The following is a 54416-nucleotide window of genomic DNA, read 5'->3' on the forward strand; positions in this document are numbered from 1 at the left end:
CGGCCTCCACCTGGTCGAGCTTGGCGGAATCGAACCCGACGCCCCAGCCCAACCCCCAACCCCACAACCCCACACCGGACCCGCGCGCGGCGGCCGCCGCCGTGCCGGTCGGGGTCGAGCCCGTCGCGGCGGCGAACCGGGCCGAGCCCGAACGGACCGTGGACCGGGTCCGGGAGGACCCCGCGCCCGTGATCTTCGAACCCGAACCGGTGCTCGCCGCCACCGGTGGCCGCCACGCGGTCGCCAACGGTCATGTGGCGCACCGGGTGTCGGCGATCTCGACGCCTCGTGCGACGGCCTCCGTGGGTGGGCGCTCGATCAGCGGGCGCGTCCGCCGCGAGGACGGCCGGGCGGTGTCCGGTGCGGCGCTGACCCTGATCGACCAACGCGGACATCAGGTTTCGCGCGCCACCGGCGACGGCGGCGGCACCTACACCATCGAGCCGCCCACACCCGGCGGCTACGTGCTGATCGTGTCGGCGAGCGGGCATCAGCCCACGGCCGTCAACGTCACCGTCGACGGCAGCCCGCAGCACCTGGATCTGACGCTGCAGGGTTCCGGCGAGCTGACCGGCACGGTGCGCACCGCCGGCCGCCGCGAGCCGGTCGGCGGCGCCACGGTGACGGTGACCGACCTGCGCGGCGATGTGGTCGGCGCGGCCGTCACCGCCGCCGACGGCGGATACGTCTGCCACGGCGTGGTGTCCGGGACCTACACCCTCGTCGCGGTCGCCCCGCACATGCGGCCCACGGCGACCACGCTGACCATCCCCGACAGCGGCCAGTTGCGCTTCGACGTCGAGCTGGCGTCGATGGCGCGGCTGTCCGGCGCGGTCCGGGCCGCGGGACGGCCGGTGCAGGACGCGCAGGTCACCGTGCTCGACGCGAGCGGAACCGCGGTCGGCTCCGCCCGCACCGACGCCGAGGGCCGCTACTGCGTGACCGACCTGCCCGAGGGCGACTACACGGTCGTGGCCCGCGGCTACCCGCCGGTGACCGGCCGGGTGCACGTCAGCGGCGGCGACGTCGACCACGACGTGCGCCTCGGCTACGACGACCAGCATGTGGAGCTGTCATGAGTGGATTGACCGCACAGATTCGAAACGCCGACGGATGGCCCGTGGCCGGGGCGGTACTGACCGTCACCGGCCTCGACGGCCGGCAGCTGGCTCGGGCGGTGGCCGACGAGACGGGGGCGGCCACCACCGAGGCACTGCCCGCCGGCATGCACACCGCCGTGGTCACCGCGCCCGGCCACAAGCCGATCGCGCAGATCGCCCGCGTGTCGGAGGCGGGTGCCGGGACACTCGGGGATATCCGGCTCGAGCCGGAGGCGGGCTCGGTCGAGCTGCCGCCCGCCGGGCCCTGGACCATCGACCCGGTGCATTCGACGGTCGTCGCCACCGCGCGCCACCTCGGCATCGCGAGCATCAAGGCCCGCTTCGCCGATGTCGGCGGGCGGCTGGACGTCGCCGAGAACTTCGAGCACACAACGGGATACGCCGAGATCAAGGCGGCCAGCATCGACACCGGCGTCGGCATGCGCGACGACCACCTGCGCACGGCCGACTTTCTCGACGTGGAGCGGTATCCGGTCATCGGATTCACCGGTAACGGCCTGCGCCGCACCGGCGCCGACAGCTGGATCATGGCGGGCGAGCTGGAACTGCACGGCGAGCGCCGCCCGATCGATCTCACCCTCACCTACGGCGGCTACGGCCCCGATCCGTGGGGTGGCGTGCGCGCCGCCTTCCACGCCGAAACCCTGTTGCGCCGTGACGATTTCGCCATCGACTACAACGCGGTCGTGCGGGCGGGCGTGGCCGCGGTCGGCACCACCGTGAAGATCGACCTCGACATGGAATTGGTGCAGGGCGACCGGCTGCCGGAGATGTAGCCGCCCTCAGCCGCTCACCGAATTCAGCAGCATCGGCAGGGCATTGCGCATCTGGGCCGTCCAGGCGTCCCAGTTGTGGCCCTGGCCCGGCTTGTCGGGTTCGCCGTGCGCGAGCGGTTTGTGCTGGGCCACAAATATTGTTGCGACACAGTGGATTTCGCGGGGGTCAGTCCCGCACGACCGCGTAACGGGCACAGGCGAATTCGCCGTTTGTCGCCAACTCGGTGAGCTTCAGCTCGATGTGGCGGGGGAGCAGGGGCGCGCCCGCGCCGAGGGTGACGGGTGCGATGGAGACGCACACCTCGTCCAGGAGTCCGTGGTCGGCGAACTGACCGGCGAGGTCGCCGCCGCCGACCACCCACAGGTTCTTCGCGCCGGCCGCCTCCGCCATCTCCTTGTACACGGCGGGCACCGGGTCCTGCGTGAAGCGCACATCGGCGTCGGTGCGGGGCGGGAACGTGCGGTGGGTGAAGACCCATGCGGGCATGTCGTAGACCCAGGGTTCGCCGCTGTCGAGAACCCATTGATAGGTGCTGGCGCCCATACAGATCGCGCCGATGTCCTTGATGAATTCGTCGTAGCCCATCGGTCCGTCGCCCTCCACGGTGCGTGACAGCAACCAGTCCAACGAATGGTCGGGTGTCGCGATGAAACCGTCGAGGGTGGTCGCTGTGTAGTAGGTGGTGTAGGGCATGGTCAGCCTCGCTCTCGTAGCCACATGATGGGGTCGCCGCTGTCTATTTCTGTTGTGCTGCCGGATAATTCGCCGCGCAGCCAATGCCGGACCAGCTGCCTGCGGTGCGCGGAGAAGGTGAGTACGTGTGCGACGACGCTTCCCAGCACGAAGCTCTCGGGCGGCTCGCACAGCGCGTCGATGAGGGTGTCGCCCCAGCCGCCGCGGCGGTCGATGCCGCGGATCGTCTCGAGCCAGCGCGGACCCACCTCGTCGAGCCGGCGTATCAGGGTCGGCAGGTCGTCGGGCTGTCGGCGCGGGGTGTCGTCGCCGTCGATGGAGGCCAGCCAGACCTCCTTCGTCCAGATCAGGTGGTCCAGGGCGGTGGCGATCGAATCGTCCGGGCCGTCCCAGTCGAGCACGGCGTGCGTGCCCCGGTCGCGCCGGTACTGCTCCTCGTCGAGGCCGCCGGCCAGCCGCAACAGTGTCCGGGTGTCGTCGAGATCGTGGTGGACGAGCAGCGAGGTCGGGTCCATGTCGTGCCTGCCTTTCGGTTCCCGCTCCACCCACAGCGACATCGGCGGATGGAAGTGAATGCCGTTCGCCGCGGCCAGCCAGTGCCGCCGCGCGGTGGCGGAGGTGGCGCTGGGCGGATGCCCGTACGCGCGGCTGAAGGCCCGGCTGAAACCCTCCACCGAGTCGTAGCCGGCCGCGAACGCCACGTCGGTCACGGAGGAGCCGGTACTCAGCTGCCACGCCGCCCGCTCCAGCAACACCCGGCGCCGCAATGCGACCGGCGATTCCCCGGTCCCGCGGGAGAACTGGCGGGCGAAGTGGTAGGGCGAGGCGAAAGCGTGCTGGGCCATAGCGCTCAGCGTGGCGTTGTCCTCGTCCAGTACGGCGTCGAGGAGTTCGCGCAGCCGGTCACGTCCGTTGGTCACGGTTGACAGTCTGGTACGTGCAGCTGAGCCCGCGCATGACCGATCTTGCGCAGGTCGTCCGAGCTTGGGGCGACGGTAGGCCCTAGGCGCGATCAGCCTGGAGCTGCTACGCCGCTACCTGGTCAACGTGCACGCGGAGTTCGGCGGCGGCGTGGTCGAGCCACACTGGGCGCCGTACTTCGACCTCGCTCGGCAGTGCGAGATCTCGGCCGCTCGGCTCGCGATGGTGGGGTACAACGCGCATCTCACCGTCGATCTGGCGTATTCCGTTGCGGCAGTGCGTACCCGGCCCGACAACGCGGGCGACTTCTTCAAGATCGTGGACGGTATCGCCTCGGCCGGTTTCGTAATCGTCGACCTGACGAAGGCCGTGTACGGCGGCGATCTCGGACCGCTGTGGCGGCTCTACTTCGTCGGGGAAGGGCTGGATCTGCTGGCGGGTCAAGGGGTCGCGACCAGGCCGCTGCTGCGGATTGTCGACCTGGGATACAACGTCGTCGTCTTCGGGAACGGGCTGGCGCTACAGGATCCGAACACCCGCGAGGCCGCGGCGGTGGAGATTCGGGCGCTGTACGACACCGCGAACGTCGCCTTCGAGGTGTTGGCGGCGCTGCGCGGGTTGTGAGTCGTCGTGGGCTGGTTCAGCCGCCGTGGGGCCGTTGTAGTTGATGCCACGGGCAGTAGGTGTCGATGGTGGCCGCCAGGAAGGTATACGGATACTCCACCGAGTCCCGGAGGTTCTCCGCCAGCCGAACCTGATTGGCGGCCGAATTGCCGTTGGCGTCCAGCCACCCGCACTCCGCGTGCGCCAACTGGATGGCGGCATCCTGCCGCACATGGTCGGCGTCCTTCAGATGGCTCTTGTCCAGGAATTGGCTGTCGACCGGACTGCGATCCGGGCGGACTCCCCGACTGGCCGAGGTGGGATCGCCCGGGTCCGCATGGGCCGATGCGATACCGAGGGACATGAGCGCACTCGTGACAGCAGCTACCGCAACGGCGCGAAAAATCCTGTTGTGCATGGTATTTCCGGTGTCTTCGTCTACTAGGCCGAGTCGGCGACCGAGCGGTGCCGAGCATCCGGTATCGGCTTAGCCACCACCGGCCCCCGTTCATGGTCCGATCTCATCATCGAGTTGTTGACAGCAGCAATGTATTCCGTCACTCCGCAACACCCCACAGATCTGTCATTCTTCACCGTTCGGTAGCCGGGCGGATGCGGGATCGGAGAGAAGGTGACCTTGGGCAGCGGGGTTGACGACCAGTCGCAGGCAACTGGGGGCTTTGGACTCTATCCCACCCAGCCCACACCCAGCACCTTCCCAGCCCTGGGTACCGCTAAGCCCCCGCTACCCCACCGACACTCGCGTCCCACCGGACCACGCGGAATCGTGGAACTCGACGGCGGCAGGCACCGTTCCCGCGGGAACATCGAACACCAGCACCACGGAGACCCTGTTGCCCGGGTTTATCTCGGTCACGATGTTCTTGTTCACGTTCAATTCGGCGACCGTGTCGTTCGAGTACAGGTTCCCGTGATCGTCGACCAATTTCTGGTTCTCCCCGAAGTATGTCTGCGGTTGGTCTCCGGTGTTCGCGACGTCGACATGCACCAGGACATACTCGCCCTGGGCATTCTTCCGCAAGTACTCATTGTCTCCGACCGTGGCGACAGCCGGGTCGACACCGGTCACCACGAACCCGAACTTCCCATCCCTGACCTCCGACCCGACCGGCTGCGCACTCGTCCGCGCGGCCCCTTGCTCGGCGACCTCGCGAGTAGCGCTGGTGAACAACACCGCGCACCCCCCGAACAGCAGCACGACAAGCACGACGAACCCACCCAGAACCCACGGCCACACCCGCCGCTTCTTGGGCGGCGGAGCCTGATACGGGCCATACGGCGGCGTTCCATATTGTGCGGGCGGAACATTCCGAGGCGGCATATTCGACATCGAACCCACCCCTCCTTCATATCGATCCGTTGAATGGTGCTGCCCGCACTGCCACTCCCCGAACAAGCAATGCGAACAACCAGCAGATCGCCAGTCTGATGCCGCGAGTTACCGAAAAATTGCCAATTGCCCGCACTGATGACCTTCAGCCCGGGCATCGCCACCAACAGCCCCACCTCGTGTGACGTAATGCCCTATTTGTCGAGCCGTCGGCAGTGATGGCTGAATATTGGCCGGTGACGAATATTTCCTAGCTTCTCGCTACCGGTGGAACTCACCTTCGCCCGAAATGCTCGATCGTGCGCCTGCCGATCGCCGCACTGAGCGCATCGAGTTCCGCCAGGACATCGACGGCGGCCCAGATGCGGTTGCGCTTGTTCGCGGACAGGACCTCGAGGACGCCGGCCTCGGTCAATCTGCCGAGAGCGCGGTAGGTGCTGCTTTCATTGGTACCCGAAATGCGTTGTGCTGTATCGGCGTTGAGGATGGGGGCGTCGAGTAGCGCCGCGAGCAGTGTCTCGTCCGCGGACTTCGCGCGAGGGCGAACGATGGAGCGCCAGCGATCGGGCAGTTCGGATAGCGACCGCGCGGAATCCTGGGCAGCCTCGCTGGCATGAATGGTCGCGTGGGCGACATACTCGACAAAACCGTCGGCGTTTCCGGCTCGGTAGCTGTCGAGCTGAGAAAAATACCGTCTCGTGTCGGCAAGCATGGCCGAGGCCAGTGGCACCGTGACGCGGCGGGTGAGGCCTCGGCGGCGCAGCACAGCGCTGATCAGCGCGCGCCCGATGCGCCCGTTGCCATCGGTGAAGGGGTGCACCGACTCGAACTGTGCGTGTGCGATCGCTGCTTGCGCCAGGATCGGTAGATCTGTGCGGTTTGCGAAGACCACCAGATCGTCCATCAGTCCGGGGACGAGGTCGGGGGGTGGCGGAACGAACATCGCGTTGATCGGTGTGTAGTCGCTGCCGCCGATCCAGTTCTGGACGTCGCGAAAGCGGCCGGAATCCTGGGCGGAATAGTAGTCGGGGGCCATCAGAAGTTTGTGTGCGTCGAGCAGCGCTCGGATGCTGATGGGGCCGGAACTGGCTGTATCGACCATGGCGATCAGGGCCTTGACCGCAGCGTGCTGAGACTTGGCCTCGGCGCTCGCGTTACCTCCGGCTACGGCTTTGCCGAATGCGCGCCATCCCGCGTCGATGTGTTCGATCTTGGACGAGGCGACGGACTCGCTGCGGATCAGGAAGTCGGCGAGTGGGGCCAGATGGTCGCCGAAGCCGGCCTCGAGCCGGGCAACGGCGATCACAGCCGCCTCATGGGCCCGCGCCACCGGTCCGACGGGGTCGTACCGAAGGTCGGCGATGGCTGGTGGAATCGACACCGAGAAGCGTTCCAGAGTGCGATCTTCCCGCGAGCCCTGCCGACGGCCTGGGCTCCAAGGCCGTTCTTCGGTGCGGTGTGGTGGCCAGTCCACGGTGACCTCTCGGAGTAAGTGCAAGCTGGACGAGTCATACTGTACTTTAGTAATACTGAAGTACAGTATGGGGTCGTTGCTGTACTTTAATGGAGCATTCGATTTGGCTTCACTTCTCGCAAGCGATGCCGTTGTTGTCACCGTCGAGGCCTGGGCGGTAGCCAGGGTCACCCTTGTGTAGTGGGGTTGCGCCTGCGGCTTTGGCTTCCTTGCAGGATTTGTAATAGGGCTTCGGGGTGGACGTCGGGGCGGGCGGTTTGGTGGTTTTGGGGGTGGGAGGTGGTGGGGTGGTGGTTGGTGCGGGTTCGGGTGGGGCGGCGGATTGTGGGGGTGGTTCGGCTGCGGGGGCGTTGGTGTCGAGGGGGCCGTCGGCGGGGGCGAGTGTGGTGGGTTCCGGGGCCGAGGGGATTGCGGAGGTGCTGGAGGTTGCGGATTCCGCGGGTAGTGCGTTGGGAGTGACGGTGTTGCTGCATGCGGTGAGGAGGCCGAGCCCGACAGCGGCGATGGCGAGGGCGGTGCGCGATAGGGACAACGAAATTTCCTGTCGAAGCGACGTTTTGGGGCTTGTGTGGCGCCGCTGTTGTTACAGTGCGACAGCGAGTTACGCAACAGCAAGCCGACTGGCGGCGCGTCTACCAGGCCCGCTACGCGACCCGCTCGATCAATCCCAGAAGCTGAGCCGCGAGCGGACGACCGACGGCTATCGTGCTGTCCGACCTCGAGCTATGTGCACCGCCGCCCAGTTCGACTACCACCGCACCGCTTTCGCGGGCGATGACCACGCCTGCCGCAGTGTCCCAAGGCTTGTTGGAGAGGCTGACACACGCGTCGGTACGACCCTCCGCCACCCACACCAGATCGAGTGCGGCCGAACCGAACATACGTACGCGCTCGACACCGGCGGCCAGTGCCGTCGTAATGCCAAGGCGCCGCACGTTCTTCGGCTCGGCATCAGCACCGGTGGCGTAGTCGCCTATCGAAACGATTGCGTCACGCAGCTTTCCGCAGTCGCTGGCGTGAATTCGCCGTCCGTTGCAGAACCCGCCGCCACCTTCCGCCGCGAAATATTCCATCCCCAGAAACGGAGCCGAGACAACACCGACCGTCGGAACACCGTCCTGGATCAACCCCAGCGACACCGCGCACAGCGGTAGACCGTGGACGTAATTCGACGTCCCATCGATGGGGTCCAGCGCCCACACCCGGCCTGTACCCGGGTCGACCGAACCGTCGTCGCTCTCCTCCCCGAGAAAGCCGACCCCAGACGTCTCCCGATCGAGAAACCCCCGGATGTGCTCCTCGATACGTCGATCGAGATCAGTAACGAAGTCGCGATCACCTTTAAGCTGAACGGCCCCTCGTTCGGCGCTGGCAAGCAGTTCAGCACCCTCGGCAACCGCGGCACGGGCGATCGCCATCTCGTCCCGATAGTCCGTCATCCCGGAGTAACCTCCTGCGCGCTCGACCATATGGCCTCGAATATCTCGGCAAACGTATCGAAGATGCCCGGCTCGACAGACTTGCGGGCCACGAAGGTCGGTGATTCGACGCCTCTGGCGGAGGGGAGGTAGGGCTGTACGACGCAACGGACACCGTCGATGATCGTGATGTTGAAGCGGGGTATTTCGTCGTATGTGCGGATCTGTATCGCACCGGCGAAGGCTTCGGCTCGCCGCTGAACCCGGGACAGACTTTGCATGTTCAGCGTGGTCAAGTTGGAGAGGACGGTGCTGGTATGGCCTTCCTCGCGCTCACGCTCTTGGATGTGGTTCCCGTCGGGATCCAGGAATAGACAGCGCAGAACGCTTCCGGACCTCAACAATCGCGACAGGTCTGTGTCGCAAAGGTGTTGGCAGAGCAGATTCAACGAAAGACCGACCATATCGATCCGGCGGGCCTCCTCGAACAAGGCACTGGGAGGCATAGCTTGCAGGAATCCCGCTCGGCTGGTGTACACAGCTTCGATCCCCGCCAGTGGGGTGGAGAACTGCGCCGCCGAGAGCGTCACTGGATGTGGGAGCGCGGCAGGGTCGGCGCATTCGGCGAACAGCTCCGTCACGGTCCATCCAGGGAACATCGCTTCCAGAACACGGCAGTGGTGCGGGTACGGCAAGTTCGTCAGGTTCCCGGAGAGCCAGCGGTAGAACTGCGCCTTCCCGGGACCCGCACCGACCAACTCGGGCTCGGTGTCTCGAGCGGCTCGGTCGTACGCCTCGTTGAAGGCCGCCACAGTCTGGAGGTGTCGTTGTTGGAGTAAGGCTTTCAGTACGGTGCCCATCCGCGATGCCGCCTCTCGCTGTCCCCGGTGCGACGCATCATAACGAAGAAGAGCCACAGAAGAGACGACCTTCGCGTCGAAGGGTCAAGATGATCCCTCGACGGCGACGCGAGCAGACCGTATTCGTCCGCAAACTTCTGATCAACCAGTTGGCATAGGACGGAGGCGGGCAAGTTGGCAGGCGAACCTAAACGACGAATTCAGATCGAATCAGGCCCTTTGAGGCTGGACTACCAAGCCGGCTCCGAGCAGGCGCGGAGTGTGGCATTCGAACTCGCCCAGGCAGATCCCAGGCTGCTGGTCATTGTTGACGACGACGTGAGTGCAGACTTGCCCCCGCTTCCATGTTCCGGCCTGTGGGACTAGAGGCATCCAATGCTCATACCTGCCGGGGAACCTCTGTGCCGCAAGGAAGGTGTGCTGTGAATTCATCAGATCCGTTGAGCCACAAGACCTTCGTCCATGCGGAGGGGAAACTTGCCGAGTTCATGTGCTGTGTCTACTTGATGGGTTTGACCAGGGAGCGTGCCGAGGAACTCCGAAGCATTCATCAGCACCATCGGCTGGATGATTGCGTTGTACATTTGGAGGCGGCTTACCTGCTGCTCAACGCGGATGCAGAAGACTGAGCTTCACTACTCAGTCCGGCTCGTGCACGTCTGGTCCTCGTTCGGGGGCGTACAAATCCTCGATCTCCTTGGCGTACTTTTCCCCGATCACCCGGCGCTTGAGTTTCATGGTGAGGGTTAGTTCGTCGCCGCCTGGTTCCCAGGATTCGGGGAGGATTCGGAAGCGCTTGATTTGTTCTACGCGGGATAGGGCTGCGTTTCCTGCGGCGATGCCTCGGGCGATTCGGTCGAGGAGTTCGGGGCCGGTGGCCTGGGCGGGTTCGGTGTCGAGGACTATGAGGGCGGTGTTGTAGGGACGGGCGTCGCCGATGGTCGCGATGGCGCCGATCGAGGGGCAGTGGGCCTTGATGGTGTTCTCGATGTGTGTGGGCGACATGTTCTTGCCTGCCGCGTTGATGATGAGTTCTTTCTTACGGTCGAAGACGGTGAAATAACCGTTGTCATCGATGGTGATGATGTCGCCGGTGTGCAACCAGCCGTCGGAATCGATTGCCTCGGCGGTCTTTTCCGGCTCGCCGCGGTAACCCTTCATGACCAAGGGGCCGCGGACGAGGAGTTCGCCGTCGTCGGCGAGCCGGGCCGTCATGCCGGGGAGCAGCGTTCCGACCGTCCCCAGCCGGGCCTGCGCGGGGTGGCTGATGCTGCAGATGCAGGTGAGCTCGGACATGCCCCAGATCTCGGTGATGGGGATGCCGAGACCGGCGAAGAAGGCGAGGGTGTCGCGGGGGATGGGCGCGGCGCCGGAGAGGGCCCAGCGGACCCGGTCCAGGCCCAGCTTGGCGCGCAGACCCGAGAGCACCAGTTCGTCGGCGCGAGCCCATTCGTCCTGAAGATCGGCGGGGACGGGGGAACCGGAGATCTTGTGCTCGGCGTAGCGGCTCCCGACCCCGAGTGCCCACTCGATGGCGGTGCGAGTCGCCTCCGGCTCGGCCGCCACCGCGAAACCGATTGCGGCGCGCAGCTTTTCCCACACGCGCGGCACGGCGCCCCAGATCGTGGGCCGCAGATCGGCGAGTGCGGGGCCGATCCGGCTGGGGTCGTCGACGCAGGTGATCTGGGTGCCGAAGACCAGCTGGAAGTACAGCGCGGTGAGCCGGTCGGCGATGTGGGCGGAGGGCATGTAGGACGTGATGGTGTCGCCGAACCGGATGCCGAGCACCTCCTCGACGGCATAACACTCGAACAGCAGGTTGGCATGGGTGGTTTCGACCCCCTTCGGCGCCCCGGTGGTGCCCGAGGTGTAGATCAGGGTCGCCACGTCGTCGGGCCGAACCGCGCGCCAGTTGCTTTCGAAGTCGAAATCCGGTGCGCCGGAGGACATCAGCTCGGTGACGGACATCGTTCCGGCCGGAGCGTCGTCCACGCACACGATGCGATCCAACGGCACGCCGCTCGCCCGCACCCGATCGACGTACTGCGGCTCGCACATCACCACGCGCGCACCGGAATTCGTGAGCACGTGCGCGATCTGCTCCGCGGGCAGCGTGTTGTAGACGGAAAACGAAGTGGCGCCGAGATGTTGGGCGCCGACCTCGAGCGGATAGAACTCGATGCGATTGGCCATCATCAACGCGACGGTGTCACCACGGCGCACCCCGAGCGCCGACAGTCCGGCGGCGACCGCGCGCACCTGATCCGCGTACTCGCGCCAGGTGAGCGTGGCGGCATCGCCCGGCGAGCGCAGCGCCACCGCATCGGGCTCCCGCGCGGCATTGTGCTGGAAAGCGGCACAGAGGGTTTCGAAGCGGGCAGTCATACAGATATCACCCACGCACCCGTTGCTCGACCTTGCGCACCAGCTCGTGGATCCGCGGATCGTTCGCCAGCCGATTGTCCAGCACTACGTTGATCGCGCCCCGCAACAGCGCGTACAGCTCCCAGCCGGCGGGCGCGATGGTGCGGGGAGCCCGGCGTTCGATGCCGTCGGCGATCACCTCGGCGGCCTGACCGGCCGTGATACGGACGTTCAGCGGCCAGGGAAGCATCTCCGCGAGGGCCTGGCCGAGGTCGTCACGGTCGAGGGTGTCGTGCGTCATCTCGGTGTCGACGACGCCGAAATACGCGATACCCGCACTCGCCCCGACGGCGGCGAGTTCCACGCGCAGCGCCCGGCCCAGCTGCTCGACCGCGGCCTTGCTGATCATGTAGGGCGACCCGGCCATGCCGGGCGCGAACGCGGCGCACGACGACACCACCACGACGTGCCCGTGCGTGGCGATCACATGATCCAGCGCCGGACGCACGGTGTTGAACACCCCGGTGAGATTGATGTCGAGAACACGGTCGAAATCGCGGCCGTCCATGGTGCGCAGGGTCGCGGGCCGGGGCACCACCCCCGCATTGGCGACGACGACATCCAAACGGCCGAAATCCTCTGCGACCCTGCCGATCACGTCACGCATCCCGTCGCGGTCGGCGACATCGGCGGCGAAGGCGGCCGCACGGACGCCCAGCCGATCGGCCACCGCCGCCGCACCGTCCTTGTCGATGTCGATGATCGCGACCGACGCACCGCGGCGATACAGCAATACCGCGAGTTCACGGCCGATACCCTGGCCCGCGCCGGTGATCGCGACGACCTTGCCCGCCACGGAATAGTCCGGGCGATCTCCGAGCGCACGCGCCAGCTGTCCGCGTGCCCCCGCGAGAACGGAGCGGGGATCGAGTGCCGAGCGACCCGTCATTGCGCCACCTCGTAGGATCGTGTGTCGAATTTCGCTGTACGACTGCGATATTCGAAGCTCCAGTTGGGATACAGTCCGGCGTTCAGCCCGTCGGGCGTGGTGTAGTAGCTCTTGCAGCCGCCGGTGAGCCAGACGCTGTTCGAACTGCGCCGGGCCATCTCGTCGAGGAACTTCTCTTGCACGTTCGGGCGCACCTCCACCCGGCGCGCACCCGTGCGGCGCACCGTCCGCAAGGCGTCGACGATGTAGGCGATCTGCGATTCGATCATATAGATCGCCGACTGGTTCCCGGCCGCGCCGAACGGCCCGAGTGTCATGAAGAAGTTCGGGAAGCCCGAGATCGCCACGCCCAGATAGCTTTGCGGCTGCTTGTGATACAGCTCCGCCACCGACAGCCCGTCGCGCCCGACATAACGCTCGTACACCGTGGGAATGGGCGTGAATCCGGTGCCGAAGATGAGGGTGTCCACAGGATGTTCGGTCCCGTCGCGCAGCACGATCGACTGCGGCCGCACCTCGGCGATGCCCGCGGTGATCACCTCCACATTGGGCTGGTCCAGCGCGGGGAAGTAGGCGTCGGAGAAGATGGCCCGCTTGCAGCCGATCACATAGTCCGGGGTCAGTTTCCGGCGCAACGCCGAGTCGCGCACCTGCCGCCGCAGCTGCAAGCGGCCCAGCGCCTCGTAAGGGTGCCGGAAACGCTTGTCCACCAGGGAGATCAGTCCGAAGGACTCGATCGCCGCGTACCAGCCACCGCGAACGGCCCGCTGCGCCAGCGGGATACGCCGCAGCAGCGACCGCTCCAATCCCCCTGTCGCCCGGTCCATCCGAGGCACGATCCACGGCGCCGAGCGCTGGAAAACCAGCAGCTTGCCGACCTTCGGCTGGATCTCGGGCACGAATTGCACGGCGGAGGCGCCTGTTCCGATCACCGCCACCCGTTCTCCGGTGAGGTCGTGTTCGTGATCCCAGTGCAACGAGTGGAAAGCCTTGCCCTTGAACGAATCCACACCGGGCAGCTCGGGATACTTGGCCTCCGCGAAGATTCCGGCGGCCGAGATCAGGAAGTCCGCGGTCATTCGCCCGTGCGGTGTCTCGATGCGCCACACCGAGTGCTCGTCGTCCCAGCGCGCCTCGAGCACCTCGGTCTCGAATCGGATGTGCCGCAACACATCGTGCTCGGTGGCGACCCCGCGGAGGTAGTCGAGGATCTCCCGCTGCTTGCCGTAGGTGCGGGACCAGTCCGGGTTCGGGGCGAAGGAGTAGCTGTACAGCTGTGAGGGCACGTCGCACGCACAGCCGGGGTAGGTGTTCGCCTGCCAGGTTCCGCCGAGGTCGGCGGCCCGCTCCAAAACTACGAAGTCGGTGAAACCGGCTTCTCGGAGCTTGACCGCGAGCCCGAGGCCGCCGAATCCGGCGCCGACGACGGCGATGTGGGTGTGCTCGGTACTCATCGGCGGGCCCTTCCGTGCAGGACCGCCACCAGCGTGTCGACCACGGCGTCGATCCGTTCGGTACGACGGAACGTGGTCAGCGGCAGCGGCGACGGAAAGCGTTGCCGTGTAGTGGATTTGGCGTACGCGAATTCCTTCAGACCGTCCGGCCCGTGCACCCTGCCGAACCCGGATCCTCCGACACCGCCCAGCGGCAGTGTGGGAATCGTGGCGTGCGCGACGAACGCGTTGATCGATGTCCCGCCGGCGCGGAGGCGCGCGGCGATTCGCTCACCGTCGCGCCGGGCGAACACGGTGCTGCCCAGCCCGTACGATCCGGCGTTCACCAGCTCGACCGCCTCGTCCATATCGCGGACGCGGGTGACGGTCAGCGTGGGGCCGAAGGTCTCCTCGGTGATCGCGGCGGCGTCCTCCGGCACGTCGGCGAGGATGGTCGGCTGCACGAATTGCCCACGGATGCCCGCGGTTCCGCCCAGCAGGAGGCGTGCGCCGCGGGCGAGCGCGTCCTCGATGTGGCGGCGGATGATGTCCACCTGCTTGGGCATGGTGATGGGACCGATCTTCGACCCGGGCGTACCCGCCTCGATGGCTCGGGCCCGCGCGACCAGTTCGGTGACGAAGCGTTCGTACACCGACGTGTGCACATAGACGCGCTCGACGGCCAGACAGGTCTGCCCGGCATTGGACAGCCCGCCCCAGACGGCGGCGTCGGCGGCCGCCTCCAGATCGGCGTCGGCGTCGACGATCAGCGCGTCCTTGCCGCCGCATTCCATCAGCAGCGGGGTCAGGTTCTCGGCGCAGGCGGCCATCACCCGCTTGCCGGTGGCCGTCGACCCGGTGAAGCCGATCTTTCCGACCGCACTGCGGCACAAGGCGTTTCCGGTTTCACCGAGCCCGGTGACGACCTGGAACACGGGCTGCTCGGGCACGACCCGGGCGAACGCCTGCGCCAGCCGGAGGCCCACGCCGGGCGTGTACTCGCTCGGCTTGAACACCACGGCGTTCCCGGCGGCCAGCGCGAACGACAGCGAGCCCAGCGGAGTGAACACCGGGTAGTTCCAGGGCCCGATCACCCCCACCACGCCGTACGGCCGGTACTCGACGCTCGCGGCGTGGTTGGCGGTGAGCAGACTCGGACGCACCGACCTGCGCCCCAGCACGCGTTCGGCATGGCGGGCCGCCCATCGCAGATGCTCCAGGGCCATCGCGATCTCGAGCTTGGCGTCCGGCACCGGCTTGCCCATCTCCACATGGATCAGCTCGGCGAGTCCCGCACGGTCCCGGGCGATCTCGCCGCGCCACGCGTCCAGGAGCCGGGCGCGCTCGGCGAAACCGGGAGCGGCCCACCAGGTCCCGGCCGGATGCGCCGCGGCGACGGCCGCGTCGACCTCGGCGCGGGTGTGGACGGGATAGACCCCGGTGAGTTCGCCGTCGGCGGGGTTGTGCACCTCGAATGTCGTTGCGGCGCTGAGCTTCGTCGATGCCGTCATCGGCGCACCTCCTATCCGGACGTCGGTGTCCGTCGTGGGATTCACAGGTCGACCACCAGTTCGTCCCCGGCGGCGCGCGAGACGCAGACCAGCATCCGGTCGCGCCGGGCCTGGTCGGTGAGGGTGTGATCGCGATGGTCGACGGCTCCGGCCAGCACTCGCACCTCGCAGGTGCCGCAGTAGCCCTGCCGACACGAATACGCGACGTCGGGAAGCTCGCGGTGGATCGCGGTCAGCGCGGTCTCGTCGGCCCCGACGCGGATCGTCTTGCCGCTGTGCGCCAGCCGCAAGTCGAACTCCTTGCCGTCGACCACCGGCGGCGCGGAGAACCGCTCGGTGTGCAGGGAGCCGGTCGGATTCAGGTCGAACAGGCAGCGCTGGGCTGCGGCGAGCATCGGCGGCGGCCCGCAGACATACACGGCCGCACCGGGTTTCGCGAGAGAGATCAGGGCGGGGACGTCGGGCGGCCCGCATTCGTCGTCGGGCCGGACGTCCGCGCCGGGCAGTTCGTCCAGGAACGGCATCGTCTCGCGGGAGCGCCCGGTGTACACCAGATGTCCGCGCGCCTTCGCGGCCTTGACCATCGGCAGGATCGGCGTGATGCCGATTCCCCCGGCGATGAACAGATACGACGGCGCGTCCACGAGGGCGAAGGCGTTGCGGGGACCGCGAACACGCACGCGGTCACCGACTTTCAGCACCTCGTGCACCTCACGGGAACCACCGCCGCCGGGGATCAGGCGCACCGCGATCCGGTACCGGAACCGGTCGGCGGGATCGCCGCACAGCGAATACTGCCGCTGCCGCCCGGACGGGAGGAACAGATCGAGGTGCGCACCGGGCCGCCAAGTCGGCAGCGGCGACCCGTCGGGCGACCGCAACTCGAGGCTCACCACATCGGTGGCGCGCCGCTCGACCGCCCCCACGGCCAGCTCGATGTCGAAACCACTGCGGCGCACCGGGTTCGGCCGCGACAGCAGTGGCGCGGTGGGTCCGCTGACGAACATCCGCTTGTAGAGGTCCATGACCCCGCCGAGGATCCGCAGGCTCGGTGACGGCTCGGCCGCCAGCACGGTGTGCATCAGTGACTCGCCGCCCGGGCCGCCGGAGACTGCGCCAGGTACCGTAGCGCCTTGTCCATCGAGCCGAGCTGGGACGGATGGAATCCGGGGCGCAGGTAGCGCGGGAGTTCGGTGAGAAACACCGTCCAGCTGGGGATGACGCCACGCCGCGTGGCATTGAGGAATTGCAGCCCCCAGAACCGTCCCTTGTCCGCCGACGGATCCTTGCGGTACAGATAGCCCGCCGAGACGACGAACAGCGGCAGCAGGGTCACGCCGGCGAGGACGGCGGTCCGCGCCCGGCGCGCGTAGCTGCCGTCGAGGTGCATGAACGCGTCGTAGACGACGCTGCGGTGCTCCACTTCCTCCGCGCCGTGCCAGCGGACCAGATCCAGCATCGCCGGATGCATGCCCTTGGCCTCGAGAATGTCGGCGTTGAGCAGCCATTCGCCGAGCACCGCCGTGTAGTGCTCCATGCCGGCGAACAGCCCGAGGCGTTCCTTCAACCACTCCTGCTCGGCGCGGCCGGTGAGACCGTGGCCGCCCAGCAGGCGGTCCACGAGCCAGGAGATCTTGTCGATGTAGGAGTCGACGTCCAGGCCGATGGACTGCAGATGCTTGCGCGCGGCCTCATGGCTGCCGGCGTGCATGGTTTCCTGGCCGACGAAACCGCGCACCGCCTCGCGCAGCCGCTCGTCCTCGATCTGCGGCAGCGCCTCGCTGAGCGCTTCGGCCATGGCCCGCTCGCCCTCCGGAAGGACCAGATGCATGACGTTGACGATGTGGGTGGCCAGCACCTCGCCCGGAATGTAATGCATCGGCACCGAGTCGAAGTCGAAGTGAACGTCTCGCGCGTTGATCGCGTGTGCTTCATCGCGGTAGCGATGCTCCGCCGGGCCGACCTGTACAACCATGCCCAGACCGTACATCGCAACAAAATCCATTGCAATGTTGCGGCAACAAATCGGACTGATTTGTTGCAGGAGGCGGCGTGCCTGCTACCGTTGAAGCCGTGGCCACCGCATCGAAACCCTCGCTGAGCCGCGTCGATGCCGTGGACGAGAGCGAGACTCGGATCCTGGATGCGGCGCTGATCCAATTCCAGAAGGTCGGTGTCAAGAAGACGACGATCGAGGATGTCGCCCGCCAGGCGGGCGTGGACCGCGTGACGGTCTATCGCAGGATGGGCTCGCGCGACGATCTGGTCCAAGCGGTCATCAATCGCGAAGTCGCCGCGGTACTCACCGAACTCGCGGAGATTCCCGAGCGGCACGACGACATCTCGGATCTGGTCGCCGATGTCTTCGTCACCGTGGTCACGCGCTGGCGCACCAACCCGCTCGTGGAGCGCATGCTGGCCGTCGAGCCCGAGCGCGTCGTCATGAAACTCACCGTCGACGGCGCCACCACCTTCGCCATGTGCGTCTCCGCCACGGCCGCGGCACTGGACGCGGCAGTCCAGCGCGGCCTGCTCGAGCCCTCACCGGACCTCATGACCCGCGCCGAGATAGTCTGCCGCATCGTCCATTCCATGGTCCTCGCCCCCGAAGGCGTAGCCCACCTATCCACCGACGCCGACCTGTCGACCTTCGCCCGCACATACCTGACCCCGATCATCACCGGCCGTTAGTACCGCGCCGCTGATGGCGCGAAATGTCTTGCCGGAACAGCGATTCGGTGTCCGATCCGGATCATTGCCCGCGCGGCCTGCCCAGGGAAAACGGAAACCCGGCCCGAAGGTAGTCCGGACCGGGTGGAGGAGTAGAGCCGCATCAGATCGGGGAGCCGGCGGCGCTGTGCTCGGCCGGGTACCGAAGTTGCGGGTGGGCGTCAGTGGTGGTTGGCGTGGATGCGGGCCAGGGCCTCGCGGACCTTGGTGAGGCGCTGCGGGTCGGAGACGCGGAACTCGAAGTGCACGGTGTCCTTGGGTGCGCCGATCAGCGCTACGGAATCGCGATCCGTGGCACGAGTAGCGCGGGGTAGAGCAGTCATGCCTACAGTGTGCACCGAACGGCTATTTCCTGGCAATGTGTGTTGCGGCGCTTTTTCGCTGTGATACCAATTCGAAATGCTCGGAGAGGCAGTCTCTTACGCCGGGGCGACGGCTCACGGGCGGAAATCGGGGGCCGTCGCCAGCTAACTCGAGCGTGTAATTCGTGCTCGCGCGGCTGTTCTGGAAGTGCGTCCAAGAGCCCGAAAAACGGGCTGCGAGCGGCGGAAATGCCACGGGCAGCGGGGAATCGGAGGGCGCGGGCGCGAACGGCCGGACCGGCGGCGTCAATCCGGAACGGAGGCGGTGAGTCCGCTTGCGGCCGCGCCCGATCCGTCACCCCTCGGCGCTCACCAGTTCCCGCTTGCGGGCCTCCCGCGCCAGCGCCCGGTCACGCTGCTCCTCGAACCGCACGCAGTCCTGCTGGAGCTTGTCGAGGAACGCGCCGAGGTCGTTGCGCACCCGGTCGCCCCGCGCGGTGAAGTCATTGCGGTCGAACACGTTCCACTTCCGCAGCACCGGCAGCAGCACCTCCTCCAGGTGCTGGCGCAGATCGTAGATGCCGTGCTTGGCCATCAGCACGCCGTTGCGCCGCCAATCGGGCATGCCGGCGCCGGGCATCTGGAAGTGCTGCACGATGTCGTTGATCGCCTCGATCGCTTGGTCGGGCGCCAGATCCAGGGCGGCGCCGCACATGTTGCGGTAGAAGATCATGTGCAGGTTCTCGTCGGCGGCGATGCGCTGCAACATGCGGTCGGCGACGGGATCGTCGCACACCCGGCCGGTGTTGCGGTGCGAGACGCGAGTGGCCAGTTCCTGGAAGGTCACGTACGCCACCGAGTGCAGTAACCCGGTGTCGGCGAGCATTTCGTCGGTGACCCGGCCGCTCTCCCGGAGCAGCTTCATGGCGTTGTAGCCGTTCGTCATGTGGATCATCCGGGCCTGTTCGAGCGCGACCGGGTCCACGCCGCGGGTGACCACCAGATAGTCGCGGATCACGATGCCGTGACGATTTTCCTCGGCGGTCCAGCGGCCGACCCAGGTGCCCCAGGCGCCGTCCTGGGAGAAATTCTCGGCGATCTCGCGGTGGTAGGAGGGCAGATTGTCCTCGGTGAGCAGATTGGTGATCATCGCGGCGCGCGCGACCTCGTTCAGCCGTGATTGCCCCGGCTCCCAATCGAGCCCGCCCATCGCCGCGAAATTGCGGCCCTCGTCCCACGGGACGTAGTCGTGCGGGTGCCAGTCCTTCGCCATCGAGAGATGCCGATCGACGTTCTGCTCGGCGACCGGTTCGAGTTCGAGGAGCAGTTCGAGCTGCGTCAGATTCCTCGCCACGGTGATGCCCTTCCTCGCTGTGCGGGTGAGACGTTGCGGATGGAAACCGGTACAGTGCAATTGCGACCGGGTAGCTGTGTGTTCAGCGGCCGAGCCGGTCGGCTTCGCCTCGATAATCTAGACCCGCCTCGGCAGGGCGCTCGAGGCAGGTGTCACTCCCGCTTGTATTCGCCGCAGTGTTGCCCAGAACCGCAGTGTTGCCACCGAAAGTGAGCCGAGAATGACGAGTTCCAGTCGCAGGTACCCCGATGTCGTCGTCACCAGTCTCGCGGCGACCACCTCGATCGCCGGCGACGTCGATTCGACGTGGAAGGGCCTACTCCACGGTGAGAGCGGTATCGACGTCCTCGAGGACGAGTTCATCGAGCAGTTCGAGTTGCCGGTGCGCATCGGCGGGCACCTGAAGGTCAAGCCGGAGCAGGGCCTCACCCGCGAGGAGACCCGCAGGCTGTCCTACGTGGAGCAGATGGCGCTGGTGCTCGGCCGCGAGGCCTGGCGCAACGCCGGGAGTCCGGACGTCGACCGGGAACGGCTCGGGGTGGCGATCGGCACCGGGCTCGGCGGCGCGGAGATGCTGGTCGACGTCAAGAAGAAGATGCACAACGCCGGGTATCGGCGGGTGACGCCGCTGGCCATCCAGATGATCATGCCCAACGGGGCGGCCGCGGTGGTCGGGGTGGAGCTGGGCGCGAAAGCGGGTATCACGACGCCGGTCTCGGCGTGCTCGTCCGGATCCGAGGCGATCGCGAACGCCTGGCGGATGATCGTGATGGACGATGCCGACATGGTCGTCACCGGCGGCGTCGAGGGCTCCATCCAGGCGCTGCCGATCGCGGCGTTCACCATGATGCGGGCCATGAGCACGCGCAACGAGGAACCCAAGCGCGCCTCCCGGCCGTTCGACGCCGACCGCGACGGCTTCGTCTTCGGTGAGGCGGGCGCGATGATGGTGATCGAGACCGAGGAGCACGCCCGAGCACGCGGCGCCACCATCCACGCGCGCCTGATGGGCGCCGGCATCACCTCCGACGCGTTCCATCTGGTGGCGCCGGATCTGGAGGGCAAGGGCGCGGCGCGGGCCATCACCCGCGCGCTGGAAACCGCGGGCCTGTCGAAAACCGATGTGACACATGTGAATGCGCATGCGACCGCCACCCCGATCGGCGACACCGCCGAGGCGAAGGCGATCAACGCGTCCATCGGCAATCACGCCTCGGTCTACGCGCCGAAATCCGCGCTCGGCCACTCGATCGGGGCGGTCGGGGCGCTGGAGGCGGTGCTCACCGTGTTGTCGATCCGCGACGGCGTCGTCCCGCCCACACTCAATCTGGACAAGCTCGATCCGGAGATCGATCTCGATGTCGTGAGCGGGCAGGCGCGGTCGGGCCGCATCGATTACGCGGTGAAGAACTCGTTCGGATTCGGCGGGCACAACGTGTCCCTGGCTTTCGGACGATACTGAACGGCCCCGGCCGGAGCGCCTGCTAATCTGCGCGTGCTTCGGTGTCGATCTGTGTGTTCGGTCATCGCACGACCTCGGGTACGTGCGTGAAAAAGGATAGGGAATGATCGGCGAGACCTTCGATGACTATCTGGACGAGCAAGGCAACATCAAGATCCTGGGCGACGCGACCCTGATCGATTTCGTCGACAAGCACAGCGCGGCGAACGGGGACGAGCTGGCCTACCGCTACATCGACTATTCACGCGAGCGCGACGGTGAGTATCACGAACTCACCTGGCGGCAGTTCGGCGTGCGATTGCGGGCGGTGGCCGCGCGGCTGCAACAGGTGACGCGGCCGCGTGACCGCGTGGCGATCCTGGCGCCCCAGGGGCTGGACTACGTGGTCGGCATGTTCGCCGCCGTGTACGCGGGCAATATCGCTGTGCCGCTGTTCGATCCGGACGAGCCGGGGCACACCGATCGCTTGCACGCGGTGCTCGGGGACTGCGAGCCGACGGCGATCCTCACGGCGAGTTCGGCGGCGGCCGGGGTGCGGGAATTCTTCCGCGCGCTGCCGCCCGCGCAGCGCCCCCGCATCATCGCCGTGGACGCAATCCCCGACAGTGTCGGCGCGAGCTGGTCCGAGCCCGAGATCAATATCGACAGTGTGGCCTATCTGCAGTACACCTCCGGGTCCACCCGGACCCCGGCCGGTGTCGAGATCACCCACCGCGCGGTCGGCACGAATCTGCTGCAGATGATCGACGCGCTGGGCATCGAGGAGGACACGCGCGGCGTCACGTGGCTGCCGCTGTTCCACGACATGGGCCTGCTGTGCGTGATCCTGCCCGCCATCGGCGGCAAGTTCATCACCATTATGTCGCCGAGCGCGTTCGTGCGTCGGCCCTACCGGTGGATCAAGGAGTTGGCCGCGCACTCCGACGGCGCCGGAACCTATGCCGCCGCACCGAATTTCGCGTTCGAGCACGCCGCGGTGCGCGGGCGTCCGAAGGCCGGGGAAGACCTGGACCTGTCGAACGTGATCGGGTTGATCAACGGCAGCGAGCCGGTCTCGGTGTCGTCGATGCAGAAGTTCAACGACGCGTTCGCGCCCTACGGCCTGCCGAAGACGGCGATCAAACCCTGCTACGGGATGGCGGAGGCGACGCTGTTCGTCTCGGCGACCAAGCGGGACGACCAGGCGAAGGTGGTCTACGTCGACCGCGGCGAACTCAACGCGGGGCGCATGGTCGAGGTGGATCCCGACGCGGAAGACGCTGTGGCGCAAGTGTCCTGCGGCCACGTGGCCCGCTCGCAGTGGGCGGTCATCGTCGATCCGGAGACGGGGGCCGAGCGGCCCGACGGCGAGGTCGGCGAGATCTGGCTGCACGGTGAGAACATGGGCATCGGCTATTGGGGACGGCGGGAGGAGACCGCGGCCACCTTCGGCAACCGGCTTACCGACCGGCAGGCCCGTAGCCACGCGGAAGGCGCCGCGCCGGATGCGAAATGGATGCGCACCGGTGATTTCGGCGTCTATCACGACGACGAGCTGTACATCACCGGCCGGGTCAAGGACCTGGTGATCGTCGACGGCCGCAATCACTACCCGCAGGATCTGGAGCTGTCGGCGCAGGAGTCGTCGGGCGCGCTGCGGCCCGGGTTCGTGGCGGCATTCTCGGTGGGCGCCAACGAGGTACCCGGCTCGGTGCTCGAAGGGGCTTCGGGCACCGAGCATTTGGTGATCGTCGCCGAAAGGGGCAGTGGGGCGGCCAAACTCGATCCCGAGCCGATCGCCGAGACGGTCCGCGGCGCCATCGCCAAACGGCACGGGGTGACCGTGCGGGACCTCCTGCTGGTGCCTGCGGGCTCGATTCCGCGCACCTCCAGCGGCAAGATCGCCCGCCGGGCCTGCAAGGCTGCCTACTTGACGGGGACGCTGCGCGGCGGTTACCGCCAGCAGGCGTTCCCGGACGCGAGCGACGACTGAGGGCCGTGCGGTAGCGTGCCCCCTCATGACCTCGGGGACTAGCCCATTCCTGGCCGCGCTGACCGATTTCGAACGCACGGTGCGGGCCGACGACGTCCGGGCGACCAGGGCCGCTCACGAGGCGCTGGCGCGGGCCCTGGACACCGTGACGCCGGAGGAGTTGGCGGTGGCCGGTCCGCGGCTGGCGGCCGTACTCGACGCCGTGCCGCTGGGCGGGCAGGCGAATATCGCGGTCCTGATCGGCGCGTGCGTGGACAACGGGGCCGACGCGACCGTCTGCGGCCCGCCGGTGCTCACCCATCTGATCGTGAACCTCGGCTACGCCAAGGGTTTCGCGCGGGCCTGGCTGGACCGGGTGGGCGGCGAACTGCCCGACCCCGACGGCGAGCTGCCGGAGGAACTGCTCGATATGGGCGCGGTGGAGGTCGTGCTGTCGTGGTGGACGCTCGACGGGTGGGTCCGGGCGGGCGTGGATTTCCTGCGGCGTCCGGAGATCCGGCGCGGACTCGACCGGGAAACCCTCGACCACCTCGGCACGCTGCACACCGATCTCGCCGAACTCACCGGCCGCCGGTACGACGAACTCGCCGCCGCGCTGGCCGGAACGGCGGACGCGGCCCCACCGGCGGCCGGCGACTAGCTCAACCCTCGGGATAGAAGAGGAACAGCGTGCAGCCCTCGGTCGTCTGCGGCACGTGGGACGAACCGGCGGGGGCGTGGATGAACGACCCCGCCGGGTAGTCGCGGAATCCGTCGTTGAAAGTGCCCGCGACCACGTACACCTCCTCGGGGCCGGGCTGGTGCACGTCGATGCCCGACCAGGAGGCGCCCGGGTCCATCTGCAGTACGAACGCCTTCGCGCCGTTGCTCCCGGACCACAGCGGGTGCAGCCGAATGCCGGGGAACAGCTCGCGCGCGGGCGCGTTCGCGACGGAATTCCACTCGTAGCCAGGGTGTTCGGTAATCGCCATGTCAGCAGCAACCAGGTCGCTTGCTGGCTTTATTCCAACATAGTCGGGTCTGTCGTGACTGGCGCGGAGCGGTTCAGAGGCGCTCGATGACGGTGGCGTTGGCCAGCCCGCCGGCCTCGCACATGGTCATCAGGCCGTAGCGGCCGCCGGTCTGTTCGAGGTGGTTGACGAGGGTGGCGAGGATGCGGGTGCCCGACGCGCCCAGCGGATGGCCCAGCGCGATGGCGCCGCCGCGCGGGTTCAGCCGGGCGGGGTCCGCGCCGAGTTCGTGCGCCCACAGCAGCGGCACCGGGGCGAACGCCTCGTTCACCTCGTAGGCGTCGATGTCGTCGATCGACAAACCGCCGCGCGCCAGCACCTTTCGGGTCGCGGGCACGACGGCGGTGAGCATCAGCAGCGGATCGTCGCCGGTCACCGCGAAGGAGTGGAACCGGGCCCGCGGGCGCAGCCCGAGCCGGTTCGCCTTCTCCTCGCTCATGATCAGCGCCGCCGAGGCGCCGTCGGTCAGCGGCGACGAATTGCCCGGCGTGATGGACCATTCGATCTCCGGGAAGCGCGCCTGGTACTCGTCGTCGGCGAAGGCGGGCCGCAGCCCGGCCAGCTTCTCGACCGTGGTCGAGGGCCGGATGGTCTCGTCGGCGGTCAGCTCACCGGCCGCGACGAGTTCGCTCGCGAAGCCGCCGGATGCCGCGGCCTCGGCGGCCAGCCGGTGGGAGCGGGCGGCGAATTCGTCCAGCGTGGTCCGGTCCAGCTTCCAGCGCGCCGCGATCAGCTCCGCCGAAATGCCCTGTTGCACAAGACCGTATCGGTATCGGTGGGCGATCGGTCCGCGGTTGGCGTCGGCGTCCTGCGCGTTGGAGAACATCGGCACCCGGCTCATCGACTCCACGCCGCAGGCGATCGCGATGTCGTAGGCGCCGGCGATGACGCCCTGGGCGGCGAAATGCGCGGCCTGCTGGCTGGACCCGCACTGCCGGTCGACCGTGGTTGCCGGAACCGACTCCGGGAACCCGGCCGCCAGCACCGCGGTCCGGCCGATGTTGAACGCCTGTTCGCCACTCTGCGTGACGCAGCCGGTGACCACGTCGTCGACCAGCGCCGGATCCAGGTCGTTGCGCGACACCAGCTCACCCAGCACGCCGGCCAGCAGCGTCGCCGGGTGTACCTGCGACAAGCCGCCCCCGGCCTTGCCCTTGCCGGACGGGGTCCGGACCACGTCGACGATCACAGCCGAGGTCATAGCCACTCCGATCATTCGCGAGAGATACTCCATTAAGTTAACACGGATTCTCATTGTGAAAACGCGTCGCGGGGGAGTGCCGCCGCGGCGCGGCAGGTGTCCGCCCGCTGTCCGCCCATCCGGTCACCGGCCGAAGGCAATCTGTGGCAGACTCGCCACGGTAGATGCGGCCGCTCGACGACCGTGTGTGGAAGGTGATGCGGGAGTTGAGGTTGCGATGGAGTTGAGCGCCATCGAGCAGCAGGTATCCGACGACAGACGGACCGCCGCCGCCGAGCGATCACCCGAGGCCGAGCTGCGTTTGGCCACCTCACTGTGCGAACTGGCACGGGCCTTCCTGGCCACCAAGGAGCAGGGCGCGGGCCGCGATCGCGCACCGGCCGCGCTGGAGCCGGCCCAGGAGGCCGTGCTGATCCGCTTGCGCTGGCTGGCCAACGGGCATGTGAGCGCGCAGTTCGCCGGGCAGGTGCAGGAGGCGCTGCGACTGTTCGAGCAGGCCGCGCGCACCATCGGGCACCGCGAGCTGGCCACCTCGACCATCCGCCAGGCCTGCGACGCCTACCACCACGTGGCCCAGCGCTATCCGATGGCGGCCGGAGTGTGCGCCGACGGATTGTCCAAGTGTGGCGTCTGGCTGTGCCGCTTGGATCCCGAGTCCGCCGTCGCCGCCAGCTCCGAGGCCGTGCGCATTCGCGCCGGACTCTTCGCCACCGAACCGGATTCCGCCGGGCGTTACCTGGCCAGCCTGAACATGTTGTTGCGCACCTTGATGATCGGCCGGCCGCGCAAGCAGGCGCTGGCGATGTATCGCGAGCGCTACTCCGCGTGGACCACCCAGGCGATGGCGACCCGCTTGCGGGAAATCCGCATCGAAGACGTGGATTTCACCAGCAAGACCCGGGCCGCGCTGGTCAAGCTGGAATGCCCGACGCTGGAGCGGGCCGGTTATCTGACCCAGCAGCAGATCTTGTACCAGACCTCCGGAGATCTGACCACGATCGAGGAGATCAACTGGAAGCTCGGCCTGGTCGGTCTGAAACCGCTGGCGGCCGGCGCGCTGGCCGACCCGCCGTCGAAGCCGGTGGAGATCGGCAGTTCCTTCGGCGCGCTGAGTGTGCGCTGCGCCGCGCCCGACGCGCTGCTGCAGGTGCGCGCGGCGGTGGTCGCGGCCTACGAGGCCGACGGCGCCTTCCCGGCCGACAGCGCGGTGTTCCAGGGCGTGCACGAAACCCATTGGCACATCCCCGATCCCGAACTCAACCTGGCCGAGCGCCTCGGTGACGACGTGGTGCTCGTCGAACGCTCCGGCGGCAGCTGGATCTCGGTGATGAGCTTGCACTGGGAACTCACGCCGGTCGGCAGACACCCGCTGGCGCAGCGGCTTTCGCAGCGCTGGCCCGTCATCGCGGTGAACACCACCGAGAACATGTCCTACGAGTTGTGCTGGTACGTAGACGGTGTCGCCACCCAGTACGCCGCGCTCGGCCGCCCCGCCGGGCAGCCGCCGACCGAAGAACCGCTCGCGCCATTGGATTTCGCGGCGCTCGCCGATTACGGCGCCGACTACGCCTCCGAGACCCAGGTCCGTTCGGCATTCGGCAACAGCCCGATGTTCGCCAAGCTGACCCACCTGCCGGTCAGTGGCATCCGGCAGGCCGGGCAGTCCCGCCCGCTGGCCGACTACGGCGACCAGGTCCTGTTCTTCCAGCAGGGCCGGGACTGATCACCCGGCCGCCGCGACTAACCTCGAAGCCATGCGGCTTCACGTGGGTTGTGCGCAGTGGACGCACTCGGCCTGGGCGGATCGGCAGCCGAATCCGCGGGAGCGGCTGCGGTCCTACGCGCAGTGGTGCAACGCGGTGGAGGGCAACACCACTTTCTATGCGACGCCCGCGCCGAACACGGTCCGATCGTGGGCGGCGCAGACCGACCCGGAGTTCCGCTTCGTTCCGAAGTTGCCGAAACCCGTTACCCACGAACGCCGGATGTCCGGCGCCGACGACCCGTTGCGCGAATTCCTCACGGCGATAGAGCCACTGGGGCCGCGCGTCCACGCGCTCTGGGTGCAGCTACCGGCCTCCTTCGGCCCCGGCGAACTCGGCGCGCTGGCCGGGCTGCTGCGCGAGCTGCCCGAGCGGTACCGCTACGCGGTCGAGGTGCGCCACCGCGCCTTCTTCGAAGAGGAGCGATCCGCGCGGCAACTCGAGCATGTGCTCGAACGCGCCGGGGCCGAATGGCTGCCCTTCGACACCACCACCTTGTTCGCCGCCCGGCCGACGAGTCCCGGTGAGCGCGAGGCGTGGTCGAAGAAACCCCGCCTGCCGCGCCGCACGCACGCCCTCACCGACCACCCGATCGTGCGCTACCACGGCCGTGACGACAGCGCCGCCACCATCGCGGGCTGGCGCCCCTGGCTGGAAATCGTCACCGGCTGGCTGCGGGAGGGCCGCTCTCCGACGGTCTTCGTCCACACCCCCGACAACGCCGAATCAATGATGCTGGCCCGTCGCTTCCACGCGGAGGTCCGGGAGCGCGTGCCGGGTCTGGAACCGTTACCGGAGCCCGCGCCCACCGCGCCCATGACGCTGTTCTGACCGGTTCCGCGGTTCGGCGGTAACCGGGCAAACGGCTTGCGATGCCCGGTGCGGTGCTATGTATAGTTGGCGCGGGCAACTCGTTTTACGGGCTAAACACGTCTGCTGGTGTGGGAGAAGGGGTTCCCCCGCGGCCGTCGCCGAGTCACCGCGCGCGGTCCGTTACCGGCAGCGCCATGTTTGCCGTGCTCCACCGGATCGACTGCAGTAGCGAAAACTCATTCACGATCGGCCGAACCGAATCAGGGCTTGAACATGACCAATGCGGGCGCGTCGCTGTCGCACCGGCAGATTCTCACCATCATGTCCGGCTTGCTGCTGGGATTGTTCCTGGCGGCGCTGGATCAGAACATCGTGACGGTGGCGATCGTGCGGATCGCCAACAGCCTGCACGGTTTCGATCAGCAGGCGTGGGCGACGACGGCGTATCTGATCACGGCCACGATCAGCACCCCGCTGTACGGCAAGCTGGCCGACATCTACGGCCGGAAGCCGTTCTATCTGATCGCGATCGGCCTGTTCGTCATCGGCTCGGCGGCGTGCACCTTCGCCACGTCCATGTATCAGCTCGCCGGGTTCCGCGCGTTCCAGGGTCTCGGTGCGGGTGGCCTGATGTCGTTGGCGTTCACCATCATCGGCGATATCGTGCCGCCGCGTCAGCAGGTGCGTTATCAGGGCTATTTCATGATGGTGTTCGGTACCTCGACGGTGCTGGGTCCGGTGCTGGGCGGATTCTTCTCCGATTACGAGCACCTGTGGGGTCTCGAGGGCTGGCGCTGGGTGTTCCTGGTGAATGTGCCGGTCGGGGTGCTCGCGCTCCTGGTGGTGGCGAAGGTGCTCAATGTGCCGCACGAGCGGCAGCGTCATCGTGTCGACTGGTTCGGCGCGATCGCCCTGGCCATCTGCGTGGTGCCGCTGCTGCTCGTGGCCGAGCAGGGCCGTGCCTGGGGCTGGCAGTCGGATCGGGCGCTGCTGTGCTACGGGCTCGGCGCGGCGGGGCTGGTGCTGTTCCTGATCGTCGAGGCCCTGATGAAGGATGCCGCGCTGATTCCGTTGCGGCTGTTCCGGAGTTCGACGTTCTCGATCACGATTCTCGGCGGGTTCATCGTCGGCATCGCCATGTTCGGGGCGATCTCCATGGTGCCGCTGTATCTCCAGGTGGTGCGGGAGTATTCGCCGACCAGGTCGGGGTTGATGATGCTGCCGCTGGTGCTGGGCATCATGGTCGGCTCGTCGGTCGCCGGCGCGGTCACGAAGGCCACCGGCCGGTACAAGATCCTGCCCGTGCTGGGCACCTTCGTCATCGCCGTCGGCGCGGTGCTGTTCGCGCAGGTGAAATTCGACAGTCCGCTGTGGCAGCCGCTGGCCTACAGCGCGGTGATCGGCGTCGGGCTGGGCGGCTGTATGCAGACCCTGATCATCGCCGCGCAGGCCGCCGGTCCGAAGACCGACATGGGCGTATCCACGGCCGCGGCGACGTTCTTCCGGCAGATGGGCGGCACGCTCGGCGTCACGGTGTTCCTGACCATCCTGTTCAACCTGCTGCCGCGGCGGATCATGGACGCCTTCGGCGGGCAGCTGCCGCCCGGCTTCGACACCGGCGCGCTCACCGAATTGCAAAGCAACACAGCAGGTATCGGCGCGTTGCCCGCGGAGGTGAAGGCGCCGATCCTCACCGGCTTCACCGATTCGCTCGCCGGGGTGTTCTATGTGGGCGCGGCGGTGTCGCTACTCGCCTGCGTGGTGCTGATGTTCATGAAAGAGATTCCGCTGCAGGATCCTTCGGAAACGGTCGTGGGTCCCGGGGTGCTCGCCGAAACCGATGGCGGCGCGGCGTTCTCGGCGTCCGGTACCGCGACGGCGGTGCTGCTGTCGGCCGAATACGGTGAGGGCGAAGGACATTCGCTCGACGGCCGGGTCCAGCGCGAGGACGGCCACTCGATCGCGGCGGCCGCGCTGACGCTGATCGACCAACGCGGGCATCAGGTTTCGCGCGCCACCGGCGGGCCGGACGGTGGCTACCGGATCGAGGCGCCGGGAGCGGGCGGATACGTGCTGATCGTGTCGGCCACCGGGTACCAGCCGGCCGCGGTCAACGTCACCGTGGGGGAGTGGCCGCAGGCGCTGGACATCACGTTGCTGGGCACCGGGGAGGTGTCCGGAGTGGTCCGCGCGACCGGTCGCGGCGAACCGCTGCCCGGGGTGACCGTCACGCTGACCGACGCGGGCGGCGAGGTCGTCGGGTCGGCCGTCACCGACGGCAACGGCCGGTACGTGTGCCGCGGCGTGGTTCCGGGCGCCTACACGCTGGTCGCTGTCACCGACCACAGGCGGCCCACCGCAACGACTTTGACCGTGCCCGACAGCGGGCTGCTGCGTCACGACGTCGAACTCGGATCGACCGGTGCGCTGGCCGGTCTGGCGTGGGCCGACGGGCACGCCGTGCCGGACGCGCAGGTCCTGGTGCTCGACGGCCGCGGCAATCCGGTGGCCTCGGCGCGCACCGACACCGACGGCCAGTACGTGGTGAGCGATCTGCCGCAGGGCGAGTACACGGTGGTGGCCCGTGGCTACCCACCCGCGACCAGCCGCGTGGTGGTCGACGGTGGCGAACTCACCCACGATGTGCGACTGAGCTACGAGGAACCTGCCGATCTGCCCTGACCGGGAGTCAGGCGGCCTCGAAGGCGGCGGCCACCACCGGACGGACCTGATCCATTGTGGCCGCACCGGTTTCGCGGGCGACGGAGGTCATGTCGACCTCCGGCAGGCCACAGGCGACGGCCCAGTGCCAGGGCGCCAGATCGCCGTCCACGTTCAGCGCGAAGCCGTGACTGGTGACGCCGCGGCTCTGCCGCATGCCGATGGAGACGATCTTCCGGCCCGTCGTGACCGTCCAGACGCCGGTGAGCAGTTCGGCTCCGGGCGGGGTGTCGCGGCGCTCGGCGGCGACGCCCAGGGCGCCCAGCGCGTCCACGAGCCGGTGCTCGACCTCACGGATGTAGTCGACCACCCCCTCGTCCGTCCGCAGCCGGACGATCAGGTAGCCGACCAACTGCCCGGGGCCGTGGTAAGTGAGCTGACCGCCGCGGTTGGTCTCGACCACCGGAATATGGCGTGCCGGATCGGGCAGATGCTCGACCGGAGTGCGCCGGCCGATGGTGTAGACCTGCGGATGGCTGAGCAGCCACAGCGTGTCCGGCCGCTCGTCGCGCTGCCGCTCCTCCACCATCCCGGCCATGCGTTCCATCGCCTTGTCGTAATCGACGAGCTCATCCCGAATCAACGTCAACGCCCTGGACTTCACATTTTGACAATACCGACGCTCAGGCTGCGAGTTGCAGAGCCAGGGCGGCCGCGGCGGGCACCATGTACAGGACGGGGAACGGGGTGGTTTTGTACGAGCGGGCGCGCAGTGTGGTGATGACCGCGCCGATGAAGTAGAGGATGAGGGCGACTGCGGCGGCGATGCCGACGGCCGGGACGAACAGGCCCACGATCAGGCCCAGCGCGCCGGCGCCCTTGGCCACGCCGAGCCAGTTCCACCACGACCGCGGCACGCCGTACTCGATCAGCGGATCGACGACGAACTGCTTCCGAGTGAGCAGCGAGAACGACGAGAAGCCGATCCACAGGGCGGCCAGGACAGCGACGATGTAGTAGGCGATGGTCATCGAATTGCCTTCTTTCTCACACGGATTCGTTCACCGGCGGGCCGGTTCGACTGGATGACGACGCGGCGGCGGCGAGTGTGACATCGCCTTGTCGGTGCGGCCTTGTCGGTGCCGCGGAGTACGGTCGCGAATGCCGGGAATCACTCAACGTGGAACGGAGATTCGACGATGACGAGTGCGGACGTGCTGGCCGACGCCTACGAGCGAATCCGCGAGGTGGTGCACGAAGCGGCCGACGGCTTGGACGAGCAGGCACTGACCTACCGGGTCGACCCCGCGGCGAACACCATCGCCTGGCTGATCTGGCACCTGACCCGGGTCCAGGACGACCATGTCGCCGACGCCGCGGGGATCGAGCAGGTATGGACCGCGCAGGGCTGGTACGACCGGTTCGCGCTGCCGATCGGCAAGAGCGCCACCGGCTACGGCGACAGCCCCGCCGACGTGGCCTGCGTGCGGGCCCCGGCCGACCTGCTGACCGGTTACTACGATGCCGTCCACGAGCAGACGCTGCGATATGTCCGCGGGCTCACCGACGCGGATCTGGCCCGTGTGGTCGACCCGAACTGGGATCCGCCGGTGACTCTCGGCGTGCGGCTGGTGAGCGTGGTCTCCGACGATCTACAGCACGCCGGTCAGGCCGCGTTCCTGCGAGGCGTCATCGGGCGGACGAGGTAGCCGTGGTCAGGCTGGGCTCCGTCGACGAGTCGTCGTCGGGCGCCCGGCGGCGGCGGTTGTAGACGACGCTGGTGACGAACGCCGCCGCGATGATCGTGACGCCGACCATGCCGGTGACCACCTCGTTGAGGTGATGCCCGGTGGAGTACAGCAGCACGACGGCGAGGGCGCCGATGGCCCAGTGCGCGCCGTGCTCCAGGTGCACGTACTCCGCCAGGGTGCCCTGCCGCACCAGGTACACGGTGATCGAGCGCACGAACATCGAGCCGATCAACCCCAGCCCCAGGGCGATGATGATCGGGTCGGCGGTGATGGCGAACGCGCCGATGACGCCGTCGAAGGAGAACGACGCGTCCAGCACCTCCAGGTAGAGGAAGACGAAGAAGGCCGCCTTGCCGGTGGCGACGACGATCGGCCCCGGGCCGGTGCGTTCCAGCTCCTCCTCGTGCTCGTTGTCCAGCGCCTCGCTCAGGCCGTTGACGAGGATGTAGGTCACCATGCCCAGCGCGCCCGCGACCATCACGACGTCGGCCCGGTCGTCGGGTGCGGTGAAGCCCGCGATGGCGACCAGTACCAGCAGCGACACGACGGTCGAGAACATCGGGAACCGGCCCAGCCGCGCCAGCGGCCGTTCGATCCAGGTGAGCCAGGTGATCTCGCGAGCGCTGGTGACGAAGTCCAGGAACAGCATCAGCAGGAACATCCCGCCGAACGCGGCGATCTTCGGATTGGCCTCGTTGAGCAGCGTCTCGTAGCTCGGCCGGCCGTCGGAGAAGTAGGCCGCGCCGTCCGGCGGCGGGTTCAGGGCCAGCTCGAATGCCTTCACCGGATCCAGGTGGGCCGTGATGGCGACGATGACCAGCGGGAACAGCAATCGCATGCCGAACACCGCGATCACCACGCCCACGGTCAGGAACATCCGTTGCCAGAACGCGCTGAGGCGTTGCAGGACACTGGCGTTGACCACGGCGTTGTCGAAGGAGAGCGACACCTCGAGGACACCGAGGATCGCCGCCAGGAGCAACGCTTCCGGCCCGCCGTAGATCAGCGCGGCCACCAGCGATACCACTGTGACGATGAATGACAGGGCGAACACACGCACGAACATGCCGATGCCTTTCGCTGTAGCCCGACACCCGCGGGGGTCTTGTGGATCTCCACGAGTAGCGGAAGCCAGAGTGCCCGCAACCCTCACTCGATTGTTGCAGCCGAATGGAAGAAACGACAATCGGTACAGTTTGCGCGCCCGGGTCAGCCTACCTGGAACCGGTAGCAGTGCTCAGTACCAGCCGTGGGACTGCCAGAACGCCCACGCGCCGTCCGGTCCGCCGTAGCGCTGGTTCATGTAGTCGTAGGTCCAGCGGATCTGGGTGACCGGATTGCAGCACCAGTCCGGACCGTGGGTGCTCATCTTGTGTCCCGGCAGGGCCTGGCCCAGGCCGTACGCGCCCGACTCCGGGTTGATCGCGAAGGTGTTCCAGCCGCTTTCCCTCGTGATGATGTTGTCGAACGCCGGGAACTGGTGGGGCGGGACGATGAAGCGGGCCATGGTCTTCGGGGCGAGGCGGAAGGCCGGCAGCACCACGCCCAGGCCCATGCCGATCAGGTCGGTGACCGACGACCCCGCCGGGGTACGTCCGGCGCAGATGTCCGGACCGGGTGCACCGGCCGCCGTGTCGGCGGGTCGTGCGGCGGCGGCCGCGAGGCTTTCTGCCACTTCGGCCGCCGGCACGGGGGCGTGCGGGTCGCCGACGGCCGCGCAGGCGGGTGCGCGGGGCGAGAGGAAGACTCCGTCATCGGCTGCGGCAACGGCGGCGCACACTGTCAGCGCACCGGTCAGCAGCGCGGCAACGGCGATCCGTCCGACCCAGCGCATGGTGCGTGATCTCGGCTTCGGCATCGCGAACACGCTCCTTTCGCGTCAACCTGCGACTCGGCGAAAAGCCGGTTATGCGAAATGAGCAAACCACTAGTTAGCGATCCGGACGGCCAAGACGCCCGGCGTGTCCATGGTTGCGATCAGGACTCGGTCATGCCGAGCAGCGTCCGCAGATGGCGGGGCGCCGGCGAGCCGTGCGCCAGCATGGCGTCGTGCCAGCCGCGCACCGAGACGGCGGCGGGCCGGGCGGCGGCGATGGCGGACATCTCGGTGTAGCCGACGAAGTAGGTCGACAGTTGCGTGGAACTCAGCCGGGCGCGCCGCCACTTGCCCGCCGCCTCGCCCTCCTCCTGGAAGCCGCGGCGCACCATCAGGTCCATCGCCTCGGCCTCGTCCAGGCCGTCGCAGTGCGCGCCCTGATCCAGGATGGCGTTGATGGTCGTACGCAGCAGCGACTTCAACCGCTGCAGCCGCACCGGCACACCACCGAACCCGCGTTCGGACATCAGCCGCTCGGCGTATACGGCCCAACCCTCGACGAAGGTGCCGCTGGCGCACATCGCCCGCACCGCGGTGGCGCTACGGAAGCGGCGGGCGTGCGCCAGTTGCAGGAAGTGTCCCGGCACGGCCTCGTGCACGGTGAGGTTGCGCAGCATGTGATTGTTGTATTCGCGGTAGAACGACGTCACGCGCTCCGCCGGCCAGTGGGGTGGCGCCGGAGCGATCGCGAAAAAGGTTGGCAGATCGCCCGTTTCGAGCGGGCCGACGGGATCGCAGTAGGCGACGGCCACGCCCCGGGCGAATTCCGGCATCTCCTGCACGACCAGGGTGTCGTCGACCGTCGTCGCCAGATCGTGTGCGGCGACGAAGGATTCGGCCTCGGCCAGCGCGGCCTTCGCGACATCGACGACGGTGCCGTTGTCCGGGCGCTCGGCCGCCAACCGGGCCAGTGCGGTGCGGACGGTGTCGTCGTCCGGGGCGGCGACGCCGAGCAATTCGCCTGCGGCATCGCGGATTTCGTCGGAGACCAGGTCCAGGTGGCGCCGGGCGCGGTCGAGCAGTTCGGCCGCCGACAGTTCGGTGTCGAGGGTGTGCCACAGTTTGCCCTCCCACAGCCGCCTGCCCAGGCGGGGGTCGCGGGTGGATCGATCGAGCTGTTCGGCCAGCCAGGCGGTGAATTCCCGCAGTGCCGCGATCGCCGCCGCGGTCTCCGCGCCGAGGTCCGCGCCGGGCACCTGCGCGACCAGCTCCGGCGCCTGGTCGCGGATCAGGGTGGCGACCCCGCCGAACTGCCCGATCGCGGTCTCGACGTGGACGCGCGGGCATTCCCGCAGCATGCCGCGTGCGGTCGCGAGCGCGTCGGGCAGCGCCGCCAGGCGGGCGGCGAGCAGTTCCAGGCGCTCCGGCGCCGGGGCGAACGGCCGCGCCAGCAATCCGTGCAGCAGCGGTCCCGGGTTGTGCGACAACGGATTCCATTCGTGTTCGCGCAATTCGGTGAGCGCGAACAGGCGGCTGTCGACGTCCTGGTGCAGCAGCGCGTGATCGACGCGGTCCTCGGGCGGCAATTCCAGCTCGTCCACCTCGGCCAGCGCGTGCGACGCGTCCCGCAGCATCGCCGTCTGCGCGCGCACCGCGCCCGGTGACCAGTCCGGCAGCAGGTCGTCGACCCGGTGGTCACCCGCGAACGCGGCCGTCGCCGGATCGGCCCGCAGCACCGCGTCCACGATGCGTTCCGCCCGCTGCACGAAGGTCTCCGACATGCGGGCCACGGTACCTGCCGTAGCATGTAACTCGCCCGCTCCGGCTCGTGTATCCGCGAGTGGTCATCACCCGAAAAGTGCGGTACCGATCCGAAATACGCGCAAATGCGAGAAACTCGGTGTCGGTGACCGGACCGACCACGTCAGGGGAGTTTGCGATGTCCCAGTCTTCCGCCTACCCCAGTGTCGTGCCGGTCGGTGTCGATACCAGCAGAGCCAGTGCCGCCCGCGTCTACGACGCGGCGCTCAACGGCAAGGACAATTTCGAGGTGGACCGCGAGGTGCTCGCGCAGGTCCGCACGGTGGCCCCGCAGGTCAACGACTTGGCTTGGGCCAACCGGGATTTCCTCATCCGGGTCTGCCGTTTCCTGTCCGGGCACGCGGGCATCGATCAGTATCTGGATCTGGGCTCGGGCCTGCCCACGGCGGAGAACACGCATCAGGCCGTGCAGCGGGTCCTGCCCACGGCGCGCGTGGTCTACGTGGACAACGATCCGATGGTGCTGACGCACGCGCGGGCGCTGCTGGACGGCAACCCGGACACCAGCATCGTGGGCGCCGACATCTTCCGCCCGCTCGAGGTGCTCGGGAATCGAGTGGTCCGCAGCGAGCTGGATTTCGACCGCCCCGTGGCCCTGTTCCAGATCGGCACGCTGCACCACTATCTGGCGGACGACGGCGCCGCGCTGATGCAGACCTACATCGACGCGCTGCCGTCGGGTTCCTTTGTCGCCATTGCCCATTTCTGCAACCCGGAGACGCCCGAACACGGCGAACTGGCCAAGCAGATGGAAGATAAGTTCGTGCACAGCCCGCTGGGCAGCGGACGTTTCCGCACGCCGCGGGAGATCCGCGCCTTCTTCGGTGATCTCGAGATGATCGAGCCGGGTCTGGTGCTCTGCGACGAGTGGTGGCCGGACGGACCCCGCCTGGAGCCGCTGTCGCCGCCGCGCCACTGCATCATGGGCGGCGTCGGACGCAAGCGGTAGGCCCGCCCGGCCCCGCCTAGGCGGGTTTCGCGGGCTCCGGCGGATCCTCGTCCGTCACCGGCGTCACCACCACCGGCTCGGTGACCAGGCCGAACTCGGCATCGTGCTGTTCGGTGCCGCTGAGCACGGCGTTCTCGATCAGCAGGGCGCCGTGCTGTTCGCGCAGGATGATGGGGTCCGAGCGCACGTCCTTGTACAGCGCCACACACATCAGGCCCATCACGACGGCGAACGGCAAGGAGACCACCGTCGTCAAGGCCTGGAGCCCGTTCAGCGCGCCGTCCAATTTCTCGGCGTCCGCGATGACCAGCATGATCGCGGCGACCGCGCCGGTGGCGGCGCCCCAGAACGTCACCGTCACCTTGGACGGTTCCAGGCTGCCGCGTTCCGACAGCGTGCCCATCACGATGGAGGCGGCGTCGGCGCCGGACACGAAGAAGATCGCGACGAGCACCATCACCAGGGCCGCGGTCGCCGAGGCGATCGGATAGTGGTCGAGCAGGTGGAACAGCGCGAAGTTCGAGTCCACCGAGCCGTTCGGCTCGGTCAGGTCGTGGGTCTCGCGCTGCTGGAAGATGGCCGCGCCGCCGAAGATGACGAACCACACCAGGCTCACCAGGCTGGGCACCAGCAGCACGCCGGTCACGAACTGCCGGATGGTGCGCCCGCGGCTGATGCGGGCGATGAACATGCCGACGAACGGCGTCCAGGAGATCCACCACGCCCAGTAGAAGATCGTCCAGGTCGACAGCCACGCCTTCTCGGGGTCGCCGCCGCTGGCCGCGGTGCGCGAGGCCATCTCCGGCAGCCGGGCGATGTAGTCGCCGAACGTGGTCGGCAGCAGATTGAGCATGAACAGCGTGGGGCCGAGCACGAACACGAACAGCGCGATGATCAGCGCCAGCACCATGTTGATGTTCGACAGCCACTGGATGCCGCGGTCGATGCCCGACACCGCCGACGCGATGAACGCGATGGTCAGGACGGTGATGATGAGAACGAGCCCGACCTTGCCGATGGAATCGACCCAGCCGTTGAACTCCATACCGGCGCCGATCTGCAAGGCGCCCAGACCCAGTGAGGCGGCCGATCCGAACAGCGTCGCGAAGATCGCCATCATGTCGATGATGCGGCCGGCCGGGCCCTTGGCATGCCGGCCGAGAATCGGGCGGAACACCGAGGAGATCAGCTGCGATCGGCCCTTGCGGAAGGTGCCGTACGCGATGGCCAGGCCCGCGACGGCGTAGATGGCCCACGGGTGCAGCGTCCAGTGGAACAGCGTCTGCGCCATCGCCACCTCGGCCGCGGCGTCGGATTCGGCCTGGGCCGTCCCCGGTGGCGGTTTCACGAAGTGGGTCAGCGGTTCGGCGACACCCCAGAACATCAGGCCGATGCCCATGCCCGCGCTGAACATCATCGCGATCCAGGACACGGTCTTGAACTCCGGCTGCTCGTCGTCGTCGCCGAGCGGGATCTTCCCGTACCGGCTGGCCGCGAGCCAGATGACGTATACGACGAAGGCCGACGCGATCAGGACGAACAGCCAACCGGTATTGGTGATGACCCACGACTGCGCATCCGACGCGGCGGACCCGAGGCTCGCCTGATCGAGGATGCCCCAGGCGACGAAGGCCAACGAGCCGAGTGCGGTGATGCCGAAAACCACCCGATCCAAGCCGCGTTCGGGACGTCGCTCGCGAATCGGTTTCCCGGCACTGTCATCTGATCCGTCGGATATGCGGTCGGTGTCTATCGACATCAGATCCGAGTCCTTTCACAGAGTATGGGCGCAGGCTTGCTATAGCCCCCATTACTGGCTCGAGCAACCGTACAGCGTTCGAGTTGGCGGCGCAGCGGGTACCGCCTCTGAATCGCGAGCGGGAATATTCGGCGGAAAAATTTGGCGCTCGGGGGTTTCGCGGATGTGTGAATTGGGTAAAGGCGAATTCATCACCGCGAATATTGTTGATTGTGGCGCATTCTCGCGGCCGTTTGCCCGTCCGTGATCGGATCGTGCGAGACGGTATGCCGGTCGGTGTCTCGTCTTCTTGTTGGCACTGTGCCATCATGATCGTGAATGGGTCAGATCGGCGTAGTCGGCTACCCGGAGTCGAAAGGCGGGTCAATGGTGACCGCACATGCCGTGACGGGACCGATCGCGACGGTCGGCGAGGGCCGACCCGGCCTGCTGTTGGAGGCCCGGCCGATCCGCGCGTATCTTGTTCCGGGACTTCGCCTTCCGGCCCGAGCCTGGTGGATCCGCTATCTCACCACCACCGCGCAGGGCGAACCGGCCGAGGTCACCGGCACCGTGCTGGTGCCGTCGACGCCCTACCCCGACGGTCCGCGCCCGCTGATCGGATACGCCGTCGGCACTCAGGGTCTCGCCGATGTCTCCGCGGCGTCGTGGCAGCTGCGGTGCGGGCTGGAGTACGAGTCGCTGTTCCTGGCTCAGGCGTTGCGTCGGGGCTGGGCGGTCGCGATCTCCGACTATCCGGGGCTGGGTAATCCGGGCTCGCATCCCTACGTGATGGGACGCGCGCTGGGACCGGCCGTGCTCGACAGCATCCGCGCCGCACGGCAAGTGGACGAGGCAGGCCTGGAACCCGATGGGCCGCTGGGTATCTTCGGTTACTCCGAGGGCGGCTGCGCCGCGGGCTGGGCGCTGCAACTCCAGCCCGGCTACGCACCGGAACTGACGCTGGACGGCGGCGCGGTCGGCTCCGCGCCGGCCGATCTGGAGGGGATGTTCGAGCATCATGACGGCGGCCGCTACGCGTTCCTGCTGTTCTACGCTCTGCTCGGCATCGACGCCGCCTATCCGGAACTGGACGTGCTGGCCCTGCTGAACCCCGCCGGACGGGCGCTGGCCGCGGTGCTGCGCCGCACCCATGTGCTGCCGGGCGCGGCGCTGGGTATCGCGGGCAGCCTGGTGCTGCCGACACGCTCGGCCCGGTACGTGCGCCGTCACCCGCTGGAGGTGCCCGAGGTGCTGGCGCGGCTGCGGGACAATCGGCTGGGCGCGATCCCGCCCGCGGCCCCGGTGCTGCTCGCCGGTGGCACCAAGGAACAGGTCATCCCGTTCGAGCAGATGACCGCGCTGTACCGGGACTGGCGCGGTCTCGGCGTCGATGTCACCTTCGTGACCATGGCGCGGGAGCATATCGGCGGCGCGTTCTCCTTCGCCCCCAAGGCTTTTCAGTTCCTCGCCGAGCGTTTCGCCGAGCGGGCACCGGCCCGGCAGCGCACCGCCTGACCGCTGATCAGCCTGTGCCGGGCGTCTTTTCGAAGAACGCGGCGACCATGGCCTGCCCTGCCCGCCGTTGTCTCGGCTCCGCCTGCGCGCCGAACAACCGCTCGTCCACCTCCGTGACGACCTGCTCGGCCGACCGCAGCAGCCGGGCGCCCGCGGCCGTGAGTTCGATCGTCGACGCCGATCCGGCACGCGCCGTGCGATCACGCACCAGGCCCGCGCTCACCAGGCCTTTCACCGCGGTGTGCACGCTCTGCACGCTGATGCCCGACATGCGCGCGAGATCGCTGAACGAGGCCCCGGGGACCCCGGCGATGTGGCCGAGCAGCCCGAGCCGGGCGATGGTGAGGTCCAGCGGCGCGAGCGCGGCGCCGAGTTCGCTCTCGACCCGCTTGGCCAGCGTGAGCACGAGAATGGACGCGCTGGTCGCGGGTGGCCCGGGGCGGCCGTCGTCGGTCGGCATCCCTTCAGTTTCGCGCATAGGCCGCGGACGTCCCTAGGCCACCGACACCGGTTCGCGGTCGTGGCGGCGGGTGCGACGCCAGGCGTAGGCCAGGAAGAACACCAGCCCGAGCAGGGGAAGGGTGCTCAGCGCCCAGCTCAGACCGAGGGGCGGGCCCGGCTGGCGGAGGACGGCCAGGTCGCGCAGTTCCCCGACGCCGTGCCCCTGCGGGCCGTCGATCTCGAAGCGGAAGGTCCAGTTGCCCTCCTGCTCCAGGGATTGCACGTCCAGACCCCAGACATCGCGCTTGCGGGGATGCCGGGACAGCGGGTCGGGCCGAAAGGCGCGGCCGTCGGGCCTGATTCCGGTGAGCGTGCCGGTCTTGTCCTCGATGCCGCCGTCGGGGATGAAGGTGAAGTCCAGCGATTGCAGCGCGCGCAGCGGCCAGGTGCTGAACCCGACGGTGAGCCCGTACGGCCCGGCCTGGACGTGCTCGGTGTGCGCGATGTCGACCGGTTCGTACGCGCCCGCGCTTCCGGCGGGAATGGTGGCCAGGCCCATGGCGAGCAGCAGGGTGGCCGCGGCCGACAGCAGTCTGGTGATCACGCGCGGTCTCCTTCCGCGGCGGCGAGCCGCAGCATGACGCCGAACCGTCGGCCGAGGAAGCCGCCGAGGGCGCCGAGCGCGCCACCGGCGATCGCGGTGGCGACGATGACCGCCACGGCGGGCAGCCGGGCGTCGCGGACGAGGACGGTCTGCCAGGGCGCGCAGATCGCGATGACCAGCCCGCCCAGCCCACCGGCCAGGCTGGGGAGCCACCCGGCCCGTCCGTTGCGCAGCAACAGGTCGATGCCGACACCCACGGGCAGCAGGCACAGCGGCACCAGTGACGGTGTGGAGGGGATGATCCGAATGTTCTCGCGCAGTGGCAGATCCACGAAATCGGCGTAGGCCTGGGCCGCCCACGGCGCGAACCACCAGAACACGCCCTGCACCAGCGCCGCGGTGGCGGCCACCCCGGTCGCCCCCCAGCGGCCGAAGCCCGCGCCGGTCGTCAGCAGCAGCACGACGATGAAGGCGGTGACCGCCGTGGTCCACCGCACCGTGCCGGTGGACAGCTGCTGCACGGCCAGCGCGGTGATCACGCTGGACACCACCAGATGCCCGAGGCTCGCGAGCGTGCCGAGCCGTCCCCACCGGTGCTCGCGGGCGGCCGCGAACACGATCACCGTGCCCACCGAGGTGACCGTGCTGGACAGGAACAGTCCGATGTGCGGCGGCGAGTCGATCACCGCGTCGAAGCCGTAGAGCGAATGCCACCACAGATCCCACAGCCCGTACAGCAGGAACGACGCCGCGCCGAGACAGGTCACGAGGTAGCCGAGCGGTGCGGTGAAGGTGCGGCCGAAGACCCCGATGCCCGGCCCGCCGAGCGCCGAATCCACCGGGCGCCCACCGCGTCCGGCCGCGGTGGTGGCGAGAATGACCGCGAGACCGGTGAATCCGGCGATCGCGGCGCTGGCGTAGATGAACAGGTGCGGCAGGGTGAAGAAGGTGTCCGGGCCCACGTCGGCGTGCCACTGGATGTCCCAGGTGGCGCCGACCGCCCAGGTCATGGTGGCGAAAAATAGCACGGACGCGGGCAGCCAGGGCCGGATGCCGGTGCCGCGGGCGGCGACCGGCGCGCTCACCCCCGCTGCGGAGACGGTCAGATCCATTGGGCTGCTCCCGTTTTCTCTCGTGACGACTCGGATGGCTTCAGGTGGCTCTGACGGAGAAGGTGGCCGTGCCGGAACCGTCCGGGCCGGCCAGGTCGATGGTGATCTCCCACTGTCCGGACATCGGCAGGTCCAGGTCGGCGCGATAGCGTCCCGGTCCGGTCGCCGTGGCCGCGACGGGCGGCACGGCGTGACCCATCTGCGGCATGGCGGGGGCCACGGTCACCCGGGTCGGTTGCGCGGGAGCGGATTGCCGGTCGGTGATGTCGAATTCGACCGCGTTGGCTCCCGGATGCAGTGTGCTCGCCAGCCGTATCGAGTAGGGCCCCGCCGGAATACGCTGCGCCGCGTCTTCGCCGCCCGGCCACAACAGCCAGGTGGCGACGCCGGCGATCACGGCGAATACGGCCGTGGCGAGGAGGATGTCTCGTCTCTTCCGGCGGGGATGGTCGGTTGTCATTGGGGCGCACCGGCTTTCACGTCGACCACGGCCGGGGCGGTCAGTACGGAGTAGCCGCGTTCGGCCTGGGCCCAGACCAGGTATCGGCCGGGCAGGGGGAAGGTGTAGGTGAAGGAGATGTCGGGGCCGTAGGCGGCGACGGTCTCGTCCGGCGGCTGGGCGCCCGGGCCGAGCATCGGCGCCATGGCGTGCGCGTGCGCCCAGATCGGTGCGGTGGCGGCGGCCGCGCCCGCGGGGACGTCCGCGGGCTGCGGTCCCACGGCGATGAGGTGGCCGAGCATGCCCAGCCAGAGCTGGAGATCCGCGGGTCCGCCGAATCGAGCGGTGAGGGTGCCGGGGACGCCTGCGCTGAGATCGGTTGCGGTCAAGGCGTTTCGGGCCTCGGACGGTGCGGGCGCCGGGTTTCGCGGTGGCGATGCGGCCGAGCCCGAGACGCGAATCGCGGACCGCAGCAACTGGACTCCGCCGCCGCGGCGCGAGAGCTCTGCGGCGACGGCGTAGTCGCCGGATTCCGGGAGCACGATGCGGACCTCGAAAACACCGGGCGCCGTGCGGATCGGATGCCGGTGCCAGAGCCGGTCGGCCGGGCCGACGATCATGAGATGTACCAGGGCGTCGTCGGCGACCAGCAGATCGTCGACCGGACGGCCGGTGGCGCTGTCGGTCAGCGACAAGACGAGATCGAGGGGCCGCCCCGCGACCGCTTCGCCTCGGACGCTCGAGGTCAGATTGACCGGCGGCCGTGAGTAATTCGTCGTCATCGGCAGATCGCGTTCGGGATAGGGATCGCCGACGGTGGCCGAGGTCGGATCCAGCAGGCTGCCCGTGGGCCGTGGCGGCGGGGCGCCCGCGGAGAGGACGGCGCCGGTGATGCCCACCGTCAGGGCCGCCACCGTCGCACCGGCGGGCAGCAGGGTGATCCATCCCCGCTTGGACACCAGTGCGGTGCCGACGGAGATCAGCAGCAGCGCACCCGCCGTGAAGAAGCCGCCGTACGCCGCGCGTTCCCACGGTGTCACGACCTGCGCCGCCACGACGAAGGGAATCCGGGCGGTGCGCACGCCGTCGCCGACGCTCAGCTCCCACGGTCCCGCGTGGTCCACGCGCAGCGTCGCCGGATAGGGACCGGCGCGCTCGCCCAGTTCGACGGTGGTGGACGAGCCGGGCCCCGCGCGGTCGACGGGAACGGCACCGAGCGCGAGAGTGCCTGGGGCAGTACCGGTGTGGGTGACGACGTCGACGCGCAAGGGCCCGGGAACCGGCTGCGCCCGCCGCACGATCACCGTCAATTCCCGATCGCCCAGCGATTGCGCGACGGCGAGATCGGCTCCGGCGGCAGCGCCGTCGGCGTGGGCCACCGGTCCGCCGAGCAGCGCCGTCAGCAGGCAGACACCGATCACCGCCACCGCGGCGCGCACGCACCGCATGTCAGCGAGATCTGCGAACTGCCGCGGGCATCGCGCGCCTCGTCCCCGACCACCGCACGGCTGTCGACCAGCGGATACGAGTGACGCGAGATGTCGACAGCGGCTGCACCAAACCGATTATGCCGTGCCCGGCAAGCGGTTTCACCGGCCGATTCCCGCCAGAAGCCGGCGATTCAGGATTCGGGGCGCAGCAGCAGGCCGACGATGGACCGGACGAAGTCCTCCAGTCGCTGCCTAGGGTATTCGTCGGGATCGGAGACCGCGAGGCGGCCGAGCATCTCGGCCACGGTGAGCAGCGCGTTGACCAGCAGCGCGGAATCCACGTCCGCCCACCGCGAGTCGAGGGCCGCGCCCATCCGCACCAGCGCCTCGGCCTGGTCGAAGATGCCGGTCCGGGAACTGCGCAGGGCCGCCCGGTACTCGTCGGGCGCGCTACCCGGACTGGTCAGGATCAGGCGCCAGCGCGTCGGATTCGCCAGTACCACACCGACGAACGTCTCCACCGCCGCCGAGGCGGCGACCACCGGGTCCGCGCCGACGAGGTCCGCCGGTAGCGTGTCGGCCACTTGTTCCAGGCCGCGTTCGCGTTCGCGTTCCAGCAGCGCCGTCACCAATTCGGCGCGCGTCTTGAACACCGTGTACAGCACGGGTTTTCCCACGCCCGCCGCCTGGGCGACGGCCTCCATGCTCAGTTCGTGCAACTCGACCCGGCCGAGCACCGCCAACGCGGCGTCCAGCACCTGTTCGCGGCGTTGCTCCGGAGGCAGGCGCGGCGCGTAGCGGCGGCGCGGTCGATCGGTCGCCGGGCGCGGTTTCGTCACTGCCGTCTCACCTCCACGCGATCCATAGTGTCAGCTCGGCCGCCGGTGGGGGTAACCGTCGGGAAATCGAATATTACGAGGCCGTTGTATTCCATCGCCGCGATTGCTACGGTGACGTTGTATTCGCCGTCGGGGCGGGTCAGCGCACGAAGGAGGAGCCATGGGCTTCGATCCGACCACCCTTCGCCGGGACGACTACGGGTTCTTCGGGCCCGGCTCGCCGAGTTGGAAGGTCTGGACCGCACCGACCGCGGTGATCGGTTTCCAGCGCGCGGTGGTGCTCGAGCACTTCGACCCGTTCCTCACCGCGGCGGTCGCCGACTCGCGCGGCATCTACACCGATCCGCGCAGCCGGCTCGACAACACCTTCGCCTACTTCCTGATCGTGGCGGTCGGCGACGGCCGGACCGCGATCCAGGCGTCGGAGCATCTGCGGCAGGTGCACGCGAAGATGAACGGCACCGAGCCGATCAGCGGACAGCGCTACAGCGCGAACAGCCCCGAGACCCAGCTGTGGATCCATCTCACCGGCTGGCATTCGGTGTTGAAGGCCTACGAGGAGTTCGGGCCCGGACTGAGTCCGGAGGAGGAGGCGCGCTACTGGGCGGAATGCGCGATCGCGGCCGAGCTACAGACCTGCCGGGCGGAGGACGTGCCCCGTTCCCGCGCCGAGCTCCGGGAGTACTTCGAGCGGGTGCGCCCGCGGCTGTGCACCTCCGAGCGGGCGGAGGAGGGCATGCATCATCTGCTGTGGACCTCGCGGGCCAACGGCTCGGGCTGGACCTACTACTTCGGCAGCCGCCTGCTGTCGCTGGCCTCGGTCGCGATCACGCCGCGCTGGATGCGCCGATTGGGCCGCTACGACCGGCCGGGCATCGTGGACCTCGCGGTGAAGCTACCCGCCCGCGTAATCGTCTGGTCGGCAACCCTTTTCAAGTCCTACGGCTTGATCAAGAGCGCCCCGCTGATCGCACCCATGGCCGGTGCGATCCTCGAACAGCACCTGAAAATGGAGCCTCCGGCCGAGCCGGAGACAATCACGCCCGCCGAGGCGCGCGCCCGCTACGGCCGCCGCGCCGTCGCCCGCGCGAGCTAGGTTGTGCATTCGAACAAATGGGTCTCGCCGAAGTCGAATTTCTGCCGATAGTGGCGCGGAAGCGGCGGTCGTAGGGTGCAGTCAGCGGTTATATCGGCCGCGGTCGAGCAACCTTCCGGAATACGGGACGGTGGATGGGGTGTGTTGTCGATGAGGACAGCTCTGGGTCGTCGAGTGCTGCCGCTGGCCGCGGCGTGTGCGCTGGTGGCGAGCGTGGTCGGCGGGAGCGGGGCGGCATTCGCCGATCCCGGCTTCCCGCCCTCGTTCCCATCGGATCAGAATCAGCTGCCGCAGTTGCCGCGCGAGCCGGATATCTACGACGCGTTGCCGATTCCGGCGCCCGACAACGATTCCTGGTACGCCGATCCGCCGAATCTGGCGGAATTGCTCCCGGGCGACATCATTCGCACCCGCGAGGTGCAGACGCGGCTGCTGGGTATTCCGGTGCCGGTGTTCAGCAAGCAATTGCTGTTCCGGTCCACCGACGTGCACGGCAATCCGATCGCGACCGCCACCACCGTCATCGTTCCGGGGATTCCCTGGGTGGGCAGCCCGCGGCCGGTGGTGTCGTTCCAGGAGGCCATCGACTCCACCGACTCGGCCTGCAATCCGTCGCACACGCTGCAGACCGGCACGTTCAAAGAGATTGCGCTGGCGCAGTTTTGGATCGCGCAGGGCTTCGCGTTCAACGTGCCCGATTTCGACGGCAAGTTCAACACCTTCAACACCTATGACGAGGGCCGGATGGTGCTCGACAGCCTGCGCGCGATGAAGAACGACGCCGCGCTGGGGCTGCGCGATTCCGCGATCGCCATGTACGGCTTCTCCGGGGGTGGGTCGGCGACCGCCCGCGCGGCCGAGCTGCGCCAGAGTTATGCGCCGGACGTGCGTATCGCGGGCGCCGCATTCGGCGGTGCGCCACCGGATCTCGCCGCCATCGCCGACTACGCCACGGTGCCGCGGCCCGGCGTCACCGGGATCAGCAGTTTCACCATGTGGCTCGGCGCGGCCGCACTCGCCCGGGAATTCCCCGTCGAGTTCGATCCTCGCCGTTTGCTGAATGCCGAAGGGCAGCAGATCATCGCGGATTTGAACAGCCGCTGCGTTTATTCGGCCGCGCTCACCGGAATGTATCGGCCGATCAGCGAGTACTACGCGCCCGGCTCGCAGGGGCTGAACGATCCGGCGATCCAGGAGGTATTGCGCAGTCAGAGCCTCGGTAAGCACATTCCGGATATCCCGCTGCTGTGGTGGAACGGGGTGTGGGACGAGCTGATTCCGTCGTCGATCGTGCTGCCGACGGTGAACGACTACTGGCGGCGGGGCGCGGATCTGCGCTACTACACCATGCCGCTGCCCGAGCACCTCACCAACGCGGTCGCGGGCTGGCTACCGGCGACGGCGTGGATCAGCGCGCTCCTGCGCGGCCTGCCCCCGGGGCCGAAGTTCAAGCTGGACTACCCGTCGCCGCTGCCGCCGGACTTCCCCGGCGCCTGACCGGGTCCCCGATTTGTCGGCGCGGTAGGTCACAATCGAGGTCTCGGGTGGACGTGTCTCGCGTCCGCGGCACCGAGTCACGGAACGGGGAGCAGCGAAATGTCTGTCGCACACCATGATCGGCTGCGGCTCGACCACACCGATTTCGCGACGGTGCGGCCGCTGCTCCGGACCCGGCTGTATTCCACCGCCGCCGCTGGGCCCGAGGTGGTGCGGCGGGTGGTCGCGCCGGGCCTGATCCAACGGGTCGTGGTCGACCGCGCCGGCGCGGTCACCCCCGTCACCTTCGACATGCTGCGAAGCTGGCCGATCGGCGAATTCGACCTGTTCACCCTCGCCGAACACAATGTCCGCGCCGCGGGCGGCGTCCGAATCCGCCACGGCGACTTCGATGTCCCGCTCGCCGAGGGCCTGCCCCCGATGTCCATCCTGTCCGGCCCCGAATACCTGACCGCCCACGCCCGCTGGCTCGGCGACCACCCGGTCACCGGCCCCCACGGCGCCGTCCTGATCCTCCCCTCCGAACAGCACATCTACGCCTACCCGATCATCGGCCCCGAACTGGCCGCCGCCGCAACCGTCCTCGCCCAACTCGCCCGCGTCTGCCACGCCGAAGACCCCCACCCCCTCAACCCCTGGGTCTACTGGTGGCACAACGGAACCCTCGACCTGGCCGCCACCACCACCCACCGAAACGGCGAAACCGACCTGAACCCCACCGAACATTTCCGCACCTTCGCCACCCGCCTGAGCGAAGAGCCCACCGACTAGCCGAGGAGCAGCCTCATCGCGCTGCAACTAAAACTAATTCGGTTCCCGAGGCTGCCACGTCGAGCCGGTCGAATAGAATTCTGGTGACCCTCGAGCCGGCGGAGAGGTTTCGAACGGCGACCCATGATCGTCTATAACGGACTCGCCGGATTCGGTTCCATTGCTCCATCGGACATGAATTCTCCAGGCAGAGTAGTTCTTCGTTTCACCGATTATCAAAAAGGTTTCCGTGTCCGTGTCGGTGATCTTGTACGGAAACCGAAGCGGCGTAGTTTGTATGTCGGCTCCCCACATCGTATCGGGGTCATCTGACGATGCCACAATCTTTGGCGGCGATCGGTCGAGGTCGACTTCTACAAGTCTTCCGATTGTTTCGCCCCCGCATTGCCCGGTGATAACCGTACCGGCTATGCCGCCAGGCTTGCGGTCAACCGATTCTACGCTTAGTTCTGTTAATGTCACCGGAGTTTTGTTACGTCCGGCAAGTGTCAGACTCACTCGGCTCACGGTGCCGAATGTGCCATAATTCCCGGCGTCTATGCCGTCGTGACTTCGGACCCATTCGGCCCAATTATCGCGTGCGGGCGGCGGGCCTAGGGCGTCAATGTTCTCGCGGAATAGGTACGTGCCACAATTGCTGATTCCTCGGTCGGTTGTCCATGTGAGGGGTACTTGCGTACCAGTACCAGCGCTATTGCCGCTCGGACGTTCCTTCCACGGTGACCAGACGAGGAGCGCTACCACAACGCTGACAATGCCGGCGATCGATCCGGCCCACGTCGCAACCATGACCGACCTGTGTCGATGCTTTTCGACAGACCGAGTAGCTTCTGATTCCGAGGGGCCGACGGCTGCCGATTGAATCGCATTGTCACTATCGTGAGCAACAATGACGCTGCCCTGTGGGCGCTCGATGTTGTAAATGGTCGATACAGCGGAGGGCTGTGGCGTTGCCTGTTCGGCGTCTCGTATACCTCCAGGCAATCCTGCGACTCGCTCACCCTCTGGCGTTATGCGTAATCGGGCTCCGCCCGGCTGCCATGTGCGAGTGCTGGTCGCATAACCCTTGTCTGTCAGCCACCGCGCCGCGGCCGCGAGTTCATCACGACTGGGTAGCAAAACACTTTTATCAAGGTGGGCCTGGAGTGCCGCAGGAGTGGGAGTGGATTCCGATCGGCCGGCCAGCAGCTCCCCATACAGCCATTCCAGCAGTGCCATTCGAATCTGCAACAGTCGATCAGCGGCTCCCGTCACGCCCCCAGCCTCCGAACTGTGATTTCACTGCGCCGGATCGGCGCTACATGCGAGGTATATCACGTGCGGCCACCGGTGTCCTGGGAGTCGGGCGCTCGATGGAACCCGCGCCCGGCCGGTGCGGAGTGAATGGAACCGGCAGGGTGGGGAGGACGCGTCGTGCTATTGCTTGCGGCCGACGGCGCCGTAGGCGTCGAGTGGTTCGGTCATGCCGATGCGGTGCCGCAGCGGCCGCCACTCGGTGATCGGCACCATGCCGGGCTCCACCAGTTCCAGCCCCGCGAAGCAGCTGGAAAGCTCCTCGGGACTGCGCAGTATGTAGGGGGCGCCGCCGGCTTGGACCAGCCGTTCGCTCCCGGCGACGACGGCGGATCCGGTGTCGGTGCCGTCCCACAGCACCAGGTAGCTGCCCGCGGGGGTCGGGGCGATCAGGCGCGCGACGATATCGCGGATGGTGTCCAGTTCGGGTTCGTAGCCGAGGACGCCCATGAACAGCACCGCCGTCGGCTGAGTGAAGTCGAGGACCTTTTCCGCCTCGGCCAGAATCCGATCGGGGTCGTGGTAGTCGGCGTGCACGTACGTGGTCACACCCTGTGGGCTGGTGTTGGTCAGCAGGGCGCGGGCGTGGGCGAGGACCAGCGTGTCGTTGTCGACGTAGACGATGCGGGACTCGGGGGCGAGCTGCTGAGCCACCTCGTGGGTGTTCTGCATGGTGGGCAGGCCGGTGCCGACATCGATGAACTGGCGGATGCCCGCCTCCCCGGCCAGATAGCTCACCACCTGGACCAGGAACTCCCGCGACAGCCGGGCCATTCGGACGATGTCCGGATAGACCGCGGCGACCGCGTCTCCGGCGGTGCGGTCGGCCGGGTAGTTGTCGCTGCCGCCCATCCAGTAGTTCCAGATCCGTGCCGCGTGGGGCGTATCGATGTCGATCGCGGCGAGCACATCCCGGTCCTGGGTCATCGGCTCATGCTACCCGCCGGGCTCCTTTCGCACGCAAGGCTTTACGCGCTTTCCGTACTCGGATTCACGCGGCGTCCGGCGTGGTGAGGACACCGGCGAGTTCGAGTTCGCGCTCGATGGCCAGCGCGGCGTGCCGCTGCCCGGCCGCCCGCAACTGCGCGATCCGCTCGCGCACGGCGGTGAGTCCGTATTCCCTTGTTACGTCGAGTATTCCGACGCGGCCGGTGCGCGAGTGCGCGGCCGCCGCGGTGGTGCCGATGGCCTCGGTCACGGGTGTCCCCCTCGCATGGCGCGGTCCCGATATGTGCGTCTCCATTCTACCGTGCATATGCACGTGCAGAAGCACGTGCGTACGTACGTAGGTATCACTTAAGCTGTTGTGGCACACTCGATGACGCGTTACCGCGACGCGACAGGAGGCGCCTGTGATCGAGAGTAATGCCGCCCGGGCGGCGGTTCCGGGGAGTGGAACCGAGCCGGGGACGGACCCGGCCCTGCTGCGGCTGGTGCTGGGCACGCGGCTGCGGCGGTTGCGCGAGGCCGCGGGGATCAGCGGGCAGGCCGCCGGCCGGGCCATTCGCGCGTCGCATTCGAAGATCAGCCGCCTGGAGGCCGGGCGGGTCGGGTTCCGGGCCATCGACATCGACGATCTGCTGTCGCTGTACGGAGTCGAAGATCCAGACACCCGGGCCGACTTCCTCCGCCTCGCGAAGCGGGCCAACGCCACCGGCCGCTGGCAGGTCGACGGCGACCTGGGGGCCCAGCGGCTGGACACGTACCTGGCGCTGGAGGACGCGGCCGCGCTGCTGCGCTCGTATTCGCCGGGCGTGCTGCCGGACCTGCTGCAGACGGCGGCCTACGCGCACGCGGTGGCCGCGATCGCCCGGCCGGGTCCGACCGCGGATATCCAGCGCCGCGTCGAGCTGCTGATGCGGCGGCAGCGCCTGCTGCAGCGTCCGGGCGCGCCCAAGGTCTGGCTGGTGATCGAGGAGGCGGTGCTGCGCCGGCCGTTCGGCGGCACGGGGGTGTGGCAGGACCAGCTGGACCACGTGGCCGCGGTCGCGGCCGCCGGTGACGCCATCGTGCAGATCGTGCCCGACCACGTCGGCGGTCCGGCGATCAGCTCGGTCCCGTTCACACTGCTGCGCTTCGCCGAACAGGACCTGGGCGACATCGTCCACCTGCATCACGCCACCGGCGCGCAGTTCCTCGACCGCCGCGCCGACCTGGACGCCTACCACGCGATCTGGGACCGATTGTGCGTGCACGCCAGTCCGCCCGATCAGAGCCTGGAGCTGATCACCGCGCTGGCCACCGGCCGATCCGCGCGCGCTGCCCGATAGCGGAAGGGTATCGCCGCAGGCTGCGTGGGCATTCTGCGAAATGTTCTGCATGCCAACAACTTTCGGCCTCCACACGGCATTCGCGCACTAGAGCGGCACGACGAACTGCGGTGTCGTGATTAGGGTGGATGTGTGAATGTTGAAGTGACACCGTTACCTGGTATCGGTGTGCGTAAGGAATTTTTGTCGGCTTCTTCCCGGCGGCGGGTCGGGGTCATCGATCATAAAGACGGCACGATCGACCTGATCGTGAGCAAGCCCAGCAACCCCGATGTGACCGATCAGATCTCCCTGTCGGCGCACGAGGCCTCGGTACTGGCCAACCTGCTCGGCGCGCCGCAACTGGTGGCGCAATTGCAGGAAGAGCACCGCGATCTCGACGGTGTCACCACTCGGCAGCTGGGCATCCGAACCGGCTCCCCGTTCGTCGACCGCCCGCTGGGCGACACCCGGATGCGTACGCGGACAAAGGTTTCCGTCGTCGCGGTGGTGCGTTCCGGGCATCCCATCCCGTCGCCCGGCCCGGAGTTCGTGCTGGCGGCCGGGGACGCGCTGGTGATCGTCGGTACCGTGGCGGGCCTGACGGCGGCCGCCGATATCCTCGCGGACGGCTGAGCCCGTGGTGGAACAGGACACCGCGCTCGCACTGGTGCAGTTGGGCGCGGTATTTTTCGGGCTCGGACTGCTGGGCCGGCTGGCGGCGCGGATCGGGATGTCGCCCATCCCGCTGTACCTCATCGGCGGCCTCGTCTTCGGCACCGGCGGGCTGGTGCAACTGCATCAGGTGGATCAGTTCATCCACCTCGCCTCCGAGATCGGGGTCGTCCTGCTGTTGCTGCTGCTCGGGCTGGAATACAGTGCCGCCGAGCTGGTGACCGGGATGCGGGCCTCCTGGCTGGCCGGCGTCGTGGATCTGGTGCTGAACGCGACACCGGGTGTGCTGGTCGCGCTGCTGCTGGGTTGGGGATTCGTCGGCGCGGTGGCGATGGCCGGGGTCACCTACATCTCCTCGTCGGGCATCGTCGCGAAGGTGCTCAACGATCTGGGCCGGGTCGGCAACCGGGAGACGCCCACGATTCTGTCGATCCTGGTGTTCGAGGATCTCGTGATGGCGGGCTACCTGCCGGTGCTGACCGCGGTGCTGGCCGGGGTCGGCTTCGTCTCCGGACTGAAGACGCTCGGGATCGCGCTGGTGGCGGTGACCGTGGTGCTGGTGGTCGCGCTGCGATACGGCCGGTTCGTCTCCGCCATCGTCGACAGCGAGGATCGCGAGATCTTCCTGCTGAAGCTGCTCGGCTCGGCGCTGCTGGTCGCCGGGGTCGCCTCCACGCTGCAGATCTCGGCCGCGGTCGGCGCGTTCCTGCTCGGGATCGCCATCTCCGACACCACGGCCCATACCGCGGCGAAGATTCTCGAACCGCTGCGCGACCTGTTCGCCGCGCTGTTCTTCGTGCTGTTCGGCCTGAGCACCGATCCGAAGAGTATTCCGCCGGTGCTGGGCTGGGCCGTCGTGCTCGCCGTGGTCACCGTGGTGACGAAGGTGGCGACGGGCTGGTGGGCGGCCAAACGCGCCGGAGCCTCCCGCTACGGCCGGGCTCGAGCCGGTACGGCGCTGGTGGCCCACGGCGAGTTCTCCATCGTCATCGCCGGACTGGCCGTCGCCGCCGGGGCGGTGCCGGACGAGTTCGCGGCGCTGGCCACCACCTATGTGCTGCTGATGGCCGTGCTCGGACCGATCGCCGCCCGCGTGACGGAGCCGATCCTGGTGTGGGTCGACCGTCGTCGTCCCGCGCGGGTCGGGGACCGCAGCCCGGCCGGCTGAGCGGTCACCGCCGGCTGGTGGGGGCCGGGCCCCCCACCCCCGCGCCCCCCCCCGCCGCCGCCGGCCCCCCCCCCCCCCCCCCCCGGCGGGGGGCGGGGTTGTGCGTGGCGGCTTGCCTCCCCTACCTGCGCTCATCAACCCACCGCGGCAGTACCGGCGATCTCGAATCCGGACGGAATCGCGAACTCTGGATGTGGGTCGAGGCTCACCCGGTACACGACACGTTCGCCGTTGAACGCGGTACGGCCGTGTAGCCAACGGTGATTGTGCAAGACGTAGATAGCCGGAGGAGCCTCCGAAAAGTACTGTGCGAGGACGGGATAGGACGGGTAAGGCTTCAGGGCGGTTCGCAGTGAGGTCGGCGTAGACGTCGCGTCCGTCGATGACGAGACACTCTCCGCCGGAGGTGCTCTTTCGGGCGCAGACGACCAAGAGCAGGGCGGGTGGGTCGATGACGCCGGATCGG

General features: G+C 68.0%; 53 protein-coding genes. 20 read left to right on the top strand and 33 right to left on the bottom strand.

All coding sequences use genetic code 11. From position 1 onward, the window contains the following. Positions 1–1079, top strand: a 1079-nt coding sequence (locus QH470_RS04400) for an MSCRAMM family protein (RefSeq protein WP_280270957.1), incomplete at its 5' end; no start/stop codon positions are given. Then, positions 1076–1897, top strand: a complete 822-nt coding sequence (locus tag QH470_RS04405) for a YceI family protein (RefSeq protein WP_280270958.1) — start codon at positions 1076–1078, stop codon at positions 1895–1897. The genes QH470_RS04400 and QH470_RS04405, both read left to right, overlap by 4 nt. A gap of 6 nt (positions 1898–1903) precedes the next feature. Here QH470_RS04405 and QH470_RS04410 read toward each other — a convergent pair whose 3' ends face one another. From QH470_RS04410 to QH470_RS04420, 3 genes are read right to left on the bottom strand one after another with little or no spacing between them, the layout of a single operon-like run. Beyond that, positions 1904–2029: a hypothetical protein gene (locus tag QH470_RS04410; protein WP_280270959.1), complete on the bottom strand. Its 126-nt coding sequence runs from the start codon at positions 2027–2029 to the stop codon at positions 1904–1906. A gap of 34 nt (positions 2030–2063) precedes the next feature. Next, positions 2064–2591, bottom strand: coding sequence for a dihydrofolate reductase family protein (locus QH470_RS04415; protein ID WP_280270960.1), 528 nt, complete (start codon positions 2589–2591; stop codon positions 2064–2066). Positions 2592–2593: 2 nt separating this feature from the next. Beyond that, complete coding sequence (locus QH470_RS04420; RefSeq protein ID WP_280270961.1) at positions 2594–3511, bottom strand: helix-turn-helix domain-containing protein; 918 nt, start codon at positions 3509–3511, stop codon at positions 2594–2596. Positions 3512–3629: 118 nt separating this feature from the next. On the opposite strand from QH470_RS04420, the gene QH470_RS04425 reads away from it, so the two are divergent. Continuing rightward, on the top strand, positions 3630–4136 hold the full coding sequence (locus QH470_RS04425) for a DUF5995 family protein (protein ID WP_280271007.1): 507 nt from the start codon (positions 3630–3632) through the stop codon (positions 4134–4136). A gap of 16 nt (positions 4137–4152) precedes the next feature. Here the strand turns inward: QH470_RS04425 and QH470_RS04430 are convergent, their stop codons facing one another. From QH470_RS04430 to QH470_RS04455, 6 genes are all read right to left on the bottom strand, one after another. Next, positions 4153–4479: a DUF732 domain-containing protein gene (locus tag QH470_RS04430; protein ID WP_280270962.1), complete on the bottom strand. Its 327-nt coding sequence runs from the start codon at positions 4477–4479 to the stop codon at positions 4153–4155. A 381-nt stretch (positions 4480–4860) separates the two neighbouring features. Then, complete coding sequence (locus tag QH470_RS04435) at positions 4861–5373, bottom strand: DUF4352 domain-containing protein (protein WP_280270963.1); 513 nt, start codon at positions 5371–5373, stop codon at positions 4861–4863. 367 nt (positions 5374–5740) lie between these two features. Then, the gene (locus tag QH470_RS04440) at positions 5741–6940 is read right to left on the bottom strand and encodes a Fic family protein (protein WP_280270964.1); all 1200 of its coding nucleotides are present in this window, start codon (positions 6938–6940) and stop codon (positions 5741–5743) included. Between the two features lie 109 nt (positions 6941–7049). Then, complete coding sequence (locus QH470_RS04445) at positions 7050–7472, bottom strand: excalibur calcium-binding domain-containing protein (RefSeq protein ID WP_280270965.1); 423 nt, start codon at positions 7470–7472, stop codon at positions 7050–7052. 112 nt (positions 7473–7584) lie between these two features. Then, a complete protein-coding gene (locus QH470_RS04450; RefSeq protein ID WP_280270966.1) occupies positions 7585–8379 on the bottom strand; it encodes an inositol monophosphatase family protein in 795 nt (264 codons plus the stop codon). After that, positions 8376–9218, bottom strand: a complete 843-nt coding sequence (locus QH470_RS04455) for a DUF5919 domain-containing protein (protein ID WP_280270967.1) — start codon at positions 9216–9218, stop codon at positions 8376–8378. The genes QH470_RS04450 and QH470_RS04455 overlap by 4 nt, the downstream gene beginning before the upstream one ends. A 422-nt stretch (positions 9219–9640) precedes the next feature. On the opposite strand from QH470_RS04455, the gene QH470_RS04460 reads away from it, so the two are divergent. After that, positions 9641–9847, top strand: coding sequence for a hypothetical protein (locus QH470_RS04460; RefSeq protein ID WP_280270968.1), 207 nt, complete (start codon positions 9641–9643; stop codon positions 9845–9847). Positions 9848–9857: 10 nt separating this feature from the next. Here QH470_RS04460 and fadD11 read toward each other — a convergent pair whose 3' ends face one another. Genes fadD11 through QH470_RS04490 form a run of 6 tightly spaced genes read right to left on the bottom strand, consistent with a single transcriptional unit; the run spans position 9858 to position 17450 of the window. Continuing rightward, on the bottom strand, positions 9858–11603 hold the full coding sequence (gene fadD11, locus QH470_RS04465) for a fatty acid--CoA ligase FadD11 (protein WP_280270969.1): 1746 nt from the start codon (positions 11601–11603) through the stop codon (positions 9858–9860). Between the two features lie 7 nt (positions 11604–11610). After that, positions 11611–12531 carry a short-chain dehydrogenase/reductase gene (locus QH470_RS04470; RefSeq protein WP_280270970.1) on the bottom strand — a complete coding sequence of 307 codons (921 nt, stop codon included), beginning with the start codon at positions 12529–12531 and terminating at the stop codon, positions 11611–11613. Then, positions 12528–13985: a flavin-containing monooxygenase gene (locus QH470_RS04475; protein ID WP_280270971.1), complete on the bottom strand. Its 1458-nt coding sequence runs from the start codon at positions 13983–13985 to the stop codon at positions 12528–12530. Before QH470_RS04475 ends, QH470_RS04470 begins: the two co-directional genes overlap by 4 nt. Continuing rightward, positions 13982–15475: an aldehyde dehydrogenase family protein gene (locus tag QH470_RS04480; RefSeq protein WP_280270972.1), complete on the bottom strand. Its 1494-nt coding sequence runs from the start codon at positions 15473–15475 to the stop codon at positions 13982–13984. The genes QH470_RS04475 and QH470_RS04480 overlap by 4 nt, the downstream gene beginning before the upstream one ends. A gap of 41 nt (positions 15476–15516) precedes the next feature. Continuing rightward, positions 15517–16557, bottom strand: coding sequence for a PDR/VanB family oxidoreductase (locus tag QH470_RS04485; RefSeq protein WP_425302601.1), 1041 nt, complete (start codon positions 16555–16557; stop codon positions 15517–15519). After that, entirely contained in the window at positions 16557–17450 is an 894-nt protein-coding gene (locus QH470_RS04490; protein WP_280270973.1) for a metal-dependent hydrolase, read from the bottom strand. The genes QH470_RS04485 and QH470_RS04490 overlap by 1 nt, the downstream gene beginning before the upstream one ends. Positions 17451–17527: 77 nt before the next feature. Here QH470_RS04490 and QH470_RS04495 point away from each other — a divergent pair, with 77 nt between their 5' ends. Next, complete coding sequence (locus tag QH470_RS04495; RefSeq protein ID WP_280270974.1) at positions 17528–18166, top strand: TetR/AcrR family transcriptional regulator; 639 nt, start codon at positions 17528–17530, stop codon at positions 18164–18166. Between the two features lie 200 nt (positions 18167–18366). Here the strand turns inward: QH470_RS04495 and QH470_RS04500 are convergent, their stop codons facing one another. Further along, positions 18367–18528: a hypothetical protein gene (locus tag QH470_RS04500; RefSeq protein ID WP_280270975.1), complete on the bottom strand. Its 162-nt coding sequence runs from the start codon at positions 18526–18528 to the stop codon at positions 18367–18369. Positions 18529–18862: 334 nt separating this feature from the next. Further along, complete coding sequence (locus QH470_RS04505) at positions 18863–19861, bottom strand: acyl-ACP desaturase (protein ID WP_280270976.1); 999 nt, start codon at positions 19859–19861, stop codon at positions 18863–18865. Positions 19862–20081: 220 nt separating this feature from the next. On the opposite strand from QH470_RS04505, the gene QH470_RS04510 reads away from it, so the two are divergent. From QH470_RS04510 to QH470_RS04520, 3 genes are all read left to right on the top strand, one after another. After that, on the top strand, positions 20082–21323 hold the full coding sequence (locus QH470_RS04510) for a KasA/KasB family beta-ketoacyl-ACP synthase (RefSeq protein WP_280270977.1): 1242 nt from the start codon (positions 20082–20084) through the stop codon (positions 21321–21323). A gap of 103 nt (positions 21324–21426) precedes the next feature. Beyond that, positions 21427–23295: a long-chain-fatty-acid--AMP ligase FadD32 gene (gene fadD32 / locus QH470_RS04515; protein ID WP_425302602.1), complete on the top strand. Its 1869-nt coding sequence runs from the start codon at positions 21427–21429 to the stop codon at positions 23293–23295. Between the two features lie 25 nt (positions 23296–23320). Beyond that, positions 23321–23935, top strand: a complete 615-nt coding sequence (locus tag QH470_RS04520; RefSeq protein WP_280270978.1) for a hypothetical protein — start codon at positions 23321–23323, stop codon at positions 23933–23935. 1 nt (position 23936) lies between these two features. Here QH470_RS04520 and QH470_RS04525 read toward each other — a convergent pair whose 3' ends face one another. Continuing rightward, positions 23937–24266, bottom strand: a complete 330-nt coding sequence (locus QH470_RS04525) for a cupin domain-containing protein (protein WP_280270979.1) — start codon at positions 24264–24266, stop codon at positions 23937–23939. 73 nt (positions 24267–24339) lie between these two features. Then, on the bottom strand, positions 24340–25506 hold the full coding sequence (locus QH470_RS04530; protein WP_280270980.1) for a thiolase family protein: 1167 nt from the start codon (positions 25504–25506) through the stop codon (positions 24340–24342). 217 nt (positions 25507–25723) lie between these two features. Between QH470_RS04530 and QH470_RS04535 the strand changes: the two genes are divergently transcribed. From QH470_RS04535 to QH470_RS04545, 3 genes are all read left to right on the top strand, one after another. Continuing rightward, complete coding sequence (locus QH470_RS04535; RefSeq protein WP_280270981.1) at positions 25724–27229, top strand: hypothetical protein; 1506 nt, start codon at positions 25724–25726, stop codon at positions 27227–27229. A 31-nt stretch (positions 27230–27260) separates the two neighbouring features. Further along, entirely contained in the window at positions 27261–28100 is an 840-nt protein-coding gene (locus tag QH470_RS04540; protein ID WP_280270982.1) for a DUF72 domain-containing protein, read from the top strand. Positions 28101–28355: 255 nt separating this feature from the next. After that, entirely contained in the window at positions 28356–30764 is a 2409-nt protein-coding gene (locus tag QH470_RS04545) for an MFS transporter (RefSeq protein WP_280270983.1), read from the top strand. A gap of 7 nt (positions 30765–30771) precedes the next feature. Here QH470_RS04545 and lipB read toward each other — a convergent pair whose 3' ends face one another. Together lipB and QH470_RS04555 are read right to left on the bottom strand one after the other, a co-directional pair. Further along, positions 30772–31407, bottom strand: a complete 636-nt coding sequence (gene lipB, locus QH470_RS04550) for a lipoyl(octanoyl) transferase LipB (RefSeq protein WP_280270984.1) — start codon at positions 31405–31407, stop codon at positions 30772–30774. A 19-nt stretch (positions 31408–31426) separates the two neighbouring features. After that, positions 31427–31774: a DoxX family protein gene (locus QH470_RS04555; RefSeq protein ID WP_280270985.1), complete on the bottom strand. Its 348-nt coding sequence runs from the start codon at positions 31772–31774 to the stop codon at positions 31427–31429. Positions 31775–31942: 168 nt separating this feature from the next. Here QH470_RS04555 and QH470_RS04560 point away from each other — a divergent pair, with 168 nt between their 5' ends. Next, a complete protein-coding gene (locus tag QH470_RS04560) occupies positions 31943–32452 on the top strand; it encodes a mycothiol transferase (RefSeq protein ID WP_280270986.1) in 510 nt (169 codons plus the stop codon). Here the strand turns inward: QH470_RS04560 and QH470_RS04565 are convergent. The 3 genes from QH470_RS04565 to QH470_RS04575 form a co-directional block, all read right to left on the bottom strand. Beyond that, entirely contained in the window at positions 32433–33560 is a 1128-nt protein-coding gene (locus tag QH470_RS04565; RefSeq protein ID WP_280270987.1) for a DUF475 domain-containing protein, read from the bottom strand. The two genes, QH470_RS04560 and QH470_RS04565, sit on opposite strands and share 20 nt — an antisense overlap. A gap of 171 nt (positions 33561–33731) precedes the next feature. After that, a complete protein-coding gene (locus QH470_RS04570; RefSeq protein ID WP_280270988.1) occupies positions 33732–34352 on the bottom strand; it encodes an aggregation-promoting factor C-terminal-like domain-containing protein in 621 nt (206 codons plus the stop codon). A gap of 119 nt (positions 34353–34471) precedes the next feature. Next, entirely contained in the window at positions 34472–36091 is a 1620-nt protein-coding gene (locus QH470_RS04575) for a DUF885 domain-containing protein (protein WP_280270989.1), read from the bottom strand. A gap of 158 nt (positions 36092–36249) precedes the next feature. On the opposite strand from QH470_RS04575, the gene QH470_RS04580 reads away from it, so the two are divergent. Continuing rightward, positions 36250–37080: an SAM-dependent methyltransferase gene (locus tag QH470_RS04580; RefSeq protein ID WP_280270990.1), complete on the top strand. Its 831-nt coding sequence runs from the start codon at positions 36250–36252 to the stop codon at positions 37078–37080. Between the two features lie 16 nt (positions 37081–37096). Here QH470_RS04580 and QH470_RS04585 read toward each other — a convergent pair whose 3' ends face one another. Then, positions 37097–38839: a BCCT family transporter gene (locus QH470_RS04585; RefSeq protein ID WP_280270991.1), complete on the bottom strand. Its 1743-nt coding sequence runs from the start codon at positions 38837–38839 to the stop codon at positions 37097–37099. 366 nt (positions 38840–39205) lie between these two features. Between QH470_RS04585 and QH470_RS04590 the strand changes: the two genes are divergently transcribed. Beyond that, entirely contained in the window at positions 39206–40336 is a 1131-nt protein-coding gene (locus QH470_RS04590) for a lipase family protein (RefSeq protein WP_280270992.1), read from the top strand. A 7-nt stretch (positions 40337–40343) separates the two neighbouring features. On the opposite strand, the gene QH470_RS04595 is transcribed toward QH470_RS04590, so the two are convergent. From QH470_RS04595 to QH470_RS04620, 6 genes are all read right to left on the bottom strand, one after another. Continuing rightward, a complete protein-coding gene (locus QH470_RS04595) occupies positions 40344–40796 on the bottom strand; it encodes a MarR family winged helix-turn-helix transcriptional regulator (RefSeq protein WP_280270993.1) in 453 nt (150 codons plus the stop codon). Between the two features lie 33 nt (positions 40797–40829). Continuing rightward, positions 40830–41336: a hypothetical protein gene (locus QH470_RS04600; RefSeq protein WP_280271010.1), complete on the bottom strand. Its 507-nt coding sequence runs from the start codon at positions 41334–41336 to the stop codon at positions 40830–40832. Between the two features lie 41 nt (positions 41337–41377). Next, positions 41378–42493: a hypothetical protein gene (locus tag QH470_RS04605; protein ID WP_280270994.1), complete on the bottom strand. Its 1116-nt coding sequence runs from the start codon at positions 42491–42493 to the stop codon at positions 41378–41380. Positions 42494–42533: 40 nt separating this feature from the next. Next, the gene (locus QH470_RS04610) at positions 42534–42953 is read right to left on the bottom strand and encodes a FixH family protein (RefSeq protein WP_280270995.1); all 420 of its coding nucleotides are present in this window, start codon (positions 42951–42953) and stop codon (positions 42534–42536) included. Further along, on the bottom strand, positions 42950–44380 hold the full coding sequence (locus QH470_RS04615) for a hypothetical protein (protein ID WP_425302603.1): 1431 nt from the start codon (positions 44378–44380) through the stop codon (positions 42950–42952). The genes QH470_RS04610 and QH470_RS04615 overlap by 4 nt, the downstream gene beginning before the upstream one ends. Positions 44381–44553: 173 nt before the next feature. Continuing rightward, complete coding sequence (locus QH470_RS04620; RefSeq protein WP_280270997.1) at positions 44554–45201, bottom strand: TetR/AcrR family transcriptional regulator; 648 nt, start codon at positions 45199–45201, stop codon at positions 44554–44556. Positions 45202–45361: 160 nt separating this feature from the next. On the opposite strand from QH470_RS04620, the gene QH470_RS04625 reads away from it, so the two are divergent. From QH470_RS04625 to QH470_RS04635, 3 genes are all read left to right on the top strand, one after another. Further along, entirely contained in the window at positions 45362–46297 is a 936-nt protein-coding gene (locus QH470_RS04625; RefSeq protein ID WP_280270998.1) for an oxygenase MpaB family protein, read from the top strand. Between the two features lie 150 nt (positions 46298–46447). After that, positions 46448–47794 (top strand): lipase family protein, encoded by a 1347-nt coding sequence (locus QH470_RS04630; RefSeq protein WP_280270999.1) that lies wholly within the window; start codon positions 46448–46450, stop codon positions 47792–47794. 99 nt (positions 47795–47893) lie between these two features. Continuing rightward, positions 47894–48565 (top strand): hypothetical protein, encoded by a 672-nt coding sequence (locus tag QH470_RS04635; protein ID WP_280271000.1) that lies wholly within the window; start codon positions 47894–47896, stop codon positions 48563–48565. A 1416-nt stretch (positions 48566–49981) separates the two neighbouring features. On the opposite strand, the gene QH470_RS04640 is transcribed toward QH470_RS04635, so the two are convergent. Beyond that, positions 49982–50785, bottom strand: a complete 804-nt coding sequence (locus QH470_RS04640; RefSeq protein WP_280271002.1) for an SAM-dependent methyltransferase — start codon at positions 50783–50785, stop codon at positions 49982–49984. A gap of 64 nt (positions 50786–50849) precedes the next feature. Then, positions 50850–51056 (bottom strand): hypothetical protein, encoded by a 207-nt coding sequence (locus QH470_RS04645; protein WP_280271003.1) that lies wholly within the window; start codon positions 51054–51056, stop codon positions 50850–50852. Between the two features lie 154 nt (positions 51057–51210). On the opposite strand from QH470_RS04645, the gene QH470_RS04650 reads away from it, so the two are divergent. The 3 genes from QH470_RS04650 to QH470_RS04660 all read left to right on the top strand — a co-directional run bounded on the left by QH470_RS04650 (position 51211) and on the right by QH470_RS04660 (position 53950). Continuing rightward, complete coding sequence (locus QH470_RS04650) at positions 51211–52128, top strand: helix-turn-helix domain-containing protein (protein WP_280271004.1); 918 nt, start codon at positions 51211–51213, stop codon at positions 52126–52128. A gap of 132 nt (positions 52129–52260) precedes the next feature. Next, a complete protein-coding gene (locus QH470_RS04655; RefSeq protein ID WP_280271005.1) occupies positions 52261–52743 on the top strand; it encodes a cation:proton antiporter regulatory subunit in 483 nt (160 codons plus the stop codon). 4 nt (positions 52744–52747) lie between these two features. Next, on the top strand, positions 52748–53950 hold the full coding sequence (locus QH470_RS04660) for a cation:proton antiporter (protein WP_280271006.1): 1203 nt from the start codon (positions 52748–52750) through the stop codon (positions 53948–53950). The last annotated feature ends 466 nt before the right edge of the window (positions 53951–54416 follow it).

Origin of the sequence: Nocardia wallacei (assembly GCF_029868745.1) — a bacterium.
In the GTDB taxonomy this organism is placed as follows: domain Bacteria; phylum Actinomycetota; class Actinomycetes; order Mycobacteriales; family Mycobacteriaceae; genus Nocardia; species Nocardia wallacei_B.

Excerpts from the sequence above, each read along its gene's own strand:
- QH470_RS04405 (WP_280270958.1), top strand. The coding sequence starts at position 1,076 with ATGAGTGGATTGACCGCACAGATTCGAAACGCCGACGGATGGCCCGTG.
- QH470_RS04415 (WP_280270960.1), bottom strand. The coding sequence starts at position 2,591 with ATGCCCTACACCACCTACTACACAGCGACCACCCTCGACGGTTTCATC.
- QH470_RS04430 (WP_280270962.1), bottom strand. The coding sequence starts at position 4,479 with ATGTCCCTCGGTATCGCATCGGCCCATGCGGACCCGGGCGATCCCACC.
- QH470_RS04450 (WP_280270966.1), bottom strand. The coding sequence starts at position 8,379 with ATGACGGACTATCGGGACGAGATGGCGATCGCCCGTGCCGCGGTTGCC.
- QH470_RS04455 (WP_280270967.1), bottom strand. The coding sequence starts at position 9,218 with ATGGGCACCGTACTGAAAGCCTTACTCCAACAACGACACCTCCAGACT.
- fadD11 (WP_280270969.1), bottom strand. The coding sequence starts at position 11,603 with ATGACTGCCCGCTTCGAAACCCTCTGTGCCGCTTTCCAGCACAATGCC.
- QH470_RS04470 (WP_280270970.1), bottom strand. The coding sequence starts at position 12,531 with ATGACGGGTCGCTCGGCACTCGATCCCCGCTCCGTTCTCGCGGGGGCA.
- QH470_RS04475 (WP_280270971.1), bottom strand. The coding sequence starts at position 13,985 with ATGAGTACCGAGCACACCCACATCGCCGTCGTCGGCGCCGGATTCGGC.
- QH470_RS04480 (WP_280270972.1), bottom strand. The coding sequence starts at position 15,475 with ATGACGGCATCGACGAAGCTCAGCGCCGCAACGACATTCGAGGTGCAC.
- QH470_RS04485 (WP_425302601.1), bottom strand. The coding sequence starts at position 16,557 with ATGCACACCGTGCTGGCGGCCGAGCCGTCACCGAGCCTGCGGATCCTC.
- QH470_RS04490 (WP_280270973.1), bottom strand. The coding sequence starts at position 17,450 with ATGGTTGTACAGGTCGGCCCGGCGGAGCATCGCTACCGCGATGAAGCA.
- QH470_RS04500 (WP_280270975.1), bottom strand. The coding sequence starts at position 18,528 with ATGACTGCTCTACCCCGCGCTACTCGTGCCACGGATCGCGATTCCGTA.
- QH470_RS04510 (WP_280270977.1), top strand. The coding sequence starts at position 20,082 with ATGACGAGTTCCAGTCGCAGGTACCCCGATGTCGTCGTCACCAGTCTC.
- fadD32 (WP_425302602.1), top strand. The coding sequence starts at position 21,427 with ATGATCGGCGAGACCTTCGATGACTATCTGGACGAGCAAGGCAACATC.
- QH470_RS04520 (WP_280270978.1), top strand. The coding sequence starts at position 23,321 with ATGACCTCGGGGACTAGCCCATTCCTGGCCGCGCTGACCGATTTCGAA.
- QH470_RS04525 (WP_280270979.1), bottom strand. The coding sequence starts at position 24,266 with ATGGCGATTACCGAACACCCTGGCTACGAGTGGAATTCCGTCGCGAAC.
- QH470_RS04530 (WP_280270980.1), bottom strand. The coding sequence starts at position 25,506 with ATGACCTCGGCTGTGATCGTCGACGTGGTCCGGACCCCGTCCGGCAAG.
- QH470_RS04535 (WP_280270981.1), top strand. The coding sequence starts at position 25,724 with ATGGAGTTGAGCGCCATCGAGCAGCAGGTATCCGACGACAGACGGACC.
- QH470_RS04540 (WP_280270982.1), top strand. The coding sequence starts at position 27,261 with ATGCGGCTTCACGTGGGTTGTGCGCAGTGGACGCACTCGGCCTGGGCG.
- QH470_RS04545 (WP_280270983.1), top strand. The coding sequence starts at position 28,356 with ATGACCAATGCGGGCGCGTCGCTGTCGCACCGGCAGATTCTCACCATC.
- QH470_RS04555 (WP_280270985.1), bottom strand. The coding sequence starts at position 31,774 with ATGACCATCGCCTACTACATCGTCGCTGTCCTGGCCGCCCTGTGGATC.
- QH470_RS04560 (WP_280270986.1), top strand. The coding sequence starts at position 31,943 with ATGACGAGTGCGGACGTGCTGGCCGACGCCTACGAGCGAATCCGCGAG.
- QH470_RS04565 (WP_280270987.1), bottom strand. The coding sequence starts at position 33,560 with ATGTTCGTGCGTGTGTTCGCCCTGTCATTCATCGTCACAGTGGTATCG.
- QH470_RS04570 (WP_280270988.1), bottom strand. The coding sequence starts at position 34,352 with ATGCCGAAGCCGAGATCACGCACCATGCGCTGGGTCGGACGGATCGCC.
- QH470_RS04575 (WP_280270989.1), bottom strand. The coding sequence starts at position 36,091 with ATGTCGGAGACCTTCGTGCAGCGGGCGGAACGCATCGTGGACGCGGTG.
- QH470_RS04580 (WP_280270990.1), top strand. The coding sequence starts at position 36,250 with ATGTCCCAGTCTTCCGCCTACCCCAGTGTCGTGCCGGTCGGTGTCGAT.
- QH470_RS04585 (WP_280270991.1), bottom strand. The coding sequence starts at position 38,839 with ATGTCGATAGACACCGACCGCATATCCGACGGATCAGATGACAGTGCC.
- QH470_RS04590 (WP_280270992.1), top strand. The coding sequence starts at position 39,206 with ATGGTGACCGCACATGCCGTGACGGGACCGATCGCGACGGTCGGCGAG.
- QH470_RS04595 (WP_280270993.1), bottom strand. The coding sequence starts at position 40,796 with ATGCCGACCGACGACGGCCGCCCCGGGCCACCCGCGACCAGCGCGTCC.
- QH470_RS04600 (WP_280271010.1), bottom strand. The coding sequence starts at position 41,336 with ATGGGCCTGGCCACCATTCCCGCCGGAAGCGCGGGCGCGTACGAACCG.
- QH470_RS04605 (WP_280270994.1), bottom strand. The coding sequence starts at position 42,493 with ATGGATCTGACCGTCTCCGCAGCGGGGGTGAGCGCGCCGGTCGCCGCC.
- QH470_RS04610 (WP_280270995.1), bottom strand. The coding sequence starts at position 42,953 with ATGACAACCGACCATCCCCGCCGGAAGAGACGAGACATCCTCCTCGCC.
- QH470_RS04615 (WP_425302603.1), bottom strand. The coding sequence starts at position 44,380 with ATGCGGTGCGTGCGCGCCGCGGTGGCGGTGATCGGTGTCTGCCTGCTG.
- QH470_RS04625 (WP_280270998.1), top strand. The coding sequence starts at position 45,362 with ATGGGCTTCGATCCGACCACCCTTCGCCGGGACGACTACGGGTTCTTC.
- QH470_RS04630 (WP_280270999.1), top strand. The coding sequence starts at position 46,448 with ATGAGGACAGCTCTGGGTCGTCGAGTGCTGCCGCTGGCCGCGGCGTGT.
- QH470_RS04635 (WP_280271000.1), top strand. The coding sequence starts at position 47,894 with ATGTCTGTCGCACACCATGATCGGCTGCGGCTCGACCACACCGATTTC.
- QH470_RS04640 (WP_280271002.1), bottom strand. The coding sequence starts at position 50,785 with ATGACCCAGGACCGGGATGTGCTCGCCGCGATCGACATCGATACGCCC.